The sequence below is a fragment of the Nocardioides zeicaulis genome (assembly GCF_042432345.1).
Lineage (GTDB): Bacteria > Actinomycetota > Actinomycetes > Propionibacteriales > Nocardioidaceae > Nocardioides > Nocardioides zeicaulis.
In genome coordinates, this window is the sequence record NZ_JBHLXH010000002.1 from 56917 (window position 1) to 113488 (window position 56572).

Here is a 56572-nt window from a genome sequence, read left to right on the forward strand (position 1 = left end):
CCAGGTCTGCGCCGCTCCCGGCACGACCCCGACCCCGACCCCGACCCCGACGCCGAGCGACGAGGTCACGTCCAAGACCATTGCCAAGCTGAAGCCGGCCAAGCCGGAGTTCGGCGAGGACTTCAAGGTCATCGCGAAGGTCGCCGCCAAGGGCGAGGCCAAGGCGAAGGGCAAGGTCATCTTCCGCATCGACGGCAAGAAGGTCGCCGTCAAGAAGCTCCACAAGGAGCGTGCCGTGCTGAAGGTCACCCAGGACTACAAGGTCGGCAAGCACACCCTCGTGGTCATCTACAAGGGCACCGACGGTGTGAAGCGCAGCAAGGACAAGATGACGTTCAAGGTCGTCCGCTGACCCCGGTCGGCACCTGACACCCGAACGGCACAGCACCACCAGCACCACCAGCAGCACCGGGAGGCCCCGGCGGAGCGATCCGCCGGGGCCTCTCGGCGTCCGGACCCCGTCGGGCGGCGTCGGGGACGTCAGCCGGTGCGCAGACCGGAGAGCCAGGGCAGCACGACCAGCACGGTCGGCAGGGCCAGGAACGCTACCGCCAGCGCGACGACGGCCGCGGCCTGGGCGCGGTGGCGGCGCTCGTCGCGCAGCACGCTGACCCGAGCCGCGAGCGATCCTGCGGACCCGAGCGCTCCCGCGGGCGTGGCCGTCCCGGCCAGGGTCACCAGCGCGCCGAGCAGGGCGCGGCGGTCGCCGTGGCGTACGGCGGCACGGTCGGCCAGCACCTCCACCAGCACCTCGACCTCGGCCCGTGCCGCACGGCTGGCCACCCACCGCGGGAACGCGCGGTGGAGCACCGTGAACGCCTCGAGCACCAGGTCGTGGCGGGCCCTCAGGTGGGAGCGCTCGTGCTCCAGCACCGCCTCGAGCTCGGCCGGACCGAGCCGGTCGAGCGCCGAGCGCGAGACGACGATCCGCGAGCCGGCCATGCCGGGCACGCAGTAGGCCACCGGCAGCTCGCTGTCGAGCACGGAGACGCCCTGCTCCATCCGCGCGACGAGGTCGACGCGCTCGCGGTGGCTGCGGCGCACGCGGCGCAGCGCGGTGCCGGTCAGGTGCCCGCTGAGGAGGAGCCGTCCGGTGACGACCAGGGTGACGGCGCCCGCGAGGGCGGCCACGACGAGGTCGGCGACCGCGACCGGTGGCACCCACAGGCGGTCGGTGGCCAGCGAGAGCCCCGCGCCCAGGGCCGCCAGGACGGCGGCCGCGGCCGTGCTCTGCCACAGCAGCATCGCCGCGGCCGGAGTGAGACGCAGCCGCGACCAGCGGGCCAGCACCGACGGCAGCGGCCCGGCGAGGACGACGGCCAGCGCCCCCAGCGCGATCGGCGTCAGCACGGGGGGCTCAGCCCAGGTCGTCGAGGGCCTGCCGCAGCGCCGCGAGGTCCTCCGCGCTCGCCTCCCCCACGAAGGACACCAGCGCCTGGCGCCGGTCGTCGCCGGTGCCGTCGAGCGCCTCGCGCATCAGCCCCGCGGTCAGCTCGGCGCGCGACTGGGTGGGCACGTAGCGGAACGCGCGGCCCTCCCGCTCGCGCACCAGCAGGTCCTTGCGAGCGAGTCGGTCGAGCACGGTCATCACGGTCGTGTACGCGAGATCGCGCTCGCGCAGGGCGTCGTGGACCTCGCGACCGCTCGCGCCCCGGCGGCCGTCACCGGCCGCGGCGTCGAGCGACCAGAGCGCCTCGAGGATCGCCTGCTCGAGCTCGCCGTTGAGGGACCTTGGACTCATGGGACGTGAGTCTAGGGGCCCTGTGCGCAGAACTACGACACGGCGTAGTATCTACTACAGATCGTAGTAATCGCTGCGCCGAAAGGGTGCTCATGGACGTCCTCGACATCGCCCGCTGGCAGTTCGGGATCATCACCGTCTACCACTTCCTGTTCGTCCCCCTGACGATCGGCCTCACGGCCGTGATCGCCGGTCTCGAGACCGCGTGGGTGCGCACCCGCGACCCTGAGTACCTCCGGCTGACGAAGTTCTTCGGCAAGCTCTTCCTCATCAACTTCGCGATCGGCGTGGTGACCGGCATCGTGCAGGAGTTCCAGTTCGGGATGAACTGGTCGGACTACTCCCGCTTCGTCGGCGACGTCTTCGGCGCACCGCTGGCGGTCGAGGGCCTGCTGGCGTTCTTCCTCGAGTCCACGTTCCTCGGGCTGTGGATCTTCGGCTGGGACAAGCTCCCCCGCGGGCTGCACGCGGCGTGCATGTGGCTGGTGCACCTCGGCACGCTCGCCTCGTCGTGGTTCATCCTCGCCGCCAACTCGTGGATGCAGCACCCGGTCGGCTACCGCTACAACCCCGAGTCGGGACGGGCGGAGCTCACCGACTTCTGGGCCGTCATGGTCAACAAGGTGCAGCTGGTCACCTTCCCCCACGTGATCCTCGCCGCCTACATGACCGCCGGTGCCTTCCTCATGGGCGTCGCGGCCTACCTCTACATGAAGCGGGGCCACGAGCACGACCGACCGCTCTACCACCGCGCCATCCGCATCGGCGCGGTCGTCACCCTGCTCGCCGGCCTCGGCGTGGCCGCCACCGGCGACCTGCAGGGCAAGGTGATGACCGAGGTCCAGCCGATGAAGATGGCGGCCGCAGAGGGTCTCTACGAGACCAGCGAGCGCTGCGCGCCGTTCTCGGTCTTCACCGTCGGCACCCCCGACGGCAGGCACGAGAAGTTCGCGGTCACCGTGCCCTGCCTCCTGTCGTTCCTCGGCACCGGCTCCGTCGACGGCGAGGTCGAGGGGATCAACCCGCTGCGCGAGCAGTACGTCGAGCAGTACGGGCAGGACCCCACCTCGACGACCGCGACCCAGGGCGACTACACGCCCGTGATCCCGGTGACGTACTGGTCCTTCCGCTTCATGATGGGCCTGGGCTTCTTCGGTGCCGGCGGCGCGGCCCTCATCCTGTGGCTGACCCGCAAGGGGCGCACCCCCGGCGTGCGCTGGCTGGGCACGCTCGGGCTGTCCCTGCCGATCGCGGTCACGCTGGCCAGCTCGTGGGGCTGGATCTTCACCGAGATGGGCCGCCAGCCCTGGGTGGTGTTCGGCCTGATGACCACCGAGCACGCCGTGTCCCCCGGCGTGTCGGTGTTCGAGGCGGCGACCTCTCTCATCGTCCTCACCCTGCTCTACGCCGGGCTCGCGGTCGTCGAGGTCGGGCTGCTCGTGAAGTACGTCAAGGCCGGCGCCGAGCCCTTCGTGGAGCCGCCGGACGTCCCCCTCGGCGGTGCCGCCGACGACAGGCCGCTCACCTTCGCCTACTGATCCCCGCTCGACCACCCACCTCCCCCAACGACCGAGGAAAACACCGTCATGGAACTGACCACCGTCTGGTTCGCACTCATCGCCGTGCTGTGGGTCGGGTACTTCTGCCTCGAGGGCTTCGACTTCGGCGTCGGGATGCTGCTGCCGGTCCTCGCCCGCGACGACACCGAGCGGCGCGTCATGATCAACACGATCGGCCCCGTCTGGGACGGCAACGAGGTCTGGGTCCTGGTCGCCGGCGGCGCCACGTTCGCCGCCTTCCCCGAGTGGTACGCGACGCTCTTCAGCGGCTTCTACCTCCCGCTGCTGCTCATCCTCGTGGGCCTGATCGTCCGCGGCCTGGCCTTCGAGTACCGCCACAAGCGCGAGGAGGCCGAGTGGAAGCAGCGCTGGGACCTCGCCATCATCGTCGGCTCCGTCCTGCCGGCGTTCCTGTGGGGCGTGGCGTTCGCCAACATCGTCGCCGGCGTCCCGATCGACGCCGACAAGGAGTTCACGGGCAGCCTCCTCACCCTGCTCAACCCGTTCGGCATCCTCGGCGGGCTGGTCACGCTGACCCTGTTCCTGACCCACGGCGCGATGTTCGTGGCCCTCAAGACCGACGGCGACATCCGCCACCGCGCCCGCGACCTCGCGGTGCGGGTCGGGACCGTCGCCGCCGTGCTGGCTGTCGTGTTCCTGGTCTGGACGCAGGCGAGGACCGGCACCCCGGTCACCGCCGTGGTGTTCGCGGTCGCCGCGCTGGCGCTGGTCGGCGGGCTCGTGGCCGCCCGGGCAGGCAGCGAGGGCTGGGCCTTCGTCGGCACCTTCGTCACCATCGCGCTCGCCGTCGTCGGCCTGTTCCTCGCGCTCTTCCCCGACGTGATGCCGTCCAGCACCGACCCGGCCTTCTCCCTCACCACCACCAACGCGGCGGCGACGGCGTACACGCTGAAGGTGATGACGTGGGTCGCGGTCGTCTTCACCCCGATCGTCCTGTGCTACCAGGCGTGGACCTACTGGATCTTCCGCAAGCGGATCTCGGTCCACCACATCCCCGCGGCCGAGCTGGCCGGGACCGCCGCGCCGTGAGGCCGCTCGACCCGGTCGTCCTGCCGCACCTCCGGCCCGCGCGAGGTGCGCTGGCCGCCGTCGTGGCGAGCGGCGTCGTCGGCGGCCTCGCCACGGTCGCCCAGGCCTTCGCCCTCGGCGCCCTGGTGGTCGCGGCGGTCACCACGGGCGACTGGCAGGCCGCCGGCTGGTGGCTGGCGGGCCTGGTGCTGCTCCGGACCGGGGCGGCGTACGCCGGTCAGCGCGCCGCGGTCCGCGCGGCCGGGCAGGTCTCGGGGGCGCTGCGCGACCGGCTGCTCGACGCGGCGCGCCACGACCCGGCCACCGGTCCCGCCGGGCTGGCGGTGCTTGCCACCCGCGGCGTCAGCGGCGTGGAGCCCTACGTCACCCGCTACCTCCCCTCCCTCGTGCCGGCCGCGGTGCTGCCGCTGGTGACGCTCGCCGCGATCACCTGGCTGGACCGGCTGTCGGGACTGGTCGTGACCCTCACGCTGCCGCTCGTGCCGGTCTTCGCGATCCTCGTCGGGATGACCACGCGCGACCGGGCCGCGCACCAGTGGCGGGCCATGGAGGCCCTCTCGGGCCACTTCCTCGACGTCGTCCGCGGGCTGCCGACCCTGGTCGCCCACCGTCGCGCCGCCGCACAGGTCGACACCATCCGCTCGGTCACCCACCGCTACCGCAGGGCCACCGTCGAGACGCTCCGGCTGGCCTTCGCCTCCTCGTCCGTGCTCGAGCTGGTCGCCACGCTCTCGGTGGCGCTGGTCGCGGTGACCGTCGGCCTGCGCCTGGCGTCGGGGTCGGTCGACTTCCGGGTGGCGCTGACCGTGCTGCTGCTGGCGCCCGAGGCGTACTGGCCGCTGCGTCGCGTGGGCGCGGAGTTCCACGCGGCCGCGGAGGGTGCCGCGGCGCTCGCCCGCGCCGACGAGGTGCTCGCTCGTGCCACCCGCCCCGACGGCACGGCGGTGCCGGGCGGCACCACGCTGGCGCTCCGCGGGCTCGAGGTCGGCCACTCCCCCGCGTCGCCCCTCGTCGCACCGCTCGACCTCGCGCTGCCCGCGCGCGGCCTGGTCGCGATCGCCGGCCCGTCCGGGTGCGGCAAGTCCACCCTGCTCGCGACGGTCCGCGGCGAGCTGGCGCCGGTGGGCGGCGAGGTGCTCGTCGGCGGCGTCGCGCTGGGCGACGTGGACCCGACCTGGTGGCGCAGCCGCGTCGCTTGGGCGCCGCAGCGGCCGTGGCTCGTGGCGGGGTCGGTCGGCGACAACGTGCGGATCGGTCGCCCGTCCGCGGGTGACGACGAGGTCTGGGAGGCCCTGGACGCCGTCGGCCTCGCCGCAGTCGTCCGCGAGCTGCCCGGCAGGCTCGACGCCGCGCTGGGCGAGGACGGCACCGGGCTGTCCGCCGGGCAGCGCGCCCGGGTGGCCCTGGCCCGCGTCGTGCTGGCCCGACGACCGGTCGTGCTGCTCGACGAGCCGAGCGCCCACCTCGACGAGGAGACCGAGCAGGTCCTGCTCGCCACCGTCGCCCGCCTGGCCCGCACCAGCCTGGTCGTCGTCGTGGCGCACCGGCCGGCCGTCCTCGACGCCGCCGACCACGTCGTCCGCCTGGTCCCCGCCACCGTGGCGGCGGGCGACACCCCTGCGGTCCCCGCGGATGTCGTACGCCGCCACCCCGACGCGGCGGAGCCGGTGCGGGCCGCTGCCGAGGACGGGCGCCGGCCCCGCTGGGGCCTGCGGACCGCGACCGTGCTGGGCGCCCTGTCCACCGCGTCCGGCCTGGCCCTCACCGCGACCGCCGGCTGGCTGATCACCCGCGCCAGCGAGCACCCCCCGGTGCTGTACCTGATGGTGGCCATCGTCGGGGTGCGGCTCTTCGGCCTGGCGCGTCCGGTGCTGCGCCACGCCGAGCGCGTGCTGAGCCACGACGTCGTGCTGCGCGAGCTCGCCGAGCGGCGCGCGCAGGTGTTCGCCGACCTCGTCCCCCTCGTCCCGGGACGCCTCGGGCCGCGGCGCGGCGACCTCCTCACCCGGGTCGTCGACGACGTCGACGCACTGCTCGACGAGCGGCTGCGCGTGCGGCAGCCCGTGGCCACGGCCCTGCTCGTGGGTGTCGGTGCGGTGCTCCTCACCGCCCTGGTGCACCCCGCAGCCGGTGCCGTCGTCCTGGCGGTCTCGGCCACGGGGGCCGTCTCCTTCCTGCTGGCGCGCCGGGGGGCGCGCAGCGCCGAGGAGGACCTGGTGACCCGTCGTGCCGGCCTCGGCACGAAGGTCGAGGAGCTGGCCCACGGCCTGCGCGACCTCGAGCAGTGGGGCGCCACCGAGCGCGCGCTCCTCGCGGTGCGCGCGGAGTCCGACGCGCTCGCAGCCGCGGTCGCCCGGTCGGTGCGCGCGGTGGCGGCGGGCACCGCCCTCACCACCGCCGCCGCGGGCCTGGGGGTCGTGGCCGTCGCGGCAGCCGTGCCGACGGGCCACGTCTCGCCGGCGATGCTGGCCCTGCTCCTGCTCGTGCCCCTGGCGCTGGGCGACGTCACGGCCGGGCTCGCCGACGCCGGCGCCCTGTCCGTCCGCTCGGGTGCGGCTCGTGCGCGGCTCGACCGCCTCGCGGCGTCGTCGCCGGCCGTCCAGGACCCAGCCGTCCCCGCCGCGCCGCCCCACGGGCACGACGTGCGGTCCGCGGACGCCGTGCTGGGCTGGGACTCCCGCCCCGTGCTCGACGTCACCGGCCTCTCCGTGCGTGCGGGCGAGCACCTGGCGATCACCGGCCCCTCGGGCTCGGGCAAGTCGACGCTCGCCGCGAGCCTGGTCCGCTTCATCGATCCCGTGTCCGGCAGCCTGCTGCTCGACGGCACCGACCTGCGCGACCTGGCACTGGCCGACGTACGGGCGCGCGTCGGGCTGGTCGACGACGACCCGCACGTGTTCGCCTCCACCGTGGTGGAGAACGTCCGGCTCGCCCGGCCCGGGGCGTCGGACGACGACGTGCGGTCCGCGCTGGACCGCGCCCGGCTCGGGGCGTGGGTCGACGCGCTGCCCGACGGCCTCCACACCCACGTCGGTGCCGGGTCCCGCGAGGTGTCCGGCGGCGAGCGGGCCCGGCTGGCCCTGGCGCGGTCGCTGCTCGCCGACCCGCAGGTGCTGGTGCTCGACGAGCCCACCGCCCACCTCGACGGCCCCACGGCGCGCGCCGTCGCCGTCGAGATGCTGGGCTCCGCCGCACGGGCCGGCCGGTCCGTCGTGTGGATCACCCACGGGACCGTCGGTCTCGACGTCGTGGACCGGGTCGTGCGGGTCGGGAGCGAGGAGCCCCGTCCGGTCAGCCCGTCGCGTCCCGTGCGCTCCGCAGCGGGAGGGTGAACCGGAAGGTGCTGCCGACCCCCAGCTCGGAGGTCACGCCCAGGGTGCCACCGTGCGACTCCGCGATGCGCTCGGCGATCGGGAGCCCCAGGCCCGTGCCGGGGATGGAGAGCGCGTTGGGGTTGGTCGAGCGGTGGAACGCGGAGAACACGTGCTGCTGGTCGGCCGGCGAGATGCCCATGCCGGTGTCGGCCACCTCCACGACCACCTCGTCGTCGGTGACCTGCATCGTCACCTCGACGCTGCCGCCCTCACGGGTGTACTTGACGGCGTTGTCGACCATGTTGTCCACGACCCGCGCCAGCTCCTCGGGATCGCCGAAGACCACGACCGGCCCGTCCGTCGTGCTGCGGAACGACAGCGCCACGCCCGCCTGCCCGGCGCGGATGCCGAGCAGGTCCACGCTCGCCTCGCACAGCTCGACCAGGTCGACCGCGCGGCGCACCGTCTCGCGACGGCCCTGCACGCGGGAGTAGTGGAGGAGGTTGGCCACCAGGTGGGCCAGGCGCTGCGCATTGCGGATGATGGCGTCGATCGAGGTGAGGTCGGGGTGCCGGTCGGCGACCAGCTCGGCGTGGCCCAGGATCGCCGTCAGCGGGGTCTTGAGCTCGTGCGAGATCGTGGCGATGAGCTCGCTGCGGTAGCGGGCGAGCTCGCGCAGCTCCTGCACCAGCCGCTGCTCGGTCTCCAGCACCCGCGAGGCGCGCACGATCTGGCCGAGCAGCCGGCCGACCTCCAGGACAGCGTCGGTCTCGCGCGGGCTCAGCGAGCGCGTCCGGCTTTCGAAGCCGAGGATCGCGTAGCCGACCAGCTCGTCGAGAGAGACGAGCGGGCACACCACGGCCCGACGGGCCCCGACCGCGCGCATCACCTCCTGCAGCGGCTTCCGGCTCGCGGGCAGGAGCGCCGAGGCGACGTCGTCGACCCCGATCTCGACGAGCCCGGGCAGCGGGTTGAGGACGACCTGGCTGAGCAGGTCCTCACGGAGCTCCGGCACCTCGTGCTCGACGGCGAAGGGCAGCGGGCTCCCCGCACCGAGCTCGCGACCCTGCGCGTCGATCGGGAACGTGCGCACCCAGGCCTGGACGGTGCCGAGGCTCTCCTCGATGGCCGTCGCCGCCGACGCCAGCGTCTGCGACAGGCTCGACTGCGTGCCGGACCCGGCGACGGAGGCGATCATCCGGTCGAGCCGGACCCGCTCGGTGAGCCGCTCGTGCTCGCGGGCGTTGGACAGCGCGACGCCTGCCTGGACCACGAACATCTCCAGCAGCTCGCGCTCGGCCTGGCTGGGCATCCGGTTGTCGCGGGGCAGGTCGACGGCCATGTTGCCGAGCAGCTCGCCGCTGGCGGCGTAGAGCGGCGCGTAGAGGGCGTGCTGCGGGTGCCACGCCTCGGGGTCGTCGTCGGCGGTCTCGAGGTCGGGGATCCACGCCGCGCGCAGCCGCTCCTCCGACATCCGTCCGGCCGGGACGAAGCGCAGGATGCCCCACTTGTCGGCCTGCCGGAACTCGTCGAGGATCTGGTTGGCCGGCGTGCGGCGGTGCAGGATCTCGGCGACCACCTCCGGCGGCCCGGCCACGTTGGTCATCACCAGCGTGTCGCCGTCGAGGCGCGCGATCGCCGCGACGCCGTAGCCGAGCACGTCGACCACGCCGCGCGCGATCTCCTCCAGGATCACCTCGGTGTCGGTGGAGGAGTTCACCCGCCGCATCAGCTCGGCGAGACGGCTCAGCGCGCCTTCCTGGTACGGCACTGCGAACCTCCCCACGTCCTGCCCTCGCCCGCGTCCTGCCGGCCCGCTGCCCGGACCCGGCCGATCGTAGGCCCTCAGGCCTCGATCACCACAGGGATGATCATGGGGCGTCGACGGTGCGCACGGTTGACCCAACGGCCCACGACACGCCGGACGGTCTGCTGGAGCTGGTAGGGGTCGCTGGTGCCGTCGGCCACCGCGGCGTCGATCGCGTCGATGATCGGCTGGCGCACCGCCTCGAAGGCGGTCTCGTCCTCGGCGAAGCCGCGGGCGTGGATCTCGGGGCCGGAGACGACCTTGCCGGTCACCGAGTCGACCACGACGATCACCGAGAGGAAGCCCTCCTCGCCCAGGATCCGGCGGTCCTTCATCGAGGCCTCGGAGACCTCGCCGATGGTGGTGCCGTCGACGAAGACGTAGCCGACCTCGACCTTGCCGACCACCTTCGCGACGCCGTCGACCAGGTCGACCACGACGCCGTCCTCGGCGAGCACGACGTTCTCCACGCCGGTGGCGCGGGCGAGGTCGGCGTTGGCGCGCATGTGGCGGACCTCGCCGTGGACCGGCATCACGTTGCGCGGCTTGACGATGTTGTAGCAGTAGAGCAGCTCGCCGGCGCTGGCGTGCCCGGAGACGTGCACCAGCGCGTTGCCCTTGTGGACCACGTTGGCGCCGAGGCGCGACAGGCCGTTGATGACGCGGTAGACGGCGTTCTCGTTGCCCGGGATCAGCGAGCTGGCGAGGACGACGGTGTCGCCCTCCTCGAGGTGCACGAAGTGGTGGCTGCGCTGGGCGATGCGGCTCAGCGCCGACATCGGCTCGCCCTGCGAGCCGGTGGAGATGAGCACCTGCTTGTGCGGCGGCAGGTCGGCGAGCTCCTTGGCCTCGACCATCACGCCGGGCGGGACGGTGAGGTAGCCGAGCTCCTGGGCGATGGCCATGTTGCGCACCATCGACCGGCCGACGTAGCCCACCTTGCGGCCGTGGGCGACCGCGGCGTCGAGCACCTGCTGCACGCGGTGCACGTGGGAGGCGAAGCAGGCCACGATGATGCGCTGGTCGCTCTTGGCGAAGACCCGCTCGAGGACCGGGGAGATGTCCTTCTCCGAGGTGGTGAAGCCCGGCACCTCGGCGTTGGTGGAGTCGGTGAGGAAGAGGTCGACGCCCTCGTCGCCGAGGCGCGCGAACTCGTTGAGGTCGGTGATCCGGCCGTCGAGCGGGAGCTGGTCCATCTTGAAGTCGCCGGTGTGGAGCACGACGCCGGCGCCGGTGCGGATCACGACCGCGAGCGCGTCGGGGATCGAGTGGTTGACCGCGACGAACTCGAGGACGAACGGGCCGAAGGTGATGGTCTGGCCCTCGGCGACCTCGTACTGAGCGGTCTCCTTGAGCCGGTGCTCGCGCAGCTTGGAGCCGAGCAGCGCCAGGGTGAGCCGGGAGCCGACGAGCGGGATGTCGCCGCGCTCGCGCAGGAGGTACGGCGTCGCGCCGATGTGGTCCTCGTGGCCGTGGGTCAGGACCAGAGCCTCGACGGCGTCCAGGCGCTCGCGGATGGGGGTGAAGTCAGGGAGGATCAGGTCCACGCCGGGGTGGTGGTCCTCGGGGAACAGCACGCCGCAGTCGACCAGGAGCAACCGGCCGTCGTACTCGAACGCGGTCATGTTGCGACCCACCTCGCCCAGTCCGCCGAGCGGGATGACCCGCAGGCCTCCTGCGACGAGGGGGGCGGGTGCGCTCAGGTCGGGGTGGGGATGGCTCAAGGGAATCCTTCGTTCGGTGTCAGTCAGATCAGGCCGGCGGCGGCGAGGCCGGCACGCAGTGCCGCGACCTCGTCGTCGTCCAGGGCGACCAGCGGGCCGCGGACGCGGCGGTTGTCGAGCACCCCCAGCAGCTCGAGGGCTGCCTTCGCGGTGGTGGCTCCGTAGTTGGGGACGCCCATGACGGCGTCGAAGGCCGGGACCAGCGACGTGTGGACGCGCAGGGCCTCGGCGTGGTCGCCGCGCGCCCATGCGTCGATCATCGACGCCAGGCGGTCGCCGGCGGCGTGGGCGACGACCGAGACCAGGCCGACGCCGCCGTAGGCGAGGTAGCCCAGGGTGTTGACGTCGTCGCCGGAGTAGACGGCGTAGCCCATGTCGGTGAGCAGCGCCGTGCGGGCCAGCAGGCCGGAGGCGTCCTTCACCGCCACGACGTGGTCGTGGCGGCGCATCGCCTCGTAGGTCTCGAGCTCGATCAGGCTGGCCGTGCGGCCGGGCACGTCGTAGAGCATCACGGGCAGGTCGGTGGCCTCGACGACGGAGTCGAAGTGGTGGCGCAGGCCGACCTGGCCGGGCTTGTTGTAGTAGGGGCTGACGAGCAGCACACCGTCGGCCCCGACCTTCGCCGCCTGCTGGGCCAGCTCGACGGAGTGGGCGGTGGAGTTGGTGCCGACGCCCGCGACCACCACGGCGCGGTCGCCGACGGCGTCCTTGACCGCGCGCAGCACGTGGCCGTCCTCGGCCACCGACGTGGTGGGGCTCTCGCCGGTGGTGCCGCTGACCACGACGCCGTCGTTGCCGTGGTCGACCAGGTGGACCGCGATCCGGGCGGTCGCCTCCAGGTCGACGGTGCCGTCCTCGTGGAACGCGGTGGCCATCGCGGTCAGCAGCCGGCCGAACGGGACAGAGGTCATGCGCGAAGGTTATCGCTCCCGCGCCGCGCGGGTGTCGGCGGCGAGCCGCATACTGCCGACATGGCCCACGACGAGGTGCTGGCGCAGCGACTGCACGACCTGCTCGACGGCGAGCCCGGCGTGACGTCGCGCCGGATGTTCGGTGGGCTGGGGTTCATGGTCGACGGGCACATGGCCGTGGCGGCCGGGAGCTCCGGCGCGCTGATGGTGCGGGCCGACCCGGCCGACGCCGCGCGCTGGGTCGACGGTGCCGCGGTGGCTCCGATGCGGATGCGGGGACGACCGATGGCAGGGTGGCTGCTGGTGGACACGGCGGCGCTGGCCGACGACGCCGCGCTGGCCACCTGGGTGGACCGCGCGGTCGCGTTCGTGCGCACCCTCCCGCCCGAGCCGTCGCCCTGAGGAGGAGACCTCGTGCCCGACCTCGTCCTCGACCTGCCGGCGTGGCTCGACGCCGACCAGCGCGCCGTGCTGACGGCGCTGGCGGCGCGCAACCACGAGGCCCACGGCGACGGCCTGCTCGGCCTCGTGCTCAGCGGGTCCGCCGGTCGCGCGTACGCCACCGCCCGCTCCGACCTCGACGTCGTCGTCGTGCTCACCGACGAGGCGGCCGCCGGCCGCTCGACCGTGCACTCCCCCGACCTCGACGAGGCCGTCGACGCGTGGTCCGAGCTGTGCGACGTGCCGGCGTTCGGGACCGAGGGCTGGTGGTTCCGCTGGACCTACGCCTGGGCGCCGGTGCTGCTCGACCGCACCGGCGGCGAGCTGACCCGCGCCGTGCACCGCCAGGCCGTCCTCACCCCCGAGGAGGCCGACGCGGTGCTGCTCGACCACGACCGGCTCGACGGCTGGCTCAACTTCGTTTACCGGGCGTTGAAGAACGACCGGGACGGCCGGGCGCTCGAGGCGCGGCTCGACGCGGCCGAGTCGGTCGCGTGGCTGCTCGACGTGGTGTTCGCGCTCGCCGGCCGGGTGCGGCCCTACAACAAGTACCTGCCGTGGGAGCTGCGTGAGCACCCCCTCGACGGCTGGCCCGCGGACCCGCTGCTCGACCTGGTGGGCCGCCTGCTCGACGGAGACCCGGCCGCCGTCCGGGAGTCGTTCGCCCTCGTCCGCCCGGCCTGCGCGGTTCACGACGAGCGCAGGGGCCACACCCGCACCACCGCCACGATCGACGGCTGGGGTCCCGAGCTCGCGCTGTTCGGCTGAGGTCAGCGCACGACGATGCGGAACGTGCGGCGCACGGTCGTGCCGTCGCTCGCCAGCAGCTCGGCCGTGAGGTGCCGGGTGCCGTGGCCGTGCAGCCGGCCCGAGACGACGAGCCGGTCGCTGCGCGCGCGCCACCGCAGGCCGCGCGGCAGGGTCAGCCACACCTTCGCCTCCAGGACCGGACCCGTGAACCGGATCGTCGCGCGGTAGCGCGCGCCCGACCGGGCGCGCGGCAGGCGGTCGGTCGTGAAGGCGACGGGCGTGCCGGTCGGGGTGCCCGTCGTCGGGGTGGGGGTGGGCGTCGGGCTGGGGCTCGAGGTGGGCGTCCCGGGGGTCGGCGTCGCGACCGGCGGCGGGTCGGGGGCCGGGGTGGGCACGGTGGTGATCGGGCCGGCCGCCGTGGTGAGGGTGACGGTGTAGGTGCCGATGGAGGCGTAGTCGCTGTAGCCACCCGGGCTCGACGGGTCGCCGTGGGAGGTGCCGTCGACGACCGCGGTGTAGACGGCCTCGGTCGCCGGCAGGTCGGCCGTCCAGGTCGCGTCGAGGGTGTCGTCGGTGGCGCTGGGGCCGGTGGGGTCGACGGTCGCGACGACCCGGGCGCCCGCGCCGCGGACGGTGAGCAGGACGTCGACGTCGGAGACGTCGGGCGGTCCGCTGACCTCGAGGGTGGTCGCGCCGGCGGCGAGGAAGGCGAACGTGTCGGTGTCCGTGCGCGAGGTGATCAGGCCGTCCAGGGGCGTGCCCGGCGCGAGCAGCGTCGGCGTGCCCGCGTGGTCGTCGGGGAGCAGGGGCGCGACGCCCGCGAGGACGGCCAGGTCGTCCTCGGTGTTGTTCGCGTCGGCGTACTCGCCGCGCGACCACTGCGAGGCGCGGCGGCCGTAGGAGGCGCCCATGATCGGACCCCATCCGCTCGCCCCCTGGTAGTAGCCCTGGCTCGACGTGCCGTCGTGCGAGAGGCCGAAGGTGTGCCCTGCCTCGTGGCTCACGACCTGCCCGACGTTGTAGCCGCCGGTGCCGGACCCGTCGGTGAAGACCCACGCGGGCTGGTAGCGCTGGGCGTTGACGCCGGCGAACACCCCGACGTACGCCTTGCCGCCGCACCCGCAGCCCGCGCCGACCGCGTTGGTCGAGGTGATCACGACCGTCGTGCCGTAGGTCGCGTCGCTCGGGCTTGTGCGGGTCAGGGCCTCGGGCGCGGGCGCACTCGTCGTGACGTTGACGTCGAACGGCGCGAAGTCCTCGGCGACGCTGCGCCACGCCAGGAACACCTGGGCGCGCTCGAGGGCGGAGAGGGTCGTGGTGTCGGCGTCGATGGAGTACGCCGGCGACTCGATGGCCGCGCCGCCGTTCCAGGCGGTCCCGGACCAGGTCGAGCCGTCGAAGTCGAGGTAGAGCGTGCGGGACGACGACGGCCGCGACGCCAGGGCGAGGACGTCGGCCGGGACGGCCACCGCGGACGGGTCGGTCAGAGGGCGGTCGGAGGGCGGGGCGGCGTGGTCGACCACGAACACCCGGCCGCAGCCGTCGAGGCGTGCGGTGCCGTCGCCGGCGAGGCGACGCAGGGTCGCGCCGTCGAGACCGCTGGTGCCGCGGACCGCGGCCAGGCCCGGAGCCTCCGCCACGGCCCGGTCGAGCGGGACCGCGCGCCCCGGCGAGTCGCACGCCGCCGCGGTGTCCGCGGAGGACGTCGGTGCGCCTGCCAGCGCACCGAGCGCGAGGGCGGCACCCAGCACCGCGGCCCCCAGGGCGCGGGCAGGCAGGGCAGGCAGGGGTGCGGGCAACGGGGGTCCTTGCGACGGGGTCGGGCGAGGGTCGGGCAGGCCTCTTCCTATCGGCCGGCGATCCACGTCCTGAGCACCCGCCGGGAACGGGAGGTCCTCAGACGCCGAGGGTGCTCCTGATCACCGGCAGCACGTGGTGCTCCAGCATCGGGGCCAGGTCGTCGGGGTGGTCGCGCAGCGGCGTCCACCTCACCTCGGCGATCTCGGCGGAGGCGACCGGCTCGGCGTCGGACTCGATCCAGAACACCGTCGAGTGCAGGGTGTGCCCGGGCTCGTTGGCCGCCTCGGAGAGGAACTCGCCGAGCGGGGTGGCGTCCTCGACCTGCAGGCCCACCTCCTCGAGCGTCTCGCGCAGCGCGGCCTGGCGTGCGGTCTCCCCCGGCTCGAGCTTGCCGCCGACAAGCATGAACCGCTCGGTGCCGCGCTTGCGCACCGTCAGCACGCGGCCGTCGCGCACCAGGGCGACGGCGGCCACCACGATGTGCGTGTCGGGGACCTCGGGCATGGCACGAGCCTGCCACGGCCCGGACGTCACGCAGCCACCCGGACGGGGCTTACCCGTCGGGTGGCTGCGTGGTGACGCTCGCTGGCCCGTCAGCCGCCTCTCGGCGAACGGCCGCTCACAGCGGCGAAGGGTGAGGCCCGGGGGCATGATGCGGAACCAACTGCCCGGTCCAACGACACGCGACCGTCCGGCATTCCCCGCCCCGTGTGGTCCGCCTCACGTGGGCGACACGTGGGCGTCACGTGCGTGCGGATCAGGCGCGCAGCGCCCGGCGCACGGCGTCGAGGGCGGCGGCGTCGTCGAGTCCGAGCGCGCGGGCCGTGGCGACGTAGGCGGCTGCCGCCTCGCGCACCGAGCGCTCGACGCCGGAGCCGCGCACGACGGTGCCGGCGCGCCCGCGGGTCTCCACCACGCCGAGCGCCTCGAGCTCCTTGTAGGCGCGCGCGACGGTGTTGGCGGCGAGGCCGAGCGACGTCGCGAGGCCGCGGACCGGCGGCAGGCGGGTGCCCGGGGCCAGTGTGCCGTCGTCGACCCGGGCACGGATCTGGTCGCGCACCTGCTCGAACGGCGCCGCACCGGCGGCGTCGTCGACGGCCAGCCCGAGGGCGGGCCCGGGATCAGGCACGCTCCCACCACACCCAGCTGCACCCGGGCCCGGCCTCGCGACGGGTCTCGCGCCACGCGGAGCGGTCGAAGGCGGGGTAGAACGCGTCGCCGGGCACGTCGAGGTCGACCTCGGTGAGCACCTGGTGCGTCAGGAGGGGCATCGCCTCGGCGTAGACCTGCGCTCCCCCGGCCACGACCAGGTCGGCCGACGGGTCGGCCAGGGAGACCGCGGCCTCGAGCGAGTGGGCCACCTCGACGCCCCCGACGGACCAGTCGGGGTTGCGGGTGACGACGATCGTGCGCCGGCCGGGGAGCGGCCGGCCGATGGAGTCGTAGGTGAGGCGGCCCATCACCATCGTCAGTCCCATCGTCTCGCGCTTGAAGTGCGCGAAGTCCTCCGGGATGTGCCACGGGATCCGGCCGTGGTCGCCGATGACGCGGTTGCGGGCGTAGGCGGCGACCGCGACGACCCGGCGCTCGCCCTCAGACGGCAATGGGGGCCTTGATGACGGGGTGGGGGTCGTAGCCCTCGACGGCGATGTCCTCGAGCTCGAAGCCGTCGATCTCGGTGACCTCCGGGTCGAGCACCAGCCGCGGCAGCGGGCGGGGCTCGCGGGTCAGCTGGAGACGGGCCTGCTCGACGTGGTTGAGGTAGAGGTGGGCGTCACCCATCGTGTGGACGAACTCGCCGACCTCGAGACCCGTCACCTGGGCGACCATGTGCGTGAGCAGGGCGTAGGAGGCGATGTTGAACGGCACGCCGAGGAAGGTGTCGGCCGAGCGCTGGTAGAGCTGGCACGAGAGCCGGCCCTCGGCGACGTAGAACTGGAAGAGCGTGTGGCACGGCGGCAGCGCCATGTCGTCGACGTCGGCGACGTTCCACGCCGAGACGACGTGGCGCCGCGAGTCGGGGTTGGAGCGGATGCCCTCGACCAGGCGGCTGATCTGGTCGACGTGGCGACCGTCGGGCGTGGGCCACGAGCGCCACTGGTGGCCGTAGACCGGGCCGAGGTCGCCGTCGGCGTCGGCCCACTCGTCCCAGATCGAGATGCCGCGCTCCTGGAGCCACGTCACGTTGGTGTCGCCGCGCAGGAACCACAGCAGCTCGCCGAACACCGACCGGGTGTGGACCTTCTTCGTCGTGACCAGCGGGAAGCCCTCGGTCAGGTCGAAGCGCATCTGGTGGCCGAACACGCTGAGCGTGCCGGTGCCCGTGCGGTCGGACTTCTCGACGCCCTCGTCGAGGATCCGCTGCAGGAGGTCGAGGTACGCGCGCACGAGGCGACTCTACGACCTCCCACGCCCTCGCAACGCCCTCCCTACGCCCTGGGGACCCGCGCCTCGACGAGGACGCACTCGACGTCGAACGCCAGCGCGTCGCCGTCTCGCCAGGGCGACACGTGCTCGTCGTACGCCGCCCGCACCCGGTCGCGGACGTCGTCGGCCTGCTGCCGCCAGGCGACGCCGAAGTTGCCCACCGACGTCAGCCCCGACCACAGGTCGTCGGCGCGGACCCGCCACGTCCAGCGCTCCACCCCGGCGCGCGTCACCGCGAGACCGACGCTCGTGAGCACGTCCGCGAGACCGGCCGGGGAGCGCTCGAAGTCCTTGTCGGGCGCCAGCCGCGGGGACGGTGCGCGCACCGCGCCGGCGGCGTCGAGGATCCCGGCCCACATCACGGCCTGCGGCGCCGGCGTGGCGCCCCACGTGGTGGCCCTGACCACTCCCCCCGGTGCCGCGACCCGGGCCAGCTCGCGCGCGCCGGCGCGCGGGTCCTCCACGTGGTTGAGCACGAAGGAGGCGGTCACTGCCTCGAACCCGCTGTCGGCCAGCGGCAGGTCGGGCAGGCCGCCGAGCACGACCTCCGTGCCGAGCCGGTCGGCGGCGAGACCCGCCATGTCGGGGTCGGGCTCGACGGCGACGACGTCGTGGCCCCGCTCGCGCGCGGCCGCGACGAGCGTGCCGGTGCCGCAGCCGACGTCGACCAGCCGGCACCCGGCCGGCAGGCCGTCGAGCAGTGTCGGCACCGCACCGGCGCACAGCCCCGCGAAGCTGCGCGCGTAGGCCTCCGCCACTCCCACCCACAACGCCTCGGCCACGACCCGTGACCCTATGGCGGACAGGACCCGAGGTGTCCGGCGACGCGCGGGTCAGCGCAGCCGGACGGACCCGTCGGTCGCGGTGATGGTGATCGGCGGCTGGCAGGTCGACTCGGTGGGGCAGACGACGAGCGCCCGGCGGCCCGACTCGGAGCGACGCACGGCGTCCTGGGCGCCGCTGCGGCGCGAGGAGTCGATGAGGTGGGCCCAGCCGCCCCCGGGCAGCGGGACGCTCTGCACCCGGGTGTCGTACCGCCCCGGCGGGAGGTACGCCGGGGCCGGACCGGTGTCGGCGAGCTGCGCCGGCGCGGCGTCGAGGGGCTCGACGTCGCCGTCCGCCCGCACCCGGACGTAGTCACCCGACCCCAGCCGGGCGACGACGTCGGCGCCGTCGGCCACGAACTCGTCGACGTCGGGCAGCCCGACGACGACGTCGGCGAGGTGCAGCTCGCCGCCGGAGTACCACGCGACGGGCAGCGGGTTCGCCTCCTCGCGGACGGGCGCGACCTCCGGCCGGGTGGCCCACCACGTCCAGCCCGCGGCGAGGACCGCGACGACGGCGAGGCCCACCATCGTGCGACGCACCGTGCGCCGGCGCTCACCCGCGCGCACCTCGCGGGCCCGCTCGAGCCACGGCTCCGGCGGGTCGGCGGGGTCCGGCACGCCGACACCGTGGGGCGCGGCCTCCCCGGGGCGGGCCACCAGCCCGGCCCGCTCCCGCGCCTCGGACCACAGCACGACGTCGACCTGCTGCTCGCGCACCAGCCGCGACCAGCCACGACGGTGGCCCAGCATCGTCACCGCGACGGCCAGGCGGGCGGCGTCGGGGTCGATGCCCTCCGCCTCCAGCCCACCGACCAGGTCGGGCCAGCGCACGGCGAGGTAGCCGGCGAAGTCTCCGTCGGGGTCGTGCGGTCGTCGTGCCACGGCCATCCCGCCTCCCGTCACCTCCCGGGACGGGCGTCCGTCCCTCGCCCGTGCTTCGGAGCGCGTCGCCGCCCGGATGGCCTCAGGCGCTCAGGGACATGGGGCCGTAGACCTGCCGGTCGTGCTCGAACAGCGTCACGGCGGCCACGCCGTGCTCGGCCAGCTCGGCCCAGATCTCGCCCACCCACGACTCGGCGTCGCCCTGCGTGGCGAACCTCTGGTCGGAGTAGGCCGGGGCCTCGACCTCGTTGCCGGAGCCGTCCTCGAGGCGCCACCACCACGGCCGCTCCGACGAGGTCGGCTGGCGGAAGGTCGGGGGCTGTCCGGGAAGCACGGTCAGGACTCCCGCACCGAGGTGTCGACGAACGGCGGCTTCACCAGCTGGAAGACCTCGCGGCGTCCGCGCACGTCGACGCCGACCTCCGCGTCCTCGGCCACCATCACCGGGATGAGCGCGAGGCCGATGCCCTTGCGCAGCGTCGGCGAGAACGTGCCCGACGTGATGTCGGCGAGCGGGACGTCCTGGGTGAGCGTCACCGACATGCCGGGACGCGGGATGCCGCGACCGACGGCGACCAGTCCGCGCAGCCGCCTGCGCGGCCCTTCCTCCTTGACCTTCATGACGGCGTCGCGGCCCCAGAAGGCGTCCTTCTTCCAGCCGACCGCCCACGACAGGCCGGCCTCGACGGGGTTGGTGTCGAGGCTGATGTCCTGCCCGTGGAGGGGGTAGCCCATCTCCGTGCGGAGGGTGTCGCGGGCGCCGAGCCCGCAGGCGGTGATGCCCCACTCCTCGCCGGCCGCCATCAGCGCGTCCCACAGCTCGCCGGCGGCGTCGTTGACCACGACCAGCTCGTAGCCGCGCTCGCCGGTGTAGCCGGTGCGGCAGACCACGACCCCGACGCCGGTGTCGTGCAGCTCGGCCTCGACGAACGACATGTAGTCGTGGCCGGTGGGCAGCCCGACCTTCTGCAGCACCTCGTCGGAGCGGGTGCCCTGCACGGCCAGCACGGCGTAGTCGTCGTGGTGGTCGACCACCTTGACGCCCTCGGGCGCGGCCTCGCGGAGCCGGCGGACCACCTCGGCGGTGTTGGCGGCGTTGGGCACCAGCAGCACGTGCTCGTCGTCGTGCCAGTAGGCGATGAGGTCGTCGACGATGCCGCCGGACTCGTCGAGGCAGAGCGTGTACTGCGCCTTGCCGGGCTCGATCTTGGCGAGGTCGTTGGAGAGCGTCGCGTTGACGAACGCAGCGGCGCCGGGGCCGGAGACCATGGCCTTGCCGAGGTGGCTCACGTCGAAGACCCCGACCGACTCGCGGACGGCCGTGTGCTCCTTCACCACGCCCGTCGGGTACTCCAGCGGCATCGACCACCCGCCGAACTCGGAGAACTTGGCGCCGAGCGCCTCGTGGCGGTCGTGGAGCGGCGACTGCTTGAGCGTGCTGGCCATGTCGCGCAACCTACCGCAGCCCGGGGACGGCGAGCCGCCACGCCGGGGCCTCGCCTAGCATGCGCGCGTGACGACCTACACGCTGCGCAGCGCCAACCCCGCCAAGACCCGAGCCGACGCCGTCGTGGTCGGGGTCGTGGCGGGCCCGAAGGGACCGCGGCTGTGCGACGCGGCTCAGGAGGTCGGCTCCGCCTACGGCCGCCGGCTGCGCCCCCTGCTGTCGACCCTTGGCGTGACCGGCAAGGCGGGTGAGTCGGTGAAGGTCCCGACCGGCAGCGAGGTCAGCGCCCCGCTCCTGGTGCTGGTGGGCCTGGGCGACGACCAGGCCGACGCGGTCGCCGTACGCCGGGCCGCGGGCGTCGCGGCACGCAGCGTCCCCAACGCGGCCTCCGTCGCGCTGGCCCTCCCCAGCGACACGCCCGAGCTCGTCGGCGCAGTCGTCGAGGGCCACCGCCTCGGCGGCTACACCTTCACGGCCTACAAGTCGTCCGCGCCGGAGTCCTCAGCGCCGGCCGACGTCGTGGTGCTCAGCCCGATCGCCCGCAAGGCCGAGGCCACCGCCGCGGCGGAGACCGCCCAGGTGCTCGCCGACGCCGTCGAGCTGTGCCGCGACTGGGTCAACACCCCGCCTGCCGACTGCACGCCCCCGCTGCTGGCCGACCTCGTCACGGCGGCGCACCGCGAGGTCACCAAGGGCCGCGGCGCGCCGAAGGTGAAGCTCGAGGTGTTCGACCACGAGCAGCTCGCCGAGATGGGCTGCGGCGGCATCCTGAGCGTCGGGAACTCCTCGGTGGCTCCGTCGCGGCTGGCCAAGCTGACCTGGGCGCCCAAGAAGGCCGTCGCCCACCTCGCGCTCGTCGGCAAGGGCGTCACCTTCGACTCCGGCGGCCTCACCATCAAGCCGTCCTCGAGCATGATGAACATGAAGGGCGACATGGCGGGCGCCGCGAGCGTCGTGGCCGCCACCCTCGCGATCGCGCGCCTCGGGCTGCCGGTCAAGGTCACCGCCTGGGCGCCGATGGCCGAGAACATGGTCTCCGGCACCTCCACCCGCCCCGGCGACGTGGTCACCATGCACAGCGGCCGCACCGTCGAGATCGCCAACACCGACGCGGAGGGCCGGATGCTCCTCGGCGACGCGCTGTCGATGGCGATCGCGGAGGACCCCGACGTCGTCGTCGACATCGCGACCCTCACCGGTCACATGCAGCTCGCGCTCGGCGACCGCGTCGGCGCGGTCATGGGCACTGACGACCAGGTGCCTGCCGTCCTCGCCGCGGGCGCGGCCGCGGGCGAGCAGCACTGGCGGATGCCGATCCCCGAGGAGATGAAGGAGCGCGTCACCAGCTCCAAGGTCGCCGACCTGCTCCAGCACGACTGGGTGCGCTGGGGCGGCGGCCTCTACGCCTCGGCGTTCCTGCGCGAGTTCACCGACGGCAGGCCGTGGGCCCACCTCGACATCGCCGGCAAGGAGATGAACCTCGGCGCGCCCTACGGCCACGTCCCCTCCGGCGCCACCGGCTTCGGCGTCACCACCCTCGTCGCGTTCGCCCGAGCGCTCGCCGAGGGCTGACCTCGCGGCTCGCCGCGGGCCGGGAAGTCCCCGGATATCCGGGGACTCTCCTGCTGTGCACCCGAGATCGCGGGTGCAAGGCACGAGTCCCGGGTGCGAAGTGGCCGCTGCGGGCTCGCCGCCGCCATCCTGGCGGCGTACGACACCCCCGCCGGCCGGTCCGATGTCGTATGCCGCCACCCTCAGCCGACCCCGGGCACCGCACGAGCGCGTCCGCCGGGGGTCAGTAGCCGCGGGCCTTGCGCTCCGCCTTCACGCGGGAGTTGTAGTCGCGCATCCGCTGAGGCACGCCGACCACCGCGGCGTCGTAGGAGGGCACGCGGTGGCGGTTGGCGAACTCGTGGGCCCACCGCACGCTCGGCACGCGCCGGCGCGTCCACTCGCCGTCGTGCGCGACGAGCAGGAGCGTGACGTCGCTGACCGCGGTGCGCGGCTCGACGAACCCCTCGACGCCCTGACGGGTGCGGACGAACTCCTCGAGGTGTCGTACGTCCTCGCCGTCGGCGGCGCGCACCCGGGTCGAGCCGGTGCGTTCCGCGTCCCGTGCCGGACGACTGGTGCGCCCCGAGCGGCGGAATCGATCGAACATGCCCATGGGCACCATTCTGCCGGGACCGACCCCACAGCGCCGTCGAACGCACCGACGCGGCTCACCCAGACCCGGTGTGGACAGCCCCGCAAAGAGTGCAAGGATGGGCGCGCTGGAAGCAGGCTCGTCGAGTGTGGTGGAGGGAACATCAGTGACGGACGGTGAGTTCGACGTCCTCGTCCTCGGGGCTGGTTCGGGCGGTTACGCCTGCGCCCTGCGAGCGGCGCAGCTCGGCCTGACGGTCGGGCTGGTCGAGAAGGGCAACCTCGGCGGCACCTGCCTCCACGTGGGCTGCATCCCGACCAAGGCCCTGCTCCACGCCGCGGAGGTCGCCGACTCGGCGCGCGAGGCCTCCCAGTTCGGCGTGTCGGCCACGCTCGAGGGCATCGACATGGCCGGCGTCAACGCCTACAAGGACAAGGTCGTCGACCGGCTCTTCAAGGGCCTGACCGGCTTGGTGAAGTCGCGCGGCATCACCGTCATCCAGGGTGCGGGCGTGCTGACCGGTCCCCGCGAGGTGACCGTCGACGGCACCGCCTACACCGGCAAGGCCGTCGTGCTGGCCTCCGGCTCCTACAGCAGGAGCCTCCCGGGCCTCGAGGTCGACGGCGAGCGGGTCCTGACCTCGGAGCACGCGCTGCGCCTCGACCGCGTCCCGGAGTCGGCGATCGTGCTCGGTGGCGGCGTCATCGGCTCCGAGTTCGCCAGCGTCTGGAAGTCGTTCGGCGCCGACGTGACCATCGTCGAGGCCCTGCCCCGCCTGGTCGCCGCCGAGGACGAGGCGTCGTCGAAGGCGCTCGAGCGGGCCTTCCGCAAGCGCAAGATCGACTTCCGCAACTCGACCTCCTACAAGAGCCTCAAGGTCACCGACACCGGCGTCGCCGTCACCGTCGAGGGCCCCGACGGCGAGAGCGTGATCGAGGCCGAGGTGCTGCTGGTCGCCGTCGGTCGCGGCCCGTCCACCGACGGCGTCGGCTACGCCGAGCAGGGCGTGGCGATGGAGCGCGGCTTCGTGCTCGCCGACGAGCGCTGCCGCACCAACGTCGAGGGCGTGTACGCCGTCGGCGACATCGTGCCCGGCCTTCAGCTGGCCCACCGCGGCTTCCAGCAGGGCATCTTCGTCGCCGAGGAGATCGCCGGCCTCGACCCGCAGCCGATCGACGAGACGGCCATCCCGCGCGTGACGTACTCCCACCCCGAGATCGCCTCGGTCGGCCTCGACGAGAAGACGGCGCGCGAGCGGCACGGCGACGCCGTCACCACCGTCACCTACGACCTCGGCGGCAACGGCAAGAGCCAGATCCTCCAGACGCAGGGCTTCGTCAAGCTCATCGGCCTGGAGGACGGGCCGGTCATCGGCGTGCACATGGTCGGCGACCGCGTCGGCGAGCTCGTCGGCGAGGCTCAGCTGATCTACGGCTGGGAGGCGCACGCCGACGACGTCGCCCCGCTGGTGCACGCGCACCCCACCCAGAACGAGGCGCTCGGCGAGGCCCACCTGGCTCTCGCCGGCAAGGCGCTCCACGCACACTCCTGACCCCCAGACCCCACCCACACGCGAGCGAAGGAACCACATGGCCTCCGAAGTCACCCTCCCCGCACTCGGCGAGTCCGTCACCGAGGGCACCGTCACCCGCTGGCTCAAGCAGGTCGGTGACACGGTTGCCGTCGACGAGCCCCTGCTGGAGGTGTCGACCGACAAGGTCGACACCGAGATCCCCTCCCCCGTCGCCGGCACCCTGCTGGAGATCAAGGCCAACGAGGACGACACCGTCGAGGTCGGCGCCGTGCTCGCCGTCGTGGGCGAGGAGGGCGAGTCCGCCGGCGACGCCAGCGAGACCGCCGAGCCCGAGGCGCAGCCCGCCGACGAGGCCGAGTCGGAGAAGAAGGCCGAGCAGGAGGAGCAGGTCGCCGAGGACACCGGCAGCCTGCCGCCGGGCGACGAGACCCCCGAGTCGGAGAAGGACGACGCCCCGGCGCAGTCCGAGCCCGCCGCCGAGCAGGCCGCGTCCGGCGGCTCGGGCGGATCAGGCGACTCCGGCGGCTCCGGCACCCCCGTCACCCTGCCCGCCCTGGGCGAGTCGGTGACCGAGGGCACCGTGACCCGCTGGCTCAAGCAGGTCGGCGACGAGGTCGCCGTCGACGAGCCGCTGCTCGAGGTCTCCACCGACAAGGTCGACACCGAGATCCCCTCGCCGGTCGCCGGCACCCTGCTCGAGATCAAGGCCGCCGAGGACGAGACCGTCGAGGTCGGCGCCGAGCTCGCGATCATCGGCTCCGGTGACGCGGGCGGCGCCCCGCAGTCCGCGGAAGCCCAGCCCAAGGACGAGGCCAACGCCGAGAAGAAGGCCGAGCAGGAGCAGCAGGTCGTCGAGGAGACCGGCAGCCTGCCGCCCGGTGACGAGACCCCCGAGTCGGAGAAGCAGGACTCCCCCGCCTCCCAGCAGCAGGACGAGCAGCAGACCGAGCAGCAGCCCCAGCAGGTCGAGCCCGAGGCCAAGGGCGAGGCGCCCTACGCCCCGGCGCCCCAGGGCGAGCCCGAGCCGCAGCGCACCGACGCCGCCGCGCAGGCCCCGGCCGCCTCCGGCGGCGCGTCCGCCGGCTCGCAGGAGGGCGGGCGCGACCAGTCGACCTACGTCACGCCGCTCGTGCGCAAGATGGCCGACCAGCACGGCGTGGACCTGTCGTCGGTGCAGGGCACCGGCGTGGGCGGTCGCATCCGCAAGCAGGACGTCCTCGACGCCGCTGCCGCCGCCCAGCAGGCCGCCGCCCCGGCTGCGCCCGCCGCTGCTCCGGCCGCACCGGCTGCTCCCGCCGCCGCGGGTGCCCCACCGGCCGCGTCCGCGCCGACCTCGTCCTCGCCGTCGCCGCTGCGCGGCACCACCGAGCCGATGTCGCGCCTGCGCAAGGTCATCGCGACCCGGATGGTCGAGTCGCTGCACGAGGCGGCCCAGCTGACGCAGGTCATGGAGGTCGACGTCACCGCGATCGCCCGCCTGCGCGAGGCGTCCAAGGCCGACTTCCAGGCCCGCGAGGGCGTGAAGCTGACCTACCTGCCGTTCTTCGCCAAGGCCGCGATCGACGCGCTCAAGCTGCACCCCAAGCTCAACGCGGCGATCGACGCCGAGAAGGGCGAAGTGACCTACTTCGACCGCGAGAACATCGCGTTCGCGGTGGACACCGAGAAGGGCCTGCTGACGCCGGTCGTCAAGGAGGCGGGCGACCTGTCGATCGCCGGCCTGGCCAAGAAGATCGCCGACGTCGCCGAGCGCACCCGCACCAACAAGATCACGCCCGACGAGCTCTCCGGCGGCACCTTCACGATCACCAACCTCGGCAGCTTCGGGGCCCTGTTCGACACCCCGATCATCAACAAGCCGCAGGTGGCGATCCTCGGTCCCGGTGCCGTGGTCAAGCGTCCCGTCGTGATCGACGACCCGAACCTCGGCGAGACGATCGCGGTGCGCCACATGGTCCACCTCGCGCTGACCTACGACCACCGCCTGGTCGACGGCGCCGACGCAGGCCGTTTCCTCCAGGAGGTCAAGAAGCGCCTCGAGGCCGGCCAGTTCGAGGTCTGAGCCACCCGTCGCACCGGCGCCCCCGTCCGCACCCGCGGGCGGGGGCGTCGTCGTACGCCGCGGGGTGGGCAGGGTCACGGAAAACCACAGGCGCGGTGTCGGTGCCGCCACGTAACGTCTGGTGCTTGTGACGGTGACCGAGACGAAGAGCCAGACGACACCGGCACCGACCTCGGCGACGCACGGGTTGCCCGAGGGGCGGGTGCCGGTCGACTGGCGCCGCATCCGCCGTCCGCTCGCCGCCGTCTGCCTGTCGATGTCGCTGGTCGGGGCGATCGCGTCCTCGCTCGGCAGCGTCTTCGCCGGGAGGCTCGCGGAGTCCCCCACGTCCTCACTCGTCACGCTCCTCGCGCTGTGCGTCGTGGGCGGCGCCTTCGTCGACACGGGAGCCCGCACGCTGTGGGGCGTGATCGTCGACCGCGCCGAGGGCCGCCTTCGGGCCGACCTCATCGACGCCGCCATGGCCCAGCCGCTCTCCGAGCTCTCCGAGCAGGCCGTCGGCGAGGTCCTCGACCGCATCGACGACGACACGTGGGAGGTCGGGCAGCTGATGCGCTGGGGCGTGTGGATGGCGCTGCGCACCCTGCTCTCGGCCGGCCCGCTCTGGGTCGTGGCCAGCCTCACCTGGTGGCCCGCGGTCTTCCTCTTCCCGCTGTGCGCGGTGCTGGTGTGGTTCTCCGTGCGCCGCCTGCTGCCCCTGATCGCCGAGCGCAAGGTGCTCGAGGAGGCCGCCTGGACCGACCACGCCGCCTCCACCGAGGAGGGCGTGGCAGCCCGCGACGACATCCGCACCTCGCTGGGCCAGTCCCACGTCCTGCGCCGCAACGCCGAGCTGGCCGCGGAGATCCACCGCCGCCTGCGCAGGGTGCTGGCGGTCGAGGTGAGCGTGACGCGGCGCAGCGGCGCCCTCCTGCACGGCGTGCTCGCCGCCACCGGCCTGGTCGGCGTCGCGCTGGTGCTCCACGGCGACCTCACCACCGCCCGCCTGGTCACGCTGTTCCTCGTCACCACGATGTTCGTCGGCCAGGTCGACATGCTCGCCCGGCACCTGCCCGACCTTCAGGAGGGCATGGGCGCCGTGCTGCGCCTGCGCGGGATGCTGGCGGTCCCCGCCGAGCCGGTGGGCGGCCTCGGCCTGCCCGACGGCCCCCTCGACGTCGACCTGCGCGGCCTCGACTTCTCCTACGACCACGGCACCTTCGCGCTCAGCGACGTCCACCTGAGCGTGCCCGCCGGTCACACCTGCGCGCTGGTCGGCCGCACCGGGTCCGGCAAGTCGACGCTGGCCTCCCTGCTCTCCCGGGCCGTCGAGCCCCCGCGCGGCTCGGTCTTCATCGGCGGCACCGACGTGCGCGACCTCGACCTCCAGCGGCTGCGCTCCGCGGTCGGCGTGGTGACCCAGCGCACCGAGATCCTCGCCGGCACGCTCGCCGACAACATCACCCTCTTCGGCGACGCGCCCCGCTCGCAGGTCACCGCCGCCGTCGAGGAGCTCGGCCTCACCGACTGGGTGGCCGGATTGCCCGAGGGCCTCGACACGCTCCTCGGCCCCGGCGGCACGACCCTGTCGGCCGGCGAGGAGCAGCTGGTCGCCTTCGCCCGCCTGCTCGTCCGCGACGTCGCCATCGTCGTGCTCGACGAGGCGACGGCCCGGATGGACCCGGTGACCGAGGCACGCGTGGTGCGGGCCGCCGACCGCCTCATCGCGGGCCGCACCGGCATCCTGGTCGCCCACCGCCTCTCCACCACCGAGCGCGCCGAGCAGGTGGCCGTCCTCGAGGCCGGCCGCGTCGTGCAGCAGGGCCCGCGCGCGCGGCTCGCGGCCACGGACGGACCGTTCCGCACGCTGCTCGACGCCGCCGCCCACGAGGTCGTGGTGGAGGAGCACCACCACGACGACGCCTCCATCGGCTCGGTGCGCCGCAGCACCACCCCGCCCGCGCCGCCGGAGGTCGAGCCGCCGCTCGGGCTGCTGCGCCAGGTGTGGCACTGCATCCGGCTCAAGCCCGAGTGGGGCATGCTCGGCGCGTTCCTGTTCCTCGCCGCCTCGATCACCGGCGCCTACGGGGCCGTGACCGGCTTCGTGTGGGGCCACGTCGTGACCTCGCTGCAGGACGGCCACGTCCCCGCGCTCCTGCTGGTGGCGCTGGTGGCCTCCCTGATGATCGGTCCGTTCTTGCTCTCGCAGGCGTTCTGGACCTACCCCCACTGGTGGGTGGAGGTCCGGATGCGGGTCCGCGCTGCCGTCCTGGCCGGGCAGACCGAGCAGCGCCGCCTGGTCCGTACGCCGCCCGGTGAGGTGGTCGCGCGCGCCATGGACGCCGACCGCATCGCGCGCTACACCGACCGCTGGGTCGACTTCGTCAACGGCCTCGTCGTCGCCGCGCTCACCGCGCTCATCGCCGGCACCTGGCTGGCCGGCGCCATCCTGCTCGCGGTCATGACCGCCTCGGCGCTCGCATCGTCGCTCGGTCGCCGGGTCGCCGGGCGGTCGGCCGCGGCGGCGTCGGCGGCCCGCGCGGGCTTCGGCCAGGCCCTGGTCTCCACCCTCGAGTCGATCCGCACCGTCAAGCTCGCCGCGGCGACGCCGCAGCTCCACCACCACCTGCGCGAGGTCGACGGCGGCCGGGTCGACGCCGCGGTGCGCGAGCACCGGGTGCAGTCGCTGCTCGACGGCGTCCCGGTGGTCATGGTGCAGTGCGGCGTGGTCGCCGCCTGGGCGGGCCTGCTCGCCGGCCGGTGGGAGCTCGCCACCGCACTGCTGGTCGCCAACGCGGTCAGCGGCTTCGACTGGTTCGGGCGGGTCGCGGGCTCGGTCGTGACGGAGGCCCCCGGCACCCGCGCGTGGATGCACGCCACCAGCGCCCTGGCCGGCGGCGGCGACCTCATGGTGCTGCCGGGCGGCATGGACCTCTCCGAGGGCACCGCCCACGCGCCCGAGACCCCCGAGCGCGACCCGCTGCGCACCCTCACCCTCCGCGACCTCTCGGCGGTCCACGACGATGGCACGCTCGGCGTCCAGGACGTCGACCTCGAGATCCGTTCCGGCGAGCTGGTGCTGCTGCTCGGCCAGGTCGGCTCGGGCAAGTCGAGCCTCCTCGGCGCCCTCGCGGGCCTGGTGCACAGCACCGGCGAGATCCTCTGGAACGACCGGCTGGTCGACGACCCCCAGACCGCCCTGCGGCCCGCACGCGTCGCCCACGTCGCGCAGGTGCCGCGGGTGCTGTCGGGCACGTTCAACGGCAACGTCGGTCTCGACCACCCCCGCCGCACCGTGATGCCCGCGCTGGAGGCGGCCCGGATGGGCCGCGACGTCACCGATGCGGGCGGCCCGGACTCGCTCGTGGGCCACCGCGGCGTACGGCTGTCCGGAGGACAGGTGCAGCGCCTCGCGCTGGCCCGTGCGCTGGCCTGCGACGCCGACGTGCTGCTGGCCGACGACGTGTCGTCCGCGCTCGACGCCGCCACCGAGATCGAGCTCTGGCAGGCGCTGCGCGAGCGCGGCGCCACCGTCATCGGCGCGACGAGCAAGGCGGCCGCGCTGGCGCAGGCCGACCGCGTCGTCGTGCTCGACGCCGGACGGGTCGTCGACCACGGCCCGTGGCGCACGCTGTCCTCCCGCTGGGGGCACCTGGCGGGCTGACCCGGGCGCACGGCCCGCCCTGGCGCGCGGGCCGGGCCCGGGGTTGGCGCGACATGGTTGGGTGGGCGCATGCGCGTCGTCATCGCCGGAGCGTCCGGGTTCCTCGGCACCCACCTGTCCGAGCACCTGCGGGTCCACGGCCACGAGGTCACCGCCCTCGTGCGGCGCGAGCCGACCTCCGCCCACGAGTCGCGCTGGGACCCCAGCCGCGGCGAGGTCGACGCCGCGGTGGTGGCGCGCGCCGACGCCGTGGTCAACCTGGCCGGCGCGAGCATCGCGGGCAACCCGCACTCGAGGAAGTGGTCCGAGGAGGTGCTGAAGAGCCGGATCTCCACCACCGGGCTGCTGGCCCGCACCATCGCGGCGGCCGAGCGCCCGCCCGCCTTCCTGGCCGGCAACGGCATGGCGTTCTACGGCGACCACGGCGCCTCACAGGTCACCGAGGACTCCGACAGCCGCGGCGACGCCTTCCTCACCCGGGTCACCCGGGAGTGGGAGTCGGCCGCCGACCCTGCCCGTGAGGCCGGCGCCCGGGTGTGCGTGCTGCGGACCGCGCCGGTGATGGACCGCACCTCCCCGCCGCTCAAGCAGCTGCGGCTGCTCTTCAAGGCCGGGCTGGGCGCCCGCCTGGGCTCGGGCGAGCAGTACTTCCCGATGATCTCGCTCCGCGACTGGGTCGGCGCCGTGAGCTACCTGCTGGAGTCGCGCGACGTCTCCGGCGCGTTCAACCTCTGCTGCCCCACCACGCCCACCAACGCGGAGTTCACCCGCGAGCTGGCCCGTGCGGTCAAGCGCCCGGCGTTCCTCGCCGCGCCGGCGGCGGTCCTCAAGGTGGCGGCGGGTGACCTGTCGCCCGAGCTGCTCGCGTCGGTCAATGCCCGCCCGACGGCGCTCGAGCGCGCCGGCTACGACTTCGAGGACGAGGACGTGCGCGAGGTGCTCGCCGCTGCGCTGGCCTGACGGCCCGTCACCGCGGTGGCCTCCACCACGCGCCACTCCCCCGCCACCCGCGCCAGCGCGACGCGCCGCTCGACCGGGCGCCCCACCGGCAGCGCGCGCGGATCCACTCCCGCCCCGACCGCGCGTCCGCCGACCACCCGGTCGGCGACCCGGAGCACCAGCCTCCGCGGGCCACGGTCGACGACCTCCAGCCGGAGGACCTGCGAGGTGAGTCCCTCCACCCGCAGCCCGCGGGCGACGTAGGACCGCAGCAGCCGCACGTCGGCCGCCCCGGCTCGCGACCCGGCGACGTACAGCCCCCGCAGCCGCGCCACGTCACCGGCGGCCCACGCCGCGGCGCGCCGCCGGTCCCACCCGGCGAGCACCCCGGCCGGGCCGGCGCCGGGTGCGGCCGCCGGCAGCGGCGCCACGGTCGGCGAGCGGGCCGGGGCCGACCCGGCGGGCTGGGGGTCACCGGAGCCGGAGCGTGCCCAGCCGACCCCCAGGGTGAGGACGAGGCAGGCGCAGGCCACCGCGGTGAGGGTGGGCAGGAGGCGGCGTGGGTCCACCCGACCACCCTCCCCGATCCCGTCGGTCGGCGTCGGCGCTCGTCCACAGGCGGCGTAGGCTCGGCGGCATGTCGCTGGACCTGAACGCGCTGCACCACGAGGTCGCCGGTCTCGGCGACGACGCCGTCGACTACCTCGCGGCGTGGGACCTCCAGCGTCGCGTGCACGAGGAGGTTGTCGCGGGTGAGCGCCCCGGCACCGTCCTGCTGCTCGAGCACCCGCCGGTGTTCACCGCCGGCAAGCGCACCGACCCCCACGAGCGACCCGCCGACCCGGGTGGCGCGCCCGTCATCGACGTCGACCGTGGCGGCAAGATCACCTTCCACGGCCCCGGCCAGCTCGTCGGGTACCCCATCGTTGCGCTGCCCGACCACGTCAAGGTCGTCGACTACGTCCGTCGCGTCGAGGAGGCGCTGATCGCGGTGTGCCGCGACCTCGGCGTCACCACCGCCCGCGTGCCGGGTCGCAGCGGGGTCTGGCTGCGCGCCGACGACCGTGGGCCCGAGCGCAAGATCGCCGCCATCGGCATCCGCGTCAGCCGCGGCGTGACGATGCACGGGTTCGCGCTCAACTGCGACGTCGACCTCGGCTGGTACGACCGCTTCGTGCCGTGCGGCATCGCCGACGCGGGCGTCACCTCGCTCAGCCGCGAGCTCGGCCGGGACGTCACGATCACCGAGGTGCTGCCGAGCGTGCGCCAGCACCTCGACACGTACCTCGCGTGGCAGCCCTACGAGGCGACCCCCGACTACGACCCCCGCCCCGAGCCGGGCCGCGAGCCGCGCATCCAGCTCGTCACCCCGACCCTCTGAGGGGCGAGGGCGCCCCCCGGGGCGCTCCGAGGGGTGGTGCACCCCGGCCCCGCGGCTGCTTCGATGGGGCGATGAGCCGGACGTCCGTCAGCCTGACCGTCAACGGGGAGCCCCGCGAGGTGGAGGTCGACACACGTCGCTCCCTCCTCGACCTGCTGCGGGAGGACCTCGGGCTGACCGGCACCCAGAAGGGCTGCGACCAGGGCGCCTGCGGCGCGTGCACGGTCCACCTCGACGGCAGGCGGCGCCTGTCGTGCCTCACGCTCGCGGCGCAGGCCGACGGCCACCACGTCACGACCGTCGAGGGGCTGGCCACCGGTGGCGCCCTCCACCCCGTGCAGCAGGCCTTCCTCGACTGCGACGCGTTCCAGTGCGGCGCCTGCACCGCGGGCCAGGTGATGTCGGCAGTCGCCCTGCTCGACGAGGTCGACGATCCGACCGCGGCGGAGGTGCGCGAGCTGATGAGCGGCAACCTGTGCCGCTGCGGGGCGTACCCCCGCATCGTCGACGCGGTGCTCGCCGCCGCCGGTGCTGCCGACGCTGCCGACGCTGCCGACGCTGCCGACCAGGAGGCCTGAGGTGCACCCCTTCACCTACGTCCGCGCCGACGACCTCGCCTCGGCGGCCGCCGCCGTGACGACCGACGCCACCGGCCGCGCGGTCCAGACGCCCGAGGACGTCGTCCTCCTCGCCGGAGGCACCACCCAGTACGACCTCATGCGTGACGGCGTGTGGTCCCCCGGCACCCTCGTCGACATCAGCGACCTGCCGCTGCACGACGTGGCGGTCGAGGACGAAGTGCTCGTCGTCGGCGCCGGGGTGTCGATGGCCGACCTGGCCGCGCACGAGGCGGTCGCCGGGCTCGACGTGCTGCGCGACTCGCTGCTGCTCGCGGCGTCGCCGCAGCTGCGCACGATGGCCACCGTCGGCGGCAACGTCCTGCAGCGCACCCGCTGCCGCTACTTCCGCGACCCCGAGGTCGTCCAGTGCAACAAGCGCGTGCCCGGCAGCGGCTGCGCGGCCGTCGAGGGCACGGCCCGGATGCACGCGGTGCTCGGGGCCGACGCGGGCTGCATCTCGGTGCACCCCTCCGATCTCGCGGTGGCGCTGGTGGCGCTGGACGCGCGGGTGCGGGTGCTCGGTGCCGACGGCACGCGGACCGTCGCGGTCACCGACCTCCACGTCCGCGCCGACGACGACCCGTCGCGCGACAACGTGCTCGGCGCCGGCGAGCTGCTGACCCACCTCGAGGTGCCGCTCCCCGACGCCCGCACCGGCTACCTCAAGGTGCGCGAGCGGGCGTCGTACGAGTTCGCGCTCACGTCGGCGGCCGTCGTGGCCCGTGTCGAGGACGACCGCCTCGCGCACGTCGCGATCGGCCTCGGCGGCGTCGGGTCGGTGCCGTGGCGGGCACGCCGGGCCGAGGAGGTCCTGCTGGGGCAGCCTCCCCGCCTGGCGCTCTTCGAGGAGGCGGCCCGCGCCGAGCTCGCCGACGCCTTCACCGTCCCCGGCACCGCCTTCAAGCCCGAGCTGGCGCGCCGCACCCTGGTGCGCCAGCTCCGCGACGTGACAGGAGCCACCGCGTGACCACGACGTCCGAGCCCACCCGCACGACCAGCACGCCGGTCCTCGGCGAGGGGATCACCCGCGTCGACGGTCCGCTGAAGGTGACCGGCGAGGTGACCTACCCCGACGACCTCGCTCCGCGCGACGCCCTGGTCGGCGTCCTGGTCGGCAGCACCGTGACCGCGGGCACCGTCACCCTGGTCGACACCACCAAGGCGCTGGCCGCACCCGGCGTGGTCGAGGTCCTCACCCACGCCAACGCGCCCCGCGTGGCCCGCCCCGACGAGTCGGCAGCCGGGCGCGCGCCGCTGCCGCCGTTCCAGGACGACCAGGTGCGGTTCCGGGGGGACTACGTGGCGCTCGTCGTCGCGCAGTCCCGCGAGGAGGCGGTGCACGCCGCGTCGCTGCTGACGGTCCACTACGACGACGCCGAGCCCGTGGTCGACCTCAACGACCCGCGCGCGGCGCGCGAGGGCGACGACCCCGTCGGCGTCGACAGCACCCGTGGCGACCTCGACCGCGGCCTGGCCGACGCCGACGTGGTGGTCGAGGCCGACTACGTCACCGGCGACAACACCAACAACCCGATCGGGCTGTTCGCCGCCTGCGCGCAGTGGGACGACGACGCCCTCACCATGTGGGCCACCACCCAGTGGCCGTTCAATGTCGCCGACAGCCTGGCCGAGGCGTTCGGCGTGCCCCGCGAGGGCGTGCGGGTGCTCTGCCCCTACCTCGGCGGCGGCTTCGGCTCGGGCCTGCGCCCGTGGCCGTTCATCCACGCGGCCGCGATGGCGGCGCGGGTCGTGGGCCGACCGGTGCGGGTGGTGCTCAGCCGGCCGCAGATGTTCACCGGCATCGGCCACCGCCCCGAGACGGTCCAGCACGTGCGGCTCGGCGCGCGCCGCGACGGCACGCTCACCGCGGTCGAGCACACCGCCACGGTGCCGGTCGCGCTCGACGACGACAACCCCGAGGACGTCGTCTCCGGCACCCGCCAGGGGTACGCCGTCGAGCACCTGCGCACCGACGTCGACCAGGTGCGGCTGCACATCTCCCCGCCGGGCTCCATGCGCGCGCCCGGCGAGGCCCAGGGCAACTTCGCGCTGGAGACCGCCCTCGACGAGCTCGCGGTCGAGCTGGGCGTCGACCCGGTCGAGCTCCGGCTGCGCAACTACGCCGACACGAACCCCGACCAGGACGACCTGCCGTGGTCGAGCAAGGCGCTCGACGAGTGCCTGCGGCGCGGAGCCGAGCTGATCGGCTGGGGCTCCCGCGACCCCGAGCCCGGCTCGACGCGCGAGGGCGACGACCTGATCGGCTACGGCATGGCCGCGGTGTCGTTCTTCTACTTCCAGCAGCCGTGCTCGGTGCGGCTGGTGGTGCGCGCGGACGGTCGTGCGGTCGTCCACTCCTCGGCGATGGACATCGGCACCGGCACGTACACCGTCGTGACGCAGGTGGCGGCCCGCCACCTCGGTCTCGAGGTCGCCGACGTCGAGGTCGTGCTGGGCGACAGCTCACTGCCGGCGTCGCCGCCTGCGGGCGGCTCGGGCCTGGCGATGGCCATCTCGAACGCCGTCGCGCAGGCCGCGGCCTCGCTGCTCGACGACCTCGGCGTCGGGGAGGCACCCGGCCGGTCGGTGCTCGTGCAGGCCGTCGGCGACCGCGACGAGGTGTCGGCGGAGGCCACCGCGACGCCGCCTGACCCCGACGAGGTGGGCATGTCGCCGTCGGGAGCCTTCGGGGCGAAGTTCGCCAAGGTCCGCGTCGACGCCGAGCTCGGCCTGGTCCGCGTGGAGCGGCTGGTCTCGGTCATCGACTGCGGCGAGGTGCTCAACGAGCGCACCGCGCGCAGCCAGGTCGTCGGCGGCACCGTCGGCGGCATCGGGCACGCCCTGCTCGAGCACACGGTCACCGACCTGCACGCGGGGCCGCAGACCGGCCGCATCACCAACGCCCACATGGCCGACTACCTGGTCGCCGTCAGCGCCGACGTGCCCGACCTCGAGGTGGAGTTCGTCGGCGGGCCCGACCGGCTCAACCCGGTGGGGGTGAAGGGGGTCGGGGAGATCGGCCTGTGCGGGGTCGCGGCAGCCATCGGCAACGCGGTCTTCCACGCGACCGGACGCCGCGTGCGCCGGCTCCCGATCACGCCGGACCTGCTGCTCTGACCGCCCTCCTGGCCCGCCGCGGCGGGCCAGGAGGGCGAATTGGGCGGCCACAGGGCCCGGCGTAGAGTGACGACGTGACTGCTCCCGCCCCCGAAGGACGCAAGCTCCTCCGCCTGGAGATCCGCAACGCCGAGACGCCCATCGAGCGCAAGCCGGAGTGGATCAAGACCAAGGCGAAGATGGGCCCGGAATACACCGCCCTGCAGAACTTGGTGAAGTCGGAAGGCCTGCACACGGTCTGCCAGGAGGCGGGGTGCCCCAACATCTTCGAGTGCTGGGAGGACCGCGAGGCCACCTTCCTCATCGGTGGCGAGCAGTGCACCCGCCGGTGCGACTTCTGCCAGATCGACACCGGCAAGCCTGCCCCGCTCGACCGTGACGAGCCCCGCCGCGTGGCCGAGTCCGTGCAGAAGATGCAGCTCAAGTACGCCACCATCACCGGCGTCGCGCGCGACGACCTGCCCGATGGCGGCGCCTGGCTCTACGCCGAGACGGTGCGCGCCATCCACGAGCTCAACCCGGGCACCGGCGTGGAGAACCTCATCCCCGACTTCAACGGCAAGCCCGACCTGCTCGCCGAGGTCTTCGAGTCGCGCCCCGAGGTCCTGGCCCACAACGTCGAGACCGTGCCGCGGATCTTCAAGCGGATCCGCCCGGCCTTCCGCTACGACCGCTCCCTCGACGTGATCACCCAGGCGCGCGACTTCGGCCTGGTCACCAAGTCCAACCTGATCCTCGGCATGGGCGAGACCCGCGAGGAGGTCTCGCAGGCGCTGCGCGACCTCCACGAGGCGGGCTGCGAGCTCATCACGATCACCCAGTACCTCCGTCCCTCGCCGCGGCACCACCCCGTCGAGCGCTGGGTCAAGCCCGAGGAGTTCGTGGAGCTCAAGGCCGAGGCCGACGAGATCGGCTTCGCCGGCGCCCTCTCGGGGCCGCTGGTCCGCTCGTCCTACCGCGCCGGACGGCTGTACGGTCAGGCCATGGACGCGCGCGCCGGCGCCGTGACCGCCTGACCCGCTCCACCGCTCCGTTCGACCCTTCACTGACAAGGCCACCCAGATGTCGACCCCCGCCACCACGCCCACCTCGCGCCGTGGGCAGATCATGCAGACCTACCAGATGGCCAAGCGGAGCGACCCGCGCCTGGGCCTGATCCTCTTCGCGACGTTCGTGGTGGCCGCTCTCGTCGGCTTCGGCCTGCTCACCCTGCTGCCCGGCAGCGGCGTGCTCTCGCTGGTGCTCTCGATCATCGGCGCGTTCCTCATCGGCCTGCTCGCCGCGCTCCTCCTCTTCGGCCGCCGCGCCCAGAACGCGGCGTACACCCAGATGGAGGGCCAGCCCGCGGCCGCCGCCGGCGCCCTGCAGATGCTGCGCCGCGGCTGGAAGGTCGACCCGGTCGTCGGCTTCACCAAGCAGCAGGACGTCGTCCACCGCGTGGTGGGCCCGCCCGGCATCGTCCTGGTCGGCGAGGGCTCGAGCCCCAGCCGGGTCAAGCAGCTGCTCGCCACCGAGCGCAAGAAGCACGAGCGCGTCGCCTACGAGGTGCCGATCCACGAGGTCGTCTGCGGCCGCGGCGACGGCGAGGTCCCGCTGCCCAAGCTCGTGCGCCACGTCCAGAAGCTCGGCCGCTCGGTGAAGCCGGCCGAGATCACCGACATCCTCCAGCGCCTCAAGGCGCTCGACGCCCAGCGCGGCAAGCTCCCGCTGCCCAAGGGCCCGGTGCCGACCTCGATGAAGGGCATGCGCTCGCAGCAGCGAGGCCGCTGACCCTCCTCCCCCGCCGCCACCCTGGCGGGAGACGACATCCCGGCACCCCGAACCGATGTCGTACGCCGCCACCCTCGCGGCGGCCCCGACACCCTGGCGGGACACGACATCCCCAGCCGCCGATCCGATGTCGTACGCCGCCATCCTCGCGCGGCCGCCCGCCACCCTGGCGGCAAACGACATCCCGGCACGCCGATCCGATGTCGTACGCCGCCACCCTCGGGGCGCCGCCGCCACCCTGGCGAGAGACGACATCCCGGCACCCCGAACCGATGTCGTACGCCGCCACCCTCGGGCGGCGCCCCGCGCGTCAGCGAGCCGTCAGAGAGAGACGGTGCGCGTGCCGGCGGCGAGGTCGTGCACCCCGCGCCCGCTGAAGGTGAGCAGCGGCGGCACGAGCAGGGCGACCAGGACGCTGCGCAGCAGCGCCCGCAGCAGCGACACCGGTCGTGAGGGGTCGCGGTGGTCGACGACCCGGAGCCGGGTGGCCAGCTTGCCGAACGAACCCCCGAGGAGCGCGGTGAAGAACGCCGACTCCAGCACGAACAGGCCCAGGGTGCCGAGGCCGTTGGGGTTGGCGCCGAGCACGCCGACGGCGACCAGGCCCTCGACGACGCCGAGGCAGGTCAGCCAGTCGACGGCGAGTGCCAGGATCCGGCGTCCCCAGGTCGCGCTCTCGAGGGTCGGTGTTACGGCGCTCGTCACGCCGCCAGCCTAGGAGGGGCTCGGGAGCCGCCATCTGCCGGTCACTTGTAACACGGCCGAAACAATCGGGATACGGTCAAGAAACTGCTCCCGACTAGCGTCGGCGGCACGGTGCAACGAGGCTCCGTTCCCGATGCTGCAATCTCGACGGCCGTGCCACGCCCGTCAAGGAGGACACTCAATGTTCAACAACTCCGATGAGCTCTTGAAGTTCATCAAGGACGAGGGCGTCGAGATGATCGACGTCCGCTTCTGCGACCTGCCGGGCGTGATGCAGCACTTCACGGTCCCGGCCTCCTCCTTCGACGAGAGCGTCTTCGACGACGGCCTGGGCTTCGACGGCTCGTCGATCCGCGGCTTCCAGGCGATCAACGAGTCGGACATGTCGCTGTTCCCGGACCCGACCACGGCCTACCTCGACCCGTTCCGCAAGGCCAAGACGCTCAACGTCAACTTCTTCATCCACGACCCGATCACGGGTGAGGCCTACAGCCGCGACCCGCGCAACATCGCGCGCAAGGCGCTGGCGTACCTCGACTCGACCGGCATCGCGGACACCGCTTACTTCGCCCCCGAGGCCGAGTTCTACATCTTCGACAACGTGCGCTACTCCACCGGCGTCAACGAGGGCTACTACCACATCGACTCGGTCGAGGGCTGGTGGAACTCGGGCAAGGAGGGCGAGGAGAACAAGGGCTACAAGACGCGCCTCAAGGGCGGCTACTTCCCCGTCGAGCCCTACGACCACTACAGCGACCTGCGCGCCGACATGGTCAAGAACCTCGAGGCGTGCGGCCTCCAGGTCGAGCGCGCCCACCACGAGGTCGGCACCGCCGGCCAGGCGGAGATCAACTACCGCTTCGACACGCTGCTCAAGGCCGCGGACGACGTGATGAAGTTCAAGTACCTCATCAAGAACACCGCCTGGGAGCAGGGCAAGTCCGTCACCTTCATGCCGAAGCCGATCTTCGGCGACAACGGCTCGGGCATGCACGTGCACCAGTCGCTGTGGAAGGACGGCGAGCCGCTGTTCTTCGACGAGACCGGGTACGCCGGCCTGTCCGACACCGCTCGCTGGTACATCGGCGGCATCCTCAAGCACGCCCCGTCGCTGCTGGCCTTCACCAACCCGACGGTGAACTCCTACCACCGCCTGGTGCCGGGCTTCGAGGCCCCGATCTCGCTGGTCTACTCCTCGCGCAACCGCTCCGCCTCGGTCCGCATCCCCATCACGGGCGCCAACCCCAAGGCCAAGCGTGTCGAGACCCGCTTCCCCGACCCGTCGGCGAACCCCTACCTCGCCTTCGCCGCGCTGATGCTCGCCGGCCTCGACGGCGTCCAGAACAAGACGGAGCCCGCGGCCCCGATCGACAAGGACATCTACGAGCTGCCGCCGGACGAGATGGCCGACATCGACCAGGTCCCCACCAGCCTCGGCGCCGTCCTCGACGCGCTCGAGGCCGACCACGAGTACCTGACCCGTGGTGGCGTCTTCACCGACGACCTGATCGAGACCTGGATCCACTTCAAGCGCACCCAGGAGATCGCCCCCGTGCAGCTGCGCCCGCACCCGCACGAGTTCGAGCTCTACTACGACATCTGAGCCTTCGCGTCGTCCACGCGACGGCCCCGGTCACCGTTCGGTGTCCGGGGCCTTCGTGCGTGGTGGCGGGGCCCTCGTCCCGGCGCGGGCCGACCTGCAGGACCGGTTCGAGGAGGCCGCACCCGGAACCGGGGCCGATCCCCCGGCCCCGGCCGGGCCTCAGTCCGTCGACGGCGCTGCAGAGATCGCCTCGACCAGCCGCCCGGCGCTCTCAGGGGGCAGGCTCCTGGCGATGTCGGCCTGGCTGATCATGCCGACGAGGTCGTGACCGTCGATGACGGGCAGCCGGCGGACCCCCGCCTTCACCATGGTGTCCAGCGCCTCCTCGATGTCGTCGTCCGCCCCGATGGTGACGACCTCGTCCCCGGCGTAGTCGGCCACCGTGACCTGCGTGGTGTCCATGCCCTCGGCGACGCAGTTCAGCACGATGTCGCGGTCGGTGATCATGCCCTTGAGCCGGTCGTCCTCCCCGCAGATCGGCAGGGCACCGACCCCGAGGTCGCGCATCTTGCGTGCCGCCTCGGTCACGGTCTCGTTGATGCCGGCGCACTCGGTGCCGGACGTCATGATGTCGCGCGCTGTCGTCATGTCAGTTCCTCCTTCGAACCGGCACCCGATGCGCCGGTCGAGTTCCGTACCCGCCGTGCTGACCGGGATGCGCCCGCCGCGCCGTGGTCGGTCGCGTCTGGCGCGGGCTCCGCGCCGCTCGAGTGCTCCAGCGCCGGGAAGGCCGTGCGTTGGCAGGATCGCCCTGGCCGTACTCCTCCGGACGGGGACATCCGCTGCACCGCACCCGCACGGTGTCCGGGCCTGCGTCGCGCATGCCCAGGCGTCGCCCGGGCACCGAGTCGCATGGACCACTCCCGCGCACCCGTCCTGGACGCCCTGTCGGAGTTCCGTCACCGTGGTGACGTCGTCTTCGGTCCTCCCGGGCACCGGCAGGGGCGCGGCGTGGACCCACGGGTCCTGACGATCATGGGAGAGGGCGTCTTCGCCTCTGACGTGCTCGCGATGAACGGCCTCGACGACCGCCGCAACTCTGGTGGCGTGCTGGCGCAAGCGCAGGAGCTGATGGCCGACGCACCTGCGGCAGCTCCCTCTCGGTGAATTCCGCGATGCTGGCGGTCGCGGGGCCGGGCGAGAAGCTCCTGGTCTCACGCAACGCGCACAAGTCGGTCATGAGCGGGTGATCGTCAACGGCACCACACCGGTGTGGGTGCACCCGAGGTTCGACGCCGAGCGCCACATGGCGCACCCGCCGGAGCCGGACGACGTACGTCGCGCCCTCGAGCAGCATCCCGACGCCAAGGGGATGCTGCTGATCACGCCGACAGACTGGGGCACGTGCGCCGACATCCGGGGCGTCGCCGCGGTGTGCCACGAGCACGACGTGCCGCTGATCGTGGACGAGGCGTGGGGCGCGCACCTGCCGTTCCACGCCGGCCTGCCGACCTGGGGCATGGACGCGGACGCGGACCTCGTCGTGACCAGCGTCCACAAGATGGGCGCGGCCATCGAGCAGAGCTCGGTCTTCCACCTGCAGGGCAACCGGGTCGACCCGACCGTGCTGGCGCAACGCGAGGACCTGCTCGCGACGACGAGCGCCTCCAGCCTCGTCTACGCCTCCCTCGACGGCTGGCGGCGACACATGGTCGAGCAGGGCGAGGCGCTGCTGGGCAGGACGCTCGACCTCGCGCGCCGGGCACGTGCGGAGATCGCAGCGATCGACGGCATCGAGGTGTACGGCGACGAGCTGGTCCGCGAGGGACACGCCCACGAGGTGGACCCGTTCGTGCTCACCCTCGACGTGCGAGCCCTCGGGATCACTGGCTACCAGGCCTCCGAGATCCTCCGGGACCACCACCACGTGGACCTCGGCGCCGCCGACACCTGGCGGGTCGGCGCGCGTCTGACCCACGCCGACGACGACGAATCCGTCGACCTCCTTGTGCGGACCCTCCGCAGCCTGGTGGACGACGCGCGTCGGGCGGAGACCCCGCCCCGCGTGGACTTCCCGAGCACCGAGGGGCTGGAGCTCGAGACGGTCATGCTCCCGCGCGAGGCGTTCTTCGCCGAGGTGGAGCAGGTGTCCGCCCAGCAGGCCGTCGGTCGGGTCGCGGCCGAGATGGTCACCCCGTACCCGCCCGGCGTGCCGGTGATCGCCCCGGGCGAGCGCATCACGCAGGACGCGGTCGACTACCTCCGCTCGGGCGTGGCCGCCGGCATGCTCATCCCCGAGGCCGCCGACCCCCAGGTCGACACGCTTCGCGTCGTGCGCGACTCGGGCGCGTAGGTGTCCCGCTCCCGCCACGTCCTCTCCACCGCTGGTACCGACCTCCTCCCCCGGAGGTGCCGGGAGCGTCCAGAGCCGTTGTCGGTGACGCGCGCGGGGGCGAGGATCGGGGCATGTCAGCAGCTGCAGCACCCCTGACCGTGCGCCCTGCGCGGCCCGCACTCGCGGTCCCCGCCGTCGTCGTGGCCAGCCTCCTCCTCGGCGGGCTCACCTCGTGGGCGCAGGGCGTCCTCCCCGACGCCCTGGCCTCGTTCGCCAACTCGTCCTCAGGGTGGACCGCCCTGACCGCGGTCCTGGTGGCGGCGGCGCGCCCCCGCCTCGTCCTCGGCGCGGTCCTCGGGGTGGTGTCGTTCGTGTCGCTGGTGCTCGGCTACACCGTCGCCTCCGAGCTGCGCGGGCTGGCCTACAGCCCCGTGCTGTGGGGAGCGGTCGGGATCGTCGCCGGGCCCTTCGTGGGAGCGGCCGCTGCTGCCCTCGCCGGTCGTGACCGGAGGCTCGCGGCTGTCGGTGCCGGGGCGCTCGCCGGGGTGCTCGTCGCCGACGCCGTCTACGGCCTCACGGTCGTCGCGGCGTCCACCAGCCCGGTGTACTGGACGATCTGCCTCGTCGCGGCCGTCGCCCTGGTCGGTGCGACCGTGGCGCGCTTCCCCTCACGCACGACCGCAGCCCTGGCCGTCGCGACGGCGCTCGCCGCGACCGGCGTCCTGACCGGCGGCTACGCAGTGCTCAACGCGATCGCCTGACCACGCGAGCGTCCTCACCCGACCCGTACGCGCAGGCCGTGCCGGGGCAGCGTGGGGATGCGGCGCCGGTCGTGGTCACTGCTCCCGACGACGTGGTAGGGCACCCCGGCCAGCACGTCGGCGGTCTGCTGCAGGATGCGCACGGTCAGCGGCTCGCCGGGGCACCGGTGACCGGTGGCGGGATAGCCGCCGCCCTGGGGGACGTAGCCGAACGGGTCGGGCTCGTGGCCGACGAACCGGCCGGGCGCGAACCGTTCCGGCTCGTTCCACAGGTCCGGGTGGGCGTTGGTCCCTGGGACGTCGAGGACGAGCAGGTCACCGGGTGCGAGTGCCACCCCGTCGAACGAGGTGTCCCTGCGCACCAGCCCGGCGAGCGCCGGAACGAACGGAGCGGTGCGACGCACCTCGTGGCCGAGCGAGCGTCGCGCCTCGTCCCCCAACGTAGAATGATCGGCGAGACCGGCGAGGTCGCGGGCCAGGAAGGTCCCGGGCCACGCCACCGCCACCGTGGGACGCAGGACGTTGAGCAGCTCCACGCCCGCCAGGTGCGGGTCGAGGCCCGAGCCCGGGCCCCGGGCGATGTCGGCCAGCACCGTGTCGTCCCTGACCGAGCCGGGATCGCGACGGGCCCGGCCGACCAGGTCGCGCGCCCACCGGTCGAGCTGCAGGCGAGCTGCCCAGGCCCGGGCGTACGCCGTGCCGGCCCCGCCGAAGCCGTCGACGACGGTGGCGAGCCTGCGGCTGGTGCGGTGCACGTCGGCCGGCGCCTGGTCGATGCCGGCCCATGCCTGCACCGCCGCGCCGTAGACCTCGACCAGCTCGTCGAAGACCGACACCTCGCGGCCCGGCCAGCCCTCCACGCGCCGGGCGAGGTCGCGCCCGATCGTCGCGGCGAGGTCGTCGACGCGCTCGCTCGTCAGCAGACCGAGGAACATCGCCTTGCGGATCCGGTGCTGGTCGCCGTCGGTGCCGTGGACGGCCCCGCGCCCGAACAGCAGAGCGGCGAGCGGCGGTGGGACCGCCCCTTCGCGCTGCACGACGTCCTCGTCGTAGAAGAGCCGAACGGCGTCGCGTCCGCGCACCACCACGGCCCGCCGCCCCAGGACCCGGCACGTGAACGCGTCGTCACGCGTCGTGCCGGTCCGCTGCCGCAGCCGCGGGATCGCGTCGTAGCCGTCCTTGAGCAGCATCATCGCCAGGTCCGCCATCACTGCCCCTCCGTCTGTGCCCGTCGGTCGGCCCGTACCCGTGGCGTCGGGGGCGCATGTGGCACGGGGCGGCCTTCCCGCCGGGCGCACGGCCGATGCACGTACGGCCGTGTGAGGGACGTGGGACGACCAGCTGACCGACACCGCCCACGAGCCGGGAGCACGACGCCAGCCCTGAACCCGCTCCCGCCGCAGCGCGGCACGGCGGGGCGTCCCGTCCGCCCGCTTCTCGGCCCTGCACGACCTCGGCCCACACAGACCTGCGGATCTCTCAGAACCGACCTCGCGCCGCCGAACAAGGTGGTAACAGTTGTGCCACACAATGCACTCACGTCGCCTGGAGATCGCCACCATGAAGCGCTCTGTCGCCTCTGCCGCCCTGCTCACCTCGCTCGCGCTCGCCCTCCCCCTGGCCCCGGTCGCCGTGGCCGCCAGCGGCAACGCCGCGACCACGTCCTCCGCCTCGCCGAAGGGCCAGCAGGTCCCGAAGGCGAGGAAGGCGAAGAAGGCAACCCGCTCGGCCGACCTGCTCGTCGGGCGGGGCAGGGCCGACACGATCAGCGGCTGGGACGGCGACGACGTCCTGAAGGGCCGGGGCGGCGACGACTACCTGGCGGGCAACGCCGACGACGACACGATCTACGGCGACGGCGGCGACGACACCGTGCGCGGCGAGGCCGGCGACGACACCGTGTGGGGCGGTCCCGGCGACGACCTCGTCCAGGGGCACGAGGGCGACGACGTCGTGCACGGCGAGGCCGGCGACGACGTCGTGGACGCCGGACCGGGCGAGGACCTGGTCTACGGCGAGGACGGCAACGACCAGATCAGCGGCCACACCGGCGACGACCAGATCTGGGCCGGCGCGGGTGACGACGTGGTCGACGCCTACAAGGACGACGACGTCGTCCACGGCGAGGACGGCCGCGACACGATCAACGGCTCCGAGGGCGACGACGTCATCTACGGCGGCCCGGGCGACGACAACCTGCCCGACAGCTCGGGCAAGGTCGGCCCGGGTGGCAAGCACGGACCCGGCGGGCTGTTCGGCGGCCCGGGCAACGACCGCGTCTACGGCGAGGACGGCAACGACGTCGTCTCGGGCCACGACGGCGACGACCTCGTCGACGGAGGCTCCGGCAACGACCTGCTCTCCGGCGGCAGCGGCAACGACGTCCTCGTCGACGGCTCCGGCGACGACAACGTCAAGGGCGACGAGGGCGACGACGTCCTCTTCATCGGCCCCGGCGCCGACAAGGTGTGGCCGGAGGAGGGCAACGACGTCGTCTACCTGTACGACGACGGGGTCGCCGACGTCGTGCGCTGCGACGACATGGACACCGCGGAGCAGCGCGCGCAGGCAGGGACCGACGACCGCGTCGTCTACGTGGGCGCCCGCGACCCGCTCGACGTCGTCTGGGACTCGTGCGAGTCCGTCACCTCGACCGCGTCCCTGCCCGCCGGCTGGCCCTACGGACCCGTCGCCGGCATCTCGGCGCGCACGGTCACCCGGCACCCGGGGCTGCGAGCCGGCTGACCCGAGGCGGCGGCGGCTAGCCTCGGGAGGCGATGGACTCCTCACGCCGCGTCTTCGACATCGACGACCCCACGACCTCGCCCTACCGCCTGCTCACCGCGCTCGTGGTGCCGCGCCCGATCGCCTGGGTCTCCACCCTGTCGGCCGCAGGCGTCGGCAACCTGGCGCCGCACTCGTTCTTCACGGTGGCGTGCGCGGACCCGGCGGTCGTGCAGTTCACCTCGATCGGGCGCAAGGACACGCTGCGCAACGTCGAGGAGACGGGCGAGTTCACCGTGAGCCTGGCGTCCGAGGAGCTCGTGGACCAGGTCAACGCCACCTCGACCGCCTTCGGCCCCGAGGTCGACGAGGCGGACGCGACCGGCGTGGTGATGGAGCCCAGCGAGAAGGTCGCACCGCCCCGCGTGCGGGCCTCCCCCGCGTCCATCGAGTGCACGCTGCGCCAGGTCGTCGACCTCGGCACGTCGTGGCTCGTGCTCGGCACGGTCCGGGCGATCACGGTGCGCGAGTCCGCCCTCGACGGCACCCACCCGCTGATGTCGGAGCTGCGTCCCGTCTCGCGGCTCGGGCGCGACGAGTGGGGCCTGCCCCCGGAGGTCGTCGCGCTCGAGCGGCCCTGACCGTCGACGTGTCTCACCTCACAGCGTCGTGGGAATGCCGCAGACCGCGGCTCCGTTGAGGTGCTTGAATCGTCAACTACTGACGTACGTCTTCCGAGGAGCACCCCATGGCCATCTTCCGCCGCAACAAGTCCAAGGCCGCCCACGTCGCCGCCCCGTCCGCCGCCCCCGCCGTCGCCGTCCTCGAGCGCGACTCGATCACCGGCGACTACGTCGTCGACGCCAGCCACAGCCGCATGGGCTTCTCGGCCCGCCACGCGATGGTCACCACCGTCCGCGGCCAGTTCTCCGACTTCGAGGGCACCGCCCACGTCGACGCCGAGGACCCGTCCGCCTCCAGCGTCTCGATCGCCATCCGCCCCGCCAGCATCTCCACCGGCTCCGCGGACCGCGACGGCCACCTGGTCTCGGCCGACTTCTTCGACGCCGAGAACCACCCCGCCCTCACCTTCACCTCGACCTCGGTCGAGCGCGACGGCTCCGAGTGGACCATCACCGGCGACCTCACCATCAAGGGCGTGACCCGGTCCGTGACCATCCCCTTCGAGGAGACCGGCACGGCCGTCGACCCCTTCGGCAACACCCGCGTCGGCTTCGAGGGCGCCACCACGATCAACCGCAAGGACTGGGACCTGTCGTGGAACGCCGCCCTCGAGACCGGCGGCGTGCTGGTCTCGGAGAAGATCAAGCTCGAGCTCGACATCTCGGCGATCAAGAACGCCTGACGTCGGCTGTCGCAGCCTGACGCACAGCCCACGGGCCCGGACCCGGTGGCGTCCGGGCCCGTGCGCGTCCTCCCCCGCCTGCCCCCCGGAGCCGGCGCGGGTCCATGATCGTGTCCTCCGCCCCGCGCACCCCGAGAAGGAGCACGACCGATGACCCGCTCGCCGCAGGCCCACGTCTACGCCGCCGTCCGTACGCCGTTCGGCCGGTTCGGCGGCGCACTGGCCGGGTCGCGCCCGGACGACCTGGCCGCCGGCGTGCTGCACGAGGCGCTGGCGCGCACCCGCCTCGACGGCGCGGAGGTCGACGAGGTCGTCCTGGGCAACGCCAACGGCGCCGGGGAGGACAACCGCAACGTCGCCCGCATGGCCGCGCTGCTGGCCGGGCTCCCGGTCTCGGTGCCCGGCACGTCGGTGAACCGGCTCTGCGGCTCCTCCCTCGACGCCGCGATGATCGGCTCGCGCGCCATCGAGACCGGTGACGCCGACGTCGTCCTCACCGGCGGCGTCGAGTCGATGACCCGCGCGCCGTGGGTGCTGCCCAAGCCCGGGCGGGCCTACCCGGCCGGCAACACCGAGCTCGTCTCCACCACGCTCGGCTGGCGGTTGGTCAACCCGCGGATGCCTGCGGAGTGGACCGTCTCGCTCGGCGAGGCCAACGAACAGCTCGGCGAGGTGCACGACGTCCCCAGGGAGCGCCAGGACGCGTTCGCCGTCCGCTCCCACCAGCTCGCCCACGCCGCGTGGGAGTCCGGCTTCCACGACGACCTGGTGGTGCCCGTCGACGGTCCGACCGGGGTGGTCCTGGCCCGCGACGAGGGCATCCGTCCCGACGCGTCGACCGACTCGCTGGGCGCCCTGAAGCCGTCGTTCCGGCCCGACGGGACGATCACCGCCGGCAACGCCTCACCGCTCAGCGACGGCGCGTCCGCCGTGCTGCTCGGCTCCGCCGAGGCCGCCGACCGGATCGGGTCCGACCCCCTGGCGCGCATCGCCGGGCGAGGCACGCACGCCGTCGAGCCGCAGCGCTTCGGGTACGCGCCGGTCGAGGCGGCCGAGAAGGCGCTGGCCCGCGCCGGCATCGGCTGGTCCGACGTCGGGGTCGTCGAGCTCAACGAGGCGTTCGCGGTGCAGTCGCTGGTCTGCATCGATGCCTGGCTCGCGCGCGGCCTGTCCGACCCCGAGGTGGTCAACACCCGAGGCGGGGCGATCGCGCTCGGTCACCCGCTCGGGGCGTCCGGTGGCCGCGTCCTCGGCATGCTCGCGGCCGCGATGCGCGCCGACGGCCACCGCTGGGGCCTGGCCGCGATCTGCATCGGCGTCGGCCAGGGCCTGGCCGTGGTGCTGGAGAACGACGCGCTCGCCTGAGCGCCGCGCGCCCGGTCGGGGCGGACGTGCCCGGGGATGGCGCGACCCCGGCCGCTACGGGGGACTGAGCGGCCGGGGTCTGCGGCCACCGTACGCACTCCGCGGGGCAGCCGTGGAGGGTCTGCGCGACGTTTCCCCACATCGGGCCACGCCCCGTGGTCAGGACGGGCCGTGAGGCACCGTCCGGCCGGCCTGCAGCCGGAGCCCGGCGAGCAGCAGGTCGAGCCCGGCGCGGAACTGCTCGGCGTCGTCGTGGCCGGCGAACTCCTCGGCCACGTGGTGCACGAACGGGAACTGCTCGGGGTCGAGGGCGCGCCACTGGTCGGCGAACCGCGCGATGTGCTCGTCGCGGTCGACGCTTCCGTCGGCGACGTCCGCGGGCGGCTTCTGCCCGAGGTCTGCCGCGATCCCCACGACGAACCCCATGACCGCGGACACGGCGTGGAAGGCCTGCCGCGGCGTCAGGTCGAGGCGCAGCACCTGCTGCCCCATGCGCTCGTAGAGGGCGAGGGCGTGGGGCTGCACCTCGGTGTCGCGCATGAAGTAGGACCCGAGCCACGGGCGGTCGGCGATGGCGTCGAAGAGCGCCACCGCGATCGACCGGAGGTCCTCCACCGGGTCTGCGGAGCCGTGGAAGTCCTCGGTGTCGGCGAGCACCTGCGCGACGACGTGGTCGCTGGCCCGGTCGAGCAGCTCGTCCTTGCTCGCGACGTACCAGTAGATGCTGGCCGCTCCCCCGCCGAGGCGGGCGGCCAGGGCCCGGAAGGTGAGGGCGGAGTCCCCCGCCTCGTCGAGCAGCGCGACGGCCTCGGAGACGACCGCGTCCATGGAGTGCGCGGCGCGGCGCCGCCCGCCCCTGCCCCCGGGTGATCCCCTGCGCTCGTCTGCCATGTGCGCCATCCCACCACCTCCTCCGCACGACGCGGGCTTGCCCCACCGTCGAACAGTGTTCTATATTCTCGAACGTTGTACGAGAATCGTACAGCGTTCGACACCCGAGGAGGTGCCTCCCATGACTGCTCTCCCCGTCCAGCCCGCGCCGGCCCGTACGTATCCCTCCCTCGGGGCGGCGTGGATCCCGCTCGCGGCCCTGTGCCTGGCCTTCTTCGTCGAGATGGTCGACAACACGCTCCTGACCATCGCGCTGCCGACCATCGGCCGCGACCTCGGCAGCGGCACCACGGCGCTCCAGTGGGTCACCGTCGCCTACTCGCTCACCTTCGGCGGACTGCTGCTGACGGCCGGGTCGATGGCCGATCGCCTCGGACGCCGCCGCGTCCTGCTGTGGGGCCTCAGCGCCTTCGGCGTCATCAGCCTCGCCGTCGTGCTCGTCGAGAGCGCTCGCGAGCTCATCGCGCTGCGGGCCGCGCTCGGCCTCGCCGCTGCCGCGATGGCGCCGATCACGAATTCGCTGGTCTTCCGGCTCTTCGACGACCAGGCGCTGCGGATGCGCGCCATGACGGTGATGATCGTGGTCGGGATGAGCGGTTTCATCCTCGGCCCCGTGCTCGGCGGCTCCGTGCTGGCCCACGTGCGCTGGGAGTGGCTGCTGGTGGTCAACGCGCCGATCGCGCTCGTCGCCTGGCTCGGCGTGCGGGCAGGCGTCGCGCCCGACCGCCCCGAGGACCTCACCTCCGACCGTCTCGACCTCCTCGGCGCCGTGCTGAGCATCGCGACGATCGGGCTCGCCTGCTACGCCCTGACCAGCGGGGTCGAGCACGGGTGGACCTCGCCCGTCACCCTCGGCTGCGTCCTGGGCGCCGCGCTCGCCGGGGCGGGCTTCGTCCGGCACGAGCGGCGCGCCGCCGAGCCGATGCTCGACCTCGGGCTCTTCGCCGTCGGCACGGTCCGCGGTGCGGCCCTCGCCCAGGTCGGCACGTCGATCGCGATGGCCGGGGTGATGTTCGGGCTGATCCTGCACTACCAGTACGCCTACGGGTGGAGCCCGATGCGGGCCGGCCTCGCGAACCTGCCGCTGATCCTGACGATGATCCTCGCCACCCCGGTCTCCGAGGGCCTCGGGCGCCGGTTCGGCCACCGCGTCGCCTGCCTCGTCGGCGCCGGCCTCCTCGCCGGGTCACTGGCCGGCCTGTCGTGGGCCGTCGACCACGGGTACGCCGCGATCGCCGCGTGCATCGTCGTGATGACCGTCGGGCTGCGCACGGTCATGACGATCTGCGCGGTGGCGCTCGTCGACGCCATGCCCGCCAACCGCACGTCCATCGGCACGGCCCTCAACGACACGGCCCAGGAGGTGGGCACGAGCGTCGGCACCGCCGTGGTGGGCACGATGGTGGCGGCACTCGTGACCTCGACGCTGCCGGCCGGCGCGTGGAGCAGCGACCTGGTCGCCTCGTTCTTCCACGGGGAGCGGCTGACCTACGCGGCCCTCGCCGTGGTCGTCGGGCTGGTCGCCGGTCTCGGTGCGCTCAGCCTCACCGACTCCCGGTCCGTCGAGGAGCCGCACTGACGCGCGACGACCGCGGGGTGAGGCCGACCGACACCGGTGGCTGGGGATCGTCCCGGCACGAGGTGGAGCCATGTCCCGCGGCACCGCCCCGTCGCTCGGCGAGTGCACGTGGGACACCGCGACCGACCAGTGGTGCCGGGACCTGGGCAGCCTCTGCGGGCACACCCCACACGTCGCGCCGCCGGATCGGGGACGTCTCTTCGGCAGGGCACCCGTGACGACCGGCACGTCGACCTCGTACGCTGCTGCGGTGACCTACGACATCCACGGAGGCGTCCGCGCCGAGACGGACGAGCAGCAGGGCAGCACGACGGACGACGTCGAGGTGCCGGGCCCGCGCTCGCCCTCCGCGGCGCGGCTCCTGGAGATGACCGCCCGCGAGACCGACCGGTGGCGCGCCGACGCCCGCGCCGAGGCCGACGGCATCGTCGCCGCGGCGAAGGAGGAGGCCGACGCGCTGGTGCGCGCGGCGCAGCGCGAGGTCGACGGCATCCTCGACGAGGCGCGGCAGACGGCCGCCCGCACCGTGGCCGACGCCCGTGCGAACGCGGACTCCCTCCACGCCGAGAGCGCGCAGCAGCGCGCCGAGGCGGAGTCGGAGGTCGCTCGCCTCCGGCAGGTGGCCGACGAGCACTCCGACGTGCTGCGCCGCCACCTCCACGAGGTGCTGGAGCGGCTCGACTCGGGCCTCGGCAGGCCCGCCCGCGAGGACGCGTAGCCCTGGGGCCACGGGGGTGACCATGATCTCGACGACCTACCTGAGCTCGTCCTCCACACCGTGGACGAGCGACGCGCTCGAGGCGCTCCTCGCGCAGAGCCGCAGCAGCAACGCCGAGGACGACGTGACGGGCGTGCTCCTGTACTCCGGCGGCAGCTTCCTGCAGACGCTCGAGGGACCCGCACAGGCCGTGGACGCGGTGATGGCCCGGGTGCAGGCGGATCCGCGCCACACCGGCGTCGACGTGCTGCGTCGCGAGGACATCGCCGAGCGCGAGTTCGCCGGGTGGTCGATGGGGTTCCGCCAGCTCCCAGCGGACCGGGTCGAGGACATCCCTGGCTTCACCGACTACCTGCGGACCGGTCACGTCGAGGGCGCGACGGCCCGACGGGCGGTCGACACGTTCCACCGGATGTTCCGCGACCAGATGGCGGACCCGCTGCAGCCACGCGACCAGGGCTGAGCACGGCCGTCCGCGCGCGCGTCCCACCGGTGCGGGCGTGATGTTCCGGCCGTCCGGCAGGGATGGTGGGCGCCGCAGAGGGGTACGCCCACTGCAGGGTCGACTCTCCCGTCGAGCACGTGTCGGCCGACCCGGGCCCGGGTGCTCAAGCAGTCGGGCACCCGGGCCCACCTCGGGCCGGCTACTCCGCGGGCGGCAGCTCGCCGGTGTCGACGACGTGCTGCGCGACGGCGAACAGCTTGAGGTTCTGCTGCGACGAGACGCGCTTGAGGACCTCGAACGCCTGGTCGGAGGTGAGCCCGTAGCGCTCGCGCAGCATGCCGGTGGCCTCCCCGATGTGTTGCCTGCTCCGGAGCGCGGTGTGCAGCTGGTCGCGCGTCGCGGCCGCGTTGAGCCCGACCGCGGCGTGCGCGGCGACGACGAGCCCGTCGAGCCGGTCGTCCTCGGTGAACGCGTAGGGCGTGCGGGAGTAGAGGTTGAGCGCGCCGAGGTGGGTGTGGTCGACGTAGAGCCGGAACCCCATGTAGGAGCGGACACCCGTCAGGTCGACGGTGCGCGTGGCCCACTGCGGCCACGGCGCCTCCTGGGCGAGGTCGTCGATGACGCACACGTCGGTCGTGCGCAGCTCGGCCAGGCACGGGCCGTCGCCCAGGTCGTCCTGCATCTCGTCGAGCAGGACGACGTCGGGGCTCGTGGCTGCACGGGTGGCGACACCGTCGCGCTCGACGGTGCACACCCCGGCGAGGTCGCAGGCCTCGATCAGGTCGGTCGCCATCTCGACGGCACGCTGCAGGGTGTCGGAGGTGACGCGTTGGGCGGCCAGGTCGCGGGCGGCCTCGGCCAGCTGCTGGTTGAACTTCTGCGGGTCCACGGGTGCAGGGTCCTCTGGTGCTGCGGGGTGGTGCGGACGCCTGGGGCTGGACGCGCGCGAGGAGTGTGGGGGTGATGCAGGGATGGTGCGCCGGACCGGGGTCGTCCTGGGCGCCACGCGGCTCGAGCACCCGACCTCCTGGGCCGCCAGCACGATTGTGCACCACGGCGCCGACATTCGCTCGCCGCGACCTGTGCGACGCTTCGGACGTGCTCCGACGCAACGACGAGGACCAGACCCTCGAGCTCTCGTGGGAGCAGGGCGAGCGGCGGGCCGTCATCCGCTTCAGCGAACCGCGCTTCAGGTATCGCGACAAGAGCGACCCGCTCCACGCGGACGACGACATCGTCGAGTACACCGTGCACCTGGAGGGCAACGGACTCGACGCCAGCGCGGTGCTGGTGAGCCTCGACACCGCCGGGCACGGGCTCGCGCGTTTCCTCGACGACCTCGCTTACGACTTCCGCGGCGGGGACGGCACCAGGACGTGGCGCAACGCAGACCGCGACCTGTCGGTCGGCGCCACGTGGTCCAGCCGCGGACACGTGTCGCTCGACTGGCACCTCACTCCCAGCTCGTATGACAAGTGGTCGGCCCACGTCGTCGTCGAGGTCGAGGGGGGCGAGGAGATGGTCCGTCTGGCTGCCGGGCTCCGGAACTTCTTCGGCTCGGCGGTCTGACCGAGCCAGCCGATCCCAATGTCGGACCTCTTCGCTAGAATCGAACACATGATCGATACGCCGGCGGGACCGGGTGGCGACGAGGTCGACGACGACCTCGCCGCCGCCGACCTGCACGCGCTGGCCGACGTCGTCGCCGCGCTGGTGCCGTCGGGCGATGCCGTCGACCTGCTCGACGGGATCGAGGCCCTCCAGCGGCTGAAGGCCGCGGCTGCAGCGGCAGAGGTGGTGCTGACGGCGCGGTTCGCTGACCTCGCCGGGCGCGAGGACGCACGCGCCGACCGGTCCGGGCGACGCACTCCCCCGCGTGCGATGACGGTGGGCGCCGAGGTGGCGGCGGCGACCGCGGCGAGCCCGTGGGCGGGCGAGCAGCGTGTCCTGCTGTCGCGCCGCCTGCGCGACGACCTCCCGCACACCCTCACGGCACTGGGGCGCGGCGAGCTCACCGAGGCCCGCGCCTTCGCCGTCGCGCGCGAGGTCGACCACCTCGACCCCGACCAGCGGCGACGGGTCGACGACGACCTCGCACCCCGGTTGCCCGGGCTCGGTGACGTGCGGCTGCGGCAGGCGGTGCGACGGGCCTGCCCGACGGTGGCGGCCGACGCCGAGGCGCGTCGTCACCGTCGCGCCCGTGCGGACCGCCGGGTGACCAGCCGCCGGCTCGACGACGGCACCGGCCAGCTCGTGGCCACGTTGCCGCTGGAGGACCTGGCCGCCGCCCGAGCGGCGCTCGAGGCGGCCGCCGCGGGCGCTCGCGCCGCCGGGGACGACCGCACCGGCGGGCAGGTGCGCGCCGACACCCTCGTCGCCCGCCTCACCGGACGCGATCCGTCCACCGAGGCGACACCGGTGCGGGTCGAGCTCGTCATCGGGATCGAGTCCCTGGTCGGCAACGGCGCCGAGCCCGGCCTGGTCCTCGGCGAAGGCTTCCTGCCGGCCGCGCTCTGCACCGACCTCGTCCGCAGGGCCAGCGCCGCCGCGAAGGCCAGCCTGCGCAGGCTCTTCGCCAGCCCGGACGACCGTGCGCTCGTCGCGATGGAGTCGACCTCGCGGCGCTTCGACGGTGCGCTCGCCGAGCTCCTCGACCTCCGCGACCGGCGGACGTGCCGCACCTCCTGGTGCGACGCGGCGGTCCGGCACCACGACCACGTCGTCCCCGCCTCCCGAGGCGGCGCGACCAGCGCCGCCAACGGTCAGGGCCTGTGCGAGCGCTGCAACTACGTCAAGGAGGGTCCCGGGTGGGCGTCGTGGACGAGCCACCCCCCGGGCCACCCCCACCGGCTGGAGACGGTCTCGGAGCACCTCAGGTTCACCCGGTCCACCGCACCACCCCTCCCCGGAGGCGCGGCCGGGTCGGTCCACTACTCCCCGCTCGAGCTGCGGCTCGCCGGCTCGTTCACGCTCGCCGGCTAGGGACGCAGACCTCGCAGTCGGTGGGACCGGGCACGTCAGGGGGCCTCGACGACACCATCTCGTCGATCACGTGCCGGGAGGAGTCGCGAGGTCACGGCGGCCATCTCGGTCACGCACCCCCTCCACGACCAGGCAGGCTCCCACCGCGCCCGCGGCGAGGAGCACCACGGGCAGCGCGGGTCCCGACGGGACGACCGCCTCGAGGAAGGACTCGCCCAGGGGAGCCACCACCGCACTTGCTGCTACGGCCACGGCGAGCGCGAGGCCGACCCGGCGCGGGACCCACGCCACGAGTGCCAGGGCGGCGGCGAACGGCACGGCGTACATCAGTGCCCACGCAGCGAGGTCCGACCGGTCGAGGACGGGAGTGCGCACCGCGAGCGGCCCGAGCAGCGCGACCGCGGCCCCGGCCGTGACAGCCAGGGCGGCCCGACCACGGTGCGGGCGAGCCCGGTGCCGCACGAGCACGCCGAGGCACACGAGAGCCACCGTTGCGCAGACCAGACCCATCGCCGCGGCCAGGACACGGCCCTGCTGCCAGCCGACAGTGGGGACGCCGGCGTATCCGCCACCGACGAAGATGCCCCACCGCCGGACGGACACCACGCCCACACCGGCGAGCTCGGCGGCCGCCAACCCGGCGACGGCCACCACCGGAAGCATCCTCCCGTCGCGCCCGCGGACGAGCAGGACGGCGCCGAGCAGCGCGAGCGCGGCGACGAGGACGACCTGGGCGGGGCCGAACAGGCTGCCGCCCGCCTCAGGACGGGCTGCCAGCGGTAGTCCCCCGGCGACCGTGACGCCGGCGCTCACGAGGGCCGCCGCCAGCGCCGCGGCGCCGACCGCGCGCGAGCCAGCCACCCGGCCTTCACCCTGCCCCATGACGCTCCCCCTGACGGCGGACCTCGCCCCGCGAGGCCATCATCACGAGCAGGACAGGGGGCGATCCACCCATGGCGCGTCAAGACTCGGGGCACCCGTCGTCCGCACCTCGGACGACGCAGCCGCTCACCGGCCCCGGGCAAGGCAGAACCCCGACGGTCTCGGGTCCGCCGGGGTTCTGGTGTGAACAGTACGCCCCCGCACAAGGGCCCGCAGGGGTTTCGCGAAAATTCGGAGAAAAGATCGTGGGACGGGGTGAACCGCCTCACGTCCGCGCCGGTCGATCCGTGCGTCTGCCTAGTCTGGGACCAGACCCCGGCCGTTCCTCCCCCGTGGCGGCCGGGGTCGCCCCATGTCCACCCGTCCCCATGGCCGACGATCGAA

The 56572-nt window shown here is 73.7% G+C and carries 52 protein-coding genes; 30 read left to right on the forward strand and 22 right to left on the reverse strand.

What is annotated here, in order from left to right:
- Window positions 1-352 (forward strand): Ig-like domain repeat protein (locus ACFFJG_RS14810; protein ID WP_378519552.1); only part of this gene is annotated, 352 nt, incomplete at its 5' end.
- Between the two features lie 128 nt (window positions 353-480).
- Here ACFFJG_RS14810 and ACFFJG_RS14815 read toward each other — a convergent pair.
- Both ACFFJG_RS14815 and ACFFJG_RS14820 read right to left on the reverse strand, forming a co-directional pair.
- Window positions 481-1350 (reverse strand): M56 family metallopeptidase, encoded by an 870-nt coding sequence (locus ACFFJG_RS14815; protein WP_378519553.1) that lies wholly within the window; start codon window positions 1348-1350, stop codon window positions 481-483.
- Between the two features lie 7 nt (window positions 1351-1357).
- The gene (locus ACFFJG_RS14820) at window positions 1358-1741 is read right to left on the reverse strand and encodes a BlaI/MecI/CopY family transcriptional regulator (protein ID WP_378519554.1); all 384 of its coding nucleotides are present in this window, start codon (window positions 1739-1741) and stop codon (window positions 1358-1360) included.
- Between the two features lie 92 nt (window positions 1742-1833).
- Between ACFFJG_RS14820 and ACFFJG_RS14825 the strand changes: the two genes are divergently transcribed.
- From ACFFJG_RS14825 to cydD, 3 genes are read left to right on the forward strand one after another with little or no spacing between them, the layout of a single operon-like run.
- The gene (locus tag ACFFJG_RS14825; protein WP_378519555.1) at window positions 1834-3279 is read left to right on the forward strand and encodes a cytochrome ubiquinol oxidase subunit I; all 1446 of its coding nucleotides are present in this window, start codon (window positions 1834-1836) and stop codon (window positions 3277-3279) included.
- Between the two features lie 48 nt (window positions 3280-3327).
- Window positions 3328-4350 (forward strand): cytochrome d ubiquinol oxidase subunit II, encoded by a 1023-nt coding sequence (gene cydB, locus ACFFJG_RS14830; protein WP_378519556.1) that lies wholly within the window; start codon window positions 3328-3330, stop codon window positions 4348-4350.
- The gene (gene cydD / locus ACFFJG_RS14835; RefSeq protein ID WP_378519557.1) at window positions 4347-7682 is read left to right on the forward strand and encodes a thiol reductant ABC exporter subunit CydD; all 3336 of its coding nucleotides are present in this window, start codon (window positions 4347-4349) and stop codon (window positions 7680-7682) included. Before cydB ends, cydD begins: the two co-directional genes overlap by 4 nt.
- Here cydD and ACFFJG_RS14840 read toward each other — a convergent pair.
- The 3 genes from ACFFJG_RS14840 to dapA form a co-directional block, all read right to left on the reverse strand.
- A complete protein-coding gene (locus ACFFJG_RS14840; protein ID WP_378519558.1) occupies window positions 7642-9435 on the reverse strand; it encodes an ATP-binding protein in 1794 nt (597 codons plus the stop codon). The two genes, cydD and ACFFJG_RS14840, sit on opposite strands and share 41 nt — an antisense overlap.
- 74 nt (window positions 9436-9509) lie before the next feature.
- Entirely contained in the window at window positions 9510-11195 is a 1686-nt protein-coding gene (locus tag ACFFJG_RS14845; protein WP_378519559.1) for a ribonuclease J, read from the reverse strand.
- A 23-nt stretch (window positions 11196-11218) separates the two neighbouring features.
- Window positions 11219-12106, reverse strand: coding sequence for a 4-hydroxy-tetrahydrodipicolinate synthase (gene dapA / locus ACFFJG_RS14850; RefSeq protein ID WP_378519560.1), 888 nt, complete (start codon window positions 12104-12106; stop codon window positions 11219-11221).
- A gap of 60 nt (window positions 12107-12166) precedes the next feature.
- Between dapA and ACFFJG_RS14855 the strand changes: the two genes are divergently transcribed.
- Window positions 12167-12508 (forward strand): TfoX/Sxy family protein, encoded by a 342-nt coding sequence (locus ACFFJG_RS14855; protein WP_378519561.1) that lies wholly within the window; start codon window positions 12167-12169, stop codon window positions 12506-12508.
- A 12-nt stretch (window positions 12509-12520) separates the two neighbouring features.
- Entirely contained in the window at window positions 12521-13315 is a 795-nt protein-coding gene (locus ACFFJG_RS14860) for a hypothetical protein (protein WP_378520359.1), read from the forward strand.
- 2 nt (window positions 13316-13317) lie between these two features.
- On the opposite strand, the gene ACFFJG_RS14865 is transcribed toward ACFFJG_RS14860, so the two are convergent.
- The 9 genes from ACFFJG_RS14865 to gcvT form a co-directional block, all read right to left on the reverse strand.
- Window positions 13318-15096, reverse strand: coding sequence for a M12 family metallo-peptidase (locus ACFFJG_RS14865; protein WP_378519562.1), 1779 nt, complete (start codon window positions 15094-15096; stop codon window positions 13318-13320).
- A gap of 97 nt (window positions 15097-15193) precedes the next feature.
- Window positions 15194-15601: an NUDIX hydrolase gene (locus tag ACFFJG_RS14870; protein WP_378519563.1), complete on the reverse strand. Its 408-nt coding sequence runs from the start codon at window positions 15599-15601 to the stop codon at window positions 15194-15196.
- Between the two features lie 253 nt (window positions 15602-15854).
- Entirely contained in the window at window positions 15855-16226 is a 372-nt protein-coding gene (locus ACFFJG_RS14875) for a GntR family transcriptional regulator (protein ID WP_378519564.1), read from the reverse strand.
- Window positions 16219-16701, reverse strand: coding sequence for a dihydrofolate reductase (locus ACFFJG_RS14880; protein WP_378519565.1), 483 nt, complete (start codon window positions 16699-16701; stop codon window positions 16219-16221). Before ACFFJG_RS14880 ends, ACFFJG_RS14875 begins: the two co-directional genes overlap by 8 nt.
- The gene (locus tag ACFFJG_RS14885; protein ID WP_378519566.1) at window positions 16691-17485 is read right to left on the reverse strand and encodes a thymidylate synthase; all 795 of its coding nucleotides are present in this window, start codon (window positions 17483-17485) and stop codon (window positions 16691-16693) included. Before ACFFJG_RS14885 ends, ACFFJG_RS14880 begins: the two co-directional genes overlap by 11 nt.
- A gap of 41 nt (window positions 17486-17526) precedes the next feature.
- Window positions 17527-18306, reverse strand: coding sequence for a class I SAM-dependent methyltransferase (locus tag ACFFJG_RS14890; protein ID WP_378519567.1), 780 nt, complete (start codon window positions 18304-18306; stop codon window positions 17527-17529).
- 51 nt (window positions 18307-18357) lie between these two features.
- A complete protein-coding gene (locus ACFFJG_RS14895; RefSeq protein WP_378519568.1) occupies window positions 18358-19233 on the reverse strand; it encodes a hypothetical protein in 876 nt (291 codons plus the stop codon).
- A gap of 82 nt (window positions 19234-19315) precedes the next feature.
- Entirely contained in the window at window positions 19316-19567 is a 252-nt protein-coding gene (locus ACFFJG_RS14900) for a hypothetical protein (RefSeq protein WP_378519569.1), read from the reverse strand.
- A 2-nt stretch (window positions 19568-19569) separates the two neighbouring features.
- Complete coding sequence (gcvT, locus tag ACFFJG_RS14905; RefSeq protein ID WP_378519570.1) at window positions 19570-20679, reverse strand: glycine cleavage system aminomethyltransferase GcvT; 1110 nt, start codon at window positions 20677-20679, stop codon at window positions 19570-19572.
- Window positions 20680-20746: 67 nt separating this feature from the next.
- Here gcvT and ACFFJG_RS14910 point away from each other — a divergent pair, with 67 nt between their 5' ends.
- Complete coding sequence (locus tag ACFFJG_RS14910; protein ID WP_378519571.1) at window positions 20747-22252, forward strand: leucyl aminopeptidase; 1506 nt, start codon at window positions 20747-20749, stop codon at window positions 22250-22252.
- Between the two features lie 223 nt (window positions 22253-22475).
- Here the strand turns inward: ACFFJG_RS14910 and ACFFJG_RS14915 are convergent, their stop codons facing one another.
- Complete coding sequence (locus ACFFJG_RS14915; protein ID WP_378519572.1) at window positions 22476-22841, reverse strand: hypothetical protein; 366 nt, start codon at window positions 22839-22841, stop codon at window positions 22476-22478.
- A 151-nt stretch (window positions 22842-22992) separates the two neighbouring features.
- Here ACFFJG_RS14915 and lpdA point away from each other — a divergent pair, with 151 nt between their 5' ends.
- From lpdA to ACFFJG_RS14935, 4 genes are all read left to right on the forward strand, one after another.
- Window positions 22993-24378, forward strand: a complete 1386-nt coding sequence (gene lpdA / locus ACFFJG_RS14920) for a dihydrolipoyl dehydrogenase (RefSeq protein ID WP_378519573.1) — start codon at window positions 22993-22995, stop codon at window positions 24376-24378.
- Window positions 24379-24415: 37 nt separating this feature from the next.
- On the forward strand, window positions 24416-26422 hold the full coding sequence (gene sucB, locus ACFFJG_RS14925; RefSeq protein ID WP_378519574.1) for a 2-oxoglutarate dehydrogenase, E2 component, dihydrolipoamide succinyltransferase: 2007 nt from the start codon (window positions 24416-24418) through the stop codon (window positions 26420-26422).
- 133 nt (window positions 26423-26555) lie between these two features.
- The gene (locus ACFFJG_RS14930; protein ID WP_378519575.1) at window positions 26556-30065 is read left to right on the forward strand and encodes an ATP-binding cassette domain-containing protein; all 3510 of its coding nucleotides are present in this window, start codon (window positions 26556-26558) and stop codon (window positions 30063-30065) included.
- 69 nt (window positions 30066-30134) lie between these two features.
- Window positions 30135-31025, forward strand: a complete 891-nt coding sequence (locus tag ACFFJG_RS14935) for a TIGR01777 family oxidoreductase (protein ID WP_378519576.1) — start codon at window positions 30135-30137, stop codon at window positions 31023-31025.
- Here ACFFJG_RS14935 and ACFFJG_RS14940 read toward each other — a convergent pair.
- Window positions 30971-31573: a hypothetical protein gene (locus tag ACFFJG_RS14940; RefSeq protein WP_378519577.1), complete on the reverse strand. Its 603-nt coding sequence runs from the start codon at window positions 31571-31573 to the stop codon at window positions 30971-30973. The two genes, ACFFJG_RS14935 and ACFFJG_RS14940, sit on opposite strands and share 55 nt — an antisense overlap.
- A gap of 68 nt (window positions 31574-31641) precedes the next feature.
- Here ACFFJG_RS14940 and lipB point away from each other — a divergent pair, with 68 nt between their 5' ends.
- The 6 genes from lipB to ACFFJG_RS14970 all read left to right on the forward strand — a co-directional run bounded on the left by lipB (window position 31642) and on the right by ACFFJG_RS14970 (window position 37892).
- On the forward strand, window positions 31642-32385 hold the full coding sequence (gene lipB / locus ACFFJG_RS14945; RefSeq protein WP_378519578.1) for a lipoyl(octanoyl) transferase LipB: 744 nt from the start codon (window positions 31642-31644) through the stop codon (window positions 32383-32385).
- Window positions 32386-32456: 71 nt separating this feature from the next.
- Window positions 32457-32963 (forward strand): (2Fe-2S)-binding protein, encoded by a 507-nt coding sequence (locus tag ACFFJG_RS14950; RefSeq protein WP_378519579.1) that lies wholly within the window; start codon window positions 32457-32459, stop codon window positions 32961-32963.
- Window position 32964: 1 nt separating this feature from the next.
- On the forward strand, window positions 32965-33972 hold the full coding sequence (locus tag ACFFJG_RS14955; protein WP_378519580.1) for an FAD binding domain-containing protein: 1008 nt from the start codon (window positions 32965-32967) through the stop codon (window positions 33970-33972).
- Entirely contained in the window at window positions 33969-36122 is a 2154-nt protein-coding gene (locus ACFFJG_RS14960) for a xanthine dehydrogenase family protein molybdopterin-binding subunit (protein ID WP_378519581.1), read from the forward strand. Before ACFFJG_RS14955 ends, ACFFJG_RS14960 begins: the two co-directional genes overlap by 4 nt.
- Window positions 36123-36196: 74 nt before the next feature.
- Window positions 36197-37138: a lipoyl synthase gene (gene lipA / locus ACFFJG_RS14965; protein ID WP_378519582.1), complete on the forward strand. Its 942-nt coding sequence runs from the start codon at window positions 36197-36199 to the stop codon at window positions 37136-37138.
- Between the two features lie 46 nt (window positions 37139-37184).
- Window positions 37185-37892, forward strand: a complete 708-nt coding sequence (locus ACFFJG_RS14970) for a DUF4191 domain-containing protein (RefSeq protein WP_378519583.1) — start codon at window positions 37185-37187, stop codon at window positions 37890-37892.
- Between the two features lie 321 nt (window positions 37893-38213).
- Here the strand turns inward: ACFFJG_RS14970 and ACFFJG_RS14975 are convergent, their stop codons facing one another.
- Window positions 38214-38597 carry an RDD family protein gene (locus ACFFJG_RS14975; RefSeq protein WP_378519584.1) on the reverse strand — a complete coding sequence of 128 codons (384 nt, stop codon included), beginning with the start codon at window positions 38595-38597 and terminating at the stop codon, window positions 38214-38216.
- A 181-nt stretch (window positions 38598-38778) separates the two neighbouring features.
- On the opposite strand from ACFFJG_RS14975, the gene glnA reads away from it, so the two are divergent.
- Window positions 38779-40200 carry a type I glutamate--ammonia ligase gene (gene glnA / locus ACFFJG_RS14980; RefSeq protein WP_378519585.1) on the forward strand — a complete coding sequence of 474 codons (1422 nt, stop codon included), beginning with the start codon at window positions 38779-38781 and terminating at the stop codon, window positions 40198-40200.
- 159 nt (window positions 40201-40359) lie between these two features.
- On the opposite strand, the gene ACFFJG_RS14985 is transcribed toward glnA, so the two are convergent.
- Window positions 40360-40788, reverse strand: coding sequence for a CBS domain-containing protein (locus tag ACFFJG_RS14985; RefSeq protein WP_378519586.1), 429 nt, complete (start codon window positions 40786-40788; stop codon window positions 40360-40362).
- Window positions 40789-41151: 363 nt separating this feature from the next.
- Here ACFFJG_RS14985 and ACFFJG_RS14990 point away from each other — a divergent pair, with 363 nt between their 5' ends.
- The 3 genes from ACFFJG_RS14990 to ACFFJG_RS15000 all read left to right on the forward strand — a co-directional run bounded on the left by ACFFJG_RS14990 (window position 41152) and on the right by ACFFJG_RS15000 (window position 43236).
- On the forward strand, window positions 41152-41307 hold the full coding sequence (locus tag ACFFJG_RS14990) for a hypothetical protein (protein ID WP_378519587.1): 156 nt from the start codon (window positions 41152-41154) through the stop codon (window positions 41305-41307).
- Between the two features lie 79 nt (window positions 41308-41386).
- Window positions 41387-42493 (forward strand): aminotransferase class I/II-fold pyridoxal phosphate-dependent enzyme, encoded by a 1107-nt coding sequence (locus tag ACFFJG_RS14995; protein ID WP_378519588.1) that lies wholly within the window; start codon window positions 41387-41389, stop codon window positions 42491-42493.
- Window positions 42494-42606: 113 nt separating this feature from the next.
- Window positions 42607-43236, forward strand: a complete 630-nt coding sequence (locus tag ACFFJG_RS15000) for a DUF6518 family protein (RefSeq protein WP_378519589.1) — start codon at window positions 42607-42609, stop codon at window positions 43234-43236.
- 14 nt (window positions 43237-43250) lie between these two features.
- On the opposite strand, the gene ACFFJG_RS15005 is transcribed toward ACFFJG_RS15000, so the two are convergent.
- A complete protein-coding gene (locus ACFFJG_RS15005) occupies window positions 43251-44444 on the reverse strand; it encodes a cytochrome P450 (protein WP_378519590.1) in 1194 nt (397 codons plus the stop codon).
- Window positions 44445-44796: 352 nt separating this feature from the next.
- Here ACFFJG_RS15005 and ACFFJG_RS15010 point away from each other — a divergent pair, with 352 nt between their 5' ends.
- The 4 genes from ACFFJG_RS15010 to ACFFJG_RS15025 all read left to right on the forward strand — a co-directional run bounded on the left by ACFFJG_RS15010 (window position 44797) and on the right by ACFFJG_RS15025 (window position 48691).
- Window positions 44797-45981: a calcium-binding protein gene (locus ACFFJG_RS15010; protein WP_378519591.1), complete on the forward strand. Its 1185-nt coding sequence runs from the start codon at window positions 44797-44799 to the stop codon at window positions 45979-45981.
- A gap of 32 nt (window positions 45982-46013) precedes the next feature.
- A complete protein-coding gene (locus tag ACFFJG_RS15015) occupies window positions 46014-46601 on the forward strand; it encodes a flavin reductase family protein (protein WP_378519592.1) in 588 nt (195 codons plus the stop codon).
- Between the two features lie 107 nt (window positions 46602-46708).
- The gene (locus tag ACFFJG_RS15020) at window positions 46709-47326 is read left to right on the forward strand and encodes a YceI family protein (RefSeq protein WP_378519593.1); all 618 of its coding nucleotides are present in this window, start codon (window positions 46709-46711) and stop codon (window positions 47324-47326) included.
- 150 nt (window positions 47327-47476) lie between these two features.
- On the forward strand, window positions 47477-48691 hold the full coding sequence (locus ACFFJG_RS15025) for a thiolase family protein (RefSeq protein ID WP_378519594.1): 1215 nt from the start codon (window positions 47477-47479) through the stop codon (window positions 48689-48691).
- Window positions 48692-48850: 159 nt separating this feature from the next.
- Here ACFFJG_RS15025 and ACFFJG_RS15030 read toward each other — a convergent pair whose 3' ends face one another.
- Entirely contained in the window at window positions 48851-49582 is a 732-nt protein-coding gene (locus ACFFJG_RS15030; protein ID WP_378519595.1) for a TetR/AcrR family transcriptional regulator, read from the reverse strand.
- Between the two features lie 121 nt (window positions 49583-49703).
- Between ACFFJG_RS15030 and ACFFJG_RS15035 the strand changes: the two genes are divergently transcribed.
- From ACFFJG_RS15035 to ACFFJG_RS15045, 3 genes are all read left to right on the forward strand, one after another.
- On the forward strand, window positions 49704-51161 hold the full coding sequence (locus ACFFJG_RS15035) for an MFS transporter (protein ID WP_378519596.1): 1458 nt from the start codon (window positions 49704-49706) through the stop codon (window positions 51159-51161).
- 250 nt (window positions 51162-51411) lie between these two features.
- Window positions 51412-51879 carry an SPFH domain-containing protein gene (locus ACFFJG_RS15040; RefSeq protein WP_378519597.1) on the forward strand — a complete coding sequence of 156 codons (468 nt, stop codon included), beginning with the start codon at window positions 51412-51414 and terminating at the stop codon, window positions 51877-51879.
- Window positions 51880-51901: 22 nt separating this feature from the next.
- Window positions 51902-52342 carry a BLUF domain-containing protein gene (locus ACFFJG_RS15045; protein WP_378519598.1) on the forward strand — a complete coding sequence of 147 codons (441 nt, stop codon included), beginning with the start codon at window positions 51902-51904 and terminating at the stop codon, window positions 52340-52342.
- A 181-nt stretch (window positions 52343-52523) separates the two neighbouring features.
- Here ACFFJG_RS15045 and ACFFJG_RS15050 read toward each other — a convergent pair whose 3' ends face one another.
- The gene (locus ACFFJG_RS15050; protein WP_378519599.1) at window positions 52524-53213 is read right to left on the reverse strand and encodes a GAF and ANTAR domain-containing protein; all 690 of its coding nucleotides are present in this window, start codon (window positions 53211-53213) and stop codon (window positions 52524-52526) included.
- 209 nt (window positions 53214-53422) lie between these two features.
- Here ACFFJG_RS15050 and ACFFJG_RS15055 point away from each other — a divergent pair, with 209 nt between their 5' ends.
- On the forward strand, window positions 53423-53893 hold the full coding sequence (locus ACFFJG_RS15055) for a DUF6228 family protein (protein WP_378519600.1): 471 nt from the start codon (window positions 53423-53425) through the stop codon (window positions 53891-53893).
- 48 nt (window positions 53894-53941) lie between these two features.
- On the forward strand, window positions 53942-55306 hold the full coding sequence (locus ACFFJG_RS15060; protein WP_378519601.1) for an HNH endonuclease: 1365 nt from the start codon (window positions 53942-53944) through the stop codon (window positions 55304-55306).
- A gap of 66 nt (window positions 55307-55372) precedes the next feature.
- Here the strand turns inward: ACFFJG_RS15060 and ACFFJG_RS15065 are convergent, their stop codons facing one another.
- The gene (locus ACFFJG_RS15065) at window positions 55373-56188 is read right to left on the reverse strand and encodes a hypothetical protein (RefSeq protein WP_378519602.1); all 816 of its coding nucleotides are present in this window, start codon (window positions 56186-56188) and stop codon (window positions 55373-55375) included.
- Window positions 56189-56572: the final 384 nt, after the last annotated feature.

What these genes read in the sequence shown, in the direction of transcription:
- gcvT (WP_378519570.1), bottom strand. Translation starts at nt 20,679, where the DNA reads ATGGCCAGCACGCTCAAGCAGTCGCCGCTCCACGACCGCCACGAGGCG.
- ACFFJG_RS14970 (WP_378519583.1), top strand. Translation starts at nt 37,185, where the DNA reads ATGTCGACCCCCGCCACCACGCCCACCTCGCGCCGTGGGCAGATCATG.
- ACFFJG_RS14870 (WP_378519563.1), bottom strand. Translation starts at nt 15,601, where the DNA reads ATGCCCGAGGTCCCCGACACGCACATCGTGGTGGCCGCCGTCGCCCTG.
- lipB (WP_378519578.1), top strand. Translation starts at nt 31,642, where the DNA reads ATGTCGCTGGACCTGAACGCGCTGCACCACGAGGTCGCCGGTCTCGGC.
- glnA (WP_378519585.1), top strand. Translation starts at nt 38,779, where the DNA reads ATGTTCAACAACTCCGATGAGCTCTTGAAGTTCATCAAGGACGAGGGC.
- ACFFJG_RS15010 (WP_378519591.1), top strand. Translation starts at nt 44,797, where the DNA reads ATGAAGCGCTCTGTCGCCTCTGCCGCCCTGCTCACCTCGCTCGCGCTC.
- cydB (WP_378519556.1), top strand. Translation starts at nt 3,328, where the DNA reads ATGGAACTGACCACCGTCTGGTTCGCACTCATCGCCGTGCTGTGGGTC.
- sucB (WP_378519574.1), top strand. Translation starts at nt 24,416, where the DNA reads ATGGCCTCCGAAGTCACCCTCCCCGCACTCGGCGAGTCCGTCACCGAG.
- ACFFJG_RS14935 (WP_378519576.1), top strand. Translation starts at nt 30,135, where the DNA reads ATGCGCGTCGTCATCGCCGGAGCGTCCGGGTTCCTCGGCACCCACCTG.
- ACFFJG_RS15020 (WP_378519593.1), top strand. Translation starts at nt 46,709, where the DNA reads ATGGCCATCTTCCGCCGCAACAAGTCCAAGGCCGCCCACGTCGCCGCC.
- ACFFJG_RS15045 (WP_378519598.1), top strand. Translation starts at nt 51,902, where the DNA reads ATGATCTCGACGACCTACCTGAGCTCGTCCTCCACACCGTGGACGAGC.
- ACFFJG_RS15030 (WP_378519595.1), bottom strand. Translation starts at nt 49,582, where the DNA reads ATGGCAGACGAGCGCAGGGGATCACCCGGGGGCAGGGGCGGGCGGCGC.
- ACFFJG_RS14855 (WP_378519561.1), top strand. Translation starts at nt 12,167, where the DNA reads ATGGCCCACGACGAGGTGCTGGCGCAGCGACTGCACGACCTGCTCGAC.
- ACFFJG_RS15005 (WP_378519590.1), bottom strand. Translation starts at nt 44,444, where the DNA reads ATGGCGGACCTGGCGATGATGCTGCTCAAGGACGGCTACGACGCGATC.
- ACFFJG_RS15060 (WP_378519601.1), top strand. Translation starts at nt 53,942, where the DNA reads ATGATCGATACGCCGGCGGGACCGGGTGGCGACGAGGTCGACGACGAC.
- ACFFJG_RS15000 (WP_378519589.1), top strand. Translation starts at nt 42,607, where the DNA reads ATGTCAGCAGCTGCAGCACCCCTGACCGTGCGCCCTGCGCGGCCCGCA.
- ACFFJG_RS14950 (WP_378519579.1), top strand. Translation starts at nt 32,457, where the DNA reads ATGAGCCGGACGTCCGTCAGCCTGACCGTCAACGGGGAGCCCCGCGAG.
- ACFFJG_RS15035 (WP_378519596.1), top strand. Translation starts at nt 49,704, where the DNA reads ATGACTGCTCTCCCCGTCCAGCCCGCGCCGGCCCGTACGTATCCCTCC.
- dapA (WP_378519560.1), bottom strand. Translation starts at nt 12,106, where the DNA reads ATGACCTCTGTCCCGTTCGGCCGGCTGCTGACCGCGATGGCCACCGCG.
- ACFFJG_RS15065 (WP_378519602.1), bottom strand. Translation starts at nt 56,188, where the DNA reads ATGGGGCAGGGTGAAGGCCGGGTGGCTGGCTCGCGCGCGGTCGGCGCC.
- ACFFJG_RS14820 (WP_378519554.1), bottom strand. Translation starts at nt 1,741, where the DNA reads ATGAGTCCAAGGTCCCTCAACGGCGAGCTCGAGCAGGCGATCCTCGAG.
- ACFFJG_RS14985 (WP_378519586.1), bottom strand. Translation starts at nt 40,788, where the DNA reads ATGACGACAGCGCGCGACATCATGACGTCCGGCACCGAGTGCGCCGGC.
- ACFFJG_RS14825 (WP_378519555.1), top strand. Translation starts at nt 1,834, where the DNA reads ATGGACGTCCTCGACATCGCCCGCTGGCAGTTCGGGATCATCACCGTC.
- ACFFJG_RS15025 (WP_378519594.1), top strand. Translation starts at nt 47,477, where the DNA reads ATGACCCGCTCGCCGCAGGCCCACGTCTACGCCGCCGTCCGTACGCCG.
- ACFFJG_RS14915 (WP_378519572.1), bottom strand. Translation starts at nt 22,841, where the DNA reads ATGTTCGATCGATTCCGCCGCTCGGGGCGCACCAGTCGTCCGGCACGG.
- ACFFJG_RS15015 (WP_378519592.1), top strand. Translation starts at nt 46,014, where the DNA reads ATGGACTCCTCACGCCGCGTCTTCGACATCGACGACCCCACGACCTCG.